Source organism: Streptosporangium sp. DT93, from assembly GCF_049844535.1.
In the GTDB taxonomy this organism is placed as follows: domain Bacteria; phylum Actinomycetota; class Actinomycetes; order Streptosporangiales; family Streptosporangiaceae; genus Streptosporangium.
In genome coordinates this window covers 275,344-333,014 of the sequence record NZ_JBNCLF010000009.1, presented here as the reverse complement: position 1 = coordinate 333,014, position 57,671 = coordinate 275,344, and the positions used below count along the sequence as shown (strand labels likewise).

Here is a 57,671-nt window from a genome sequence, read left to right as displayed (position 1 = left end):
GGGGAGCCCGCCTGACGGCCGTTCCGGCCAGGACGGCTCTATCGGTCGGCGAGCGGGAGACCGGCCTGGATCCGTCGGCCGGTCTCGACGCGGCCCGGCGCGGGATCGGGCGCCGCGGAGCGGGAGACGACCGTGAAGGACGCGTCCAGGTTGGTGAGTTTGAGGAGCTTGAGGACCACGGGCGGGGCTCCGGCCAGGAGCAGGGGCGTGCCGCGTTCCCTCGCGTGCCGTCTGATCGCGATCAGCGCGCTCAGGCCGCAGGCGTCGATGAAGGTGACCCCCGACAGGTCGACGACGACCGTGCCGGGGCAGGCGTCGATGACGTCGTGCGCGAAGGCGGACAGGCACGGTCGTGTGGCGAGGTCGAGCTCACCGGTCACCGTGATGACCACGAAGTCACTCGCGTGTTCGCTCGTGAGTTGAAGTGCGTTCATCGCCCACTTCCCTGCAGGCTCACGTGAATGTACGTATCCGGCCAGGGGGTGTCGCGAATGCCCGGCCTCAGTCCGCCGTCCCGGGCCGCGTCATGCGGGCGCGGTGCGGAACGGACGACCTGAAGCCACGATACTCCCTAACGGTGCGAATCATCGCTTTCCGTGATCGTATAGCTTCGAAGCGAAGTGTAGATGCCAACCCGCACATGTGCCAGCTATTCCAGGAAAGAGCCTGCCGGTCGCGCCGAACGACCCCTCTGACCTGCTCTTTCATTCCTTTTTAGCACCTGTTCGGCCCGGGGTGGCCCCGGCCTGAACGCCGGGGCGGGAAGGGCCGCACCGGCCGCGCACCGGCCGCGTGGCGGGCGAGGGTCAGTTCGGGGAGTGGCTCGGGGTCATGGTGTCCAGGGCCTCGCGGAGGTCGCCGCGTACCTCGAAGTGACGGTCGAGATTGGTGATCGTCAGCAGATGGGTGATCATGCCGGGGCTCACCACCAGGATGAGGCGGCCGCCCGCCTCCTTGGTCCGGGTGAGCGCGCCCACCAGGACGCCGAGCCCGACCGAATCGCAGAACGGCACACCGGTCATGTCCAGCACCAGGCTCGGGGTGCCCGAGGACTCCAGGGCGCGGTCGATCTCCGCGCGCAGCCGGGGAGCGACGGACATGTCGAGCTCGCCCGTCGCCCGTACCACCACGCAGGGACCGCTGTTGTGCGTCTGAACGTCGAATGTCGAGATCACGATCATCACCTCCGTGCGGTTTTACCTGCCCGGACAGAACCTTGTTATGCGCATGGCTCACTTTTTGCAGATGTTGTCCGTTGCCGTTCTCGCCAGCGGCGTCGCCGAGGGGGACGGCGTGGCGGGCGCGGGCGCCTCCTTCACCGTGACCTTCCTCGCGACCGGGTGCCTGCGGCCGGCGACGACCTCGATGGCGTCGCCGAGGCTCGCCAGCGGCCGGAGCTCGGCCCCGGAGAGCGCGGCGGCGACGGTGCGGGCCGAGTCCTCCCGGCCGGGACCGTAGCGGACGACGGTCTTCTCGAAGTCCTTCTGCGCGGTGTTGCCCGCGATCTCCGGGACCAGGAAGCCGGCCTTCTGCAGCTCGCCCCTGGTCCGGGCCCCCAGGCCGGTGATCGTGGTGCCGTTGAGCACCCTGACGGTGATCCGCGAGGGCGGCACGGTGAGCGCCGGCGCGGAGGGGGATGCGGCCGGGGTGGGCTTCGCGGTCTTGACGGCGGGGGCGGGCCTGACGAGCGCCTCGTCGGCGGCGATCCGGCGGAACAGCTCCCTGGCCCCCTCCTTGTCCCAGAGCACCGCCGACTCGCCGGTCGGCGTCTTGTAGTCCACGTCCGTGAGGGGGACCGTGGCGAAGGCCACGTCGTCGGTGGAGACGTCCTTGAGCTGGTTGGCCAGGCCGAGCAGGTCGCCGCGGAGCGCGTCGTCCACCCGGACCGTCTTCAGGGAGGTGTCGACGAAGGAGGCCAGCCTGAGGGGGTTGGTGAGCGTGTCACCGCTGAGGGCCTGGCTCAGCAGGGCGGACATCACCTGCTGCTGGCGGTCGATGCGGTCCAGGTCGGAGCGGGCGGTGGCCCGGGTCCTGGCGTAGGCGAGGGCCTGGACGCCGTCGAAGGAGTAGGTGCCCGGCTTGAGGTAGAGCGCGGTCTTCGGGTCGTTGATCGGGACCGGCGTGCAGACCGAGATGCCGCCGAGCGCGTCGACCACGTCGATGAAGCCGAGCACGTTGACCTCGACGTAGTGGTGCAGGGTCAGGCCCGTGGCGGTCTGCACCGCGCGCGTCGCGAGCTTGGGGCCGCCGAGCTGGTACGCGGCGTTGATCTTGTGCTGGCCCTGGCCGGGGATCGTCGTCCAGGTGTCGCGCGGGAGGCTGACCACGGTGACCTTGCGGTGGTCCTCGGACAGGTGGACGACCATCATGGTGTCGGTGCGCTCACCGCTCTCGCGGCCCAGCTTGAGCCGGTTCTGCTGCTTTCGGGTGAGGTCGTCACGCCTGTCGACGCCGACCACCAGGATGTTCATCGCGCCGGTGCTCTCGCGCGTCCCCGGCACCCCCGCGTCGACCGGCCTGATCTTCGCCGTCGCGTAGTTCGTCAGCCCCCAGGTCACCCCGGAGCTGCCCAGGACCAGGCAGGAGAGCATCCCGGCGATCACCAGGCCGCGCCCGCGGGAGCGGGCACCCCTCGCCGACCTGCGGTCACGCCGCGGGCTCACCCTGACACTGCCGTAGGCGTCACCGCCCACGTGCACACCCGAATCCTCCTCCGGGTCGCGCATGCGTGGCCCCCTAGGCTCCTGCTGGGTCGATGAGGTACCGGTTCGTACAGTAGCGTGAGCGACGCCATGAAGCAGTTCCCCGACTCGCCCATGCCGGCGTCGTCTTCAGAGACACGTGTCTGGCCTCCGATCTCCATCGTCATCCCGGTGCTGAACGAGGAGCGCCATCTACGGGAGGCGGTGCGCCAGGTCCTGTCGCAGCGGTACGCCGGACCCATCGAGGTCGTCCTCGCGATCGGCCCCTCACGCGACCGCACCCAGGAGGTGGCCGACGAGATCGCCGCCGACGACCCCCGTGTGGTGGTGGTACCCAACCCGACCGGACGTACCCCCAACGCGCTCAACGCCGCCATCGCCGCCTCCGGCAACGAGATCATCGCCCGGGTGGACGGCCACGCCATGCTGCCCGACGACTACCTCCAGGTCGCCGTGGAGACGCTGGAGGAGACCGGCGCCGACAACGTGGGCGGCGTCATGGCGGCGGAGGGCGTCACGCCGTTCGAGCAGGCCGTGGCCCGCGCGATGACCTCCAAGATCGGTGTCGGCGGCGCGCGGTTCCACACCGGGGGCACGGCGGGCCCGGCCGACACGGTCTACCTCGGGGTGTTCCGCCGCTCCGCGCTGGAGCGGGTCGGCGGCTACGACGAGCACTTCCAGCGCGCCCAGGACTGGGAGATGAACCACCGCATCCGCGAGAGCGGCGGCCTGGTCTGGTTCCAGCCGCGGATGCGCGTCTCCTACCGGCCCAGGCCCGACCTGGGCGCCCTGGCCAGGCAGTACTTCCACTACGGGCGCTGGCGCAGGGTGGTCGCCCGCACCCACGAGGGCACGATCAACCTGCGCTACCTGGCGCCGCCGCTGGCCGTGCTGGCGATCCTGGCGGGCCTGGTCGTCTCCCCGTTCCTCTGGCCCGGCCTGCTGATCCCCGGCGGGTACCTGGCGGCGATCCTGGTGGGCTCGGCCGTGACCGGCAGCGGCCTGCCCGCCGCCGCGCTCGCCCGGCTGCCGCTGGTGTACGTCACCATGCACATGTCGTGGGGCTGGGGGTTCCTGACCAGCCCGAGAAGGCTCGGGAAACCGGACCGCGCGGGCGGCTGACCCCGCCCCCGCGCGGCCTTCTCGCCGCGCGGCCCCCCGCTCCGGGGGCCCTCCGCTTCGGGCGGTCTCAGTCGCCGACGGCGGCGGCCCGGAGCAGGGTCTCGGCGATGAGCAGGTCGACCGGGTGGGTCACCTTCATGTTCCGCTCGCTGCCCGGCACGACGTGGATCGGCACCTCGGGCAGGTAGCGCAGCAGCACGCCGCAGTCGTCGGTGGCCGGCCGGTCGCCGAAGCCGGGGTCGGCGAACGCGCGCTCGTACGCCTCGCGGATCACCGAGAGGCGGAAGCACTGCGGGGTCTGCACGCGGCGCAGGGTGGAACGGTCGGGAACGTCGAGCACGACCTCCCCGTCCGGCCCGGACGCGGTCACCACGATCGTGTCGGAGCTGGGGATCGCGACCTCGACGGCCGAGCGGGTCCTCAGGGCCTCGACGCAGTCGACGATGATCCGGGGTTCGGTGAGGGGGCGTACGGCGTCGTGCAGCAGGACGTCGCACTCGCGCCCGCCGAGGGCCCGCAGCGCCCGCCAGGTGGTCTCCGGGCGGGTCTCGCCGCCCTCCAGCACGGCGGTCACCTTGGTGAATCCGCCGCGCTCGACGATCCGCTCCACCTCCGCGGTGAAGCCGGCCGCCATCAGCACCAGGATCTCGTCGATCTCCGGTACGCCCTGGAACAGGGCGAGCGTGTGCTCCAGGATCGTCCTGCCCGCCACCTCCAGGAGCTGCTTGGGGGTGGCGAGGCCGACGCGCCGGCCGACACCTCCCGCCAGGACCACCGCGACGGTCGGGAGACGGGGTGCACGTTCGGCCACGTTCGGATTCCTTTGACAGTTCGGATATGGCGAGCGTAACGGGTGCGTACCCGATCGTCCGGCGCGCTCCCGTGCTATCCCGTCAAGATCTAGCTACGCTGAGTGCGCACTCCCCGATTCGTACGGTGATCCCGTCGGATACGAAGGAGCCCGTATGCCCGACCCTCACGCCACCGCCCCGTCCGGCACGTCCGGCACGTCCGGCATGCCCGGGGCGGTCGCGGTCGTGCTCGCCACCACCGAGGCGTCCGGTCTGCGCCACGCGGACGGGACGCTGCTCGACCGGCTCACCGGGCAGCTCGCCGGCCTGCCGGTGCGGGACGTGCACGTGGTGGCCCGTACCGGCGACATCATCCACGCGCCCGGCGGCACCTACATGATCGGGACCGAGGGGTCCCGGGGGCTCGCCGACGACCTGCGCAGGGTCGCCAAGGCGGCCGGTTCGTCCACCGGCCCGGTGCTGGTGGTCGCCGGTGACCTGGTCGCGCACACCGAGGCACTGGCCCTGCTGGTCGAGCACCCCTCCCACGGCACCGCCGCCCTGGTGGGCGACATCAGCGACACCAGCGACATCAGCGACATCAGCGACATCAGCGACACCGGCGACACCGGCGACACCGGCGACACCGGCGACACCGGCGACGCGGGCGACACCGGTGACGCGGGCGGCATCGGTGACACCGGCGACGGAGACGGCGCGGGCGGCGCGATCGGTGTGGACGGCGCGATCGGCGTGGGTGGCGGGCCGGGCCCGTGGCGCCCGCCGGTCAGGACCGAGGGCGGGGCGGTGGTGGCCGCGGGAACCTCCTTCCACCGGGTCGGCGCGGCCAACGGCACCTTCCGGGGCGCGCTCCAGATCGGCGTCGCCGACCTCGCGATCCTCGCCGAGAGCGCCGAGACGCTCGCCGAGCTGGCCGAGACCGGCCGCCTCGGCCCGATGGACGGCGCCGAGGCGCCCGCCCTGCTCCTGAGCGGCCTGACCCGCTCGGGCGTCCGGGTGCGCGCGGCCAGGCTCGGCCGCCTGCGCGCCGACCGGGTGGCCGGGCAGGCGGACGCCGACGCGGCCGTGCGGCGGATGGAGGAGGTCGACGAGGCCAAGGCCAGGCTGGACGACGCGGTCAAGGGCAACGACGGCTTCTTCACCACCTACGCGGTGAGCTCCTGGTCCAGGCACCTGGTGAGGTTCGCGGCCGAGCTCCGGCTGACGCCCAACGCGGTCACCGGCATGTCCGTCGGCCTGGCCGTGCTCGCCGCGATCTGGTTCTCCAGCGGCACCCGGCCCGGCATGATCGCCGGCGCGGTGCTGCTCTACCTGTCGTTCGTGCTCGACTGCGTGGACGGCCAGCTCGCCCGCTACACCCGCGCCTTCTCGCCGGTCGGGGCGTGGCTGGACGCCACCTCCGACCGTGCCAAGGAGTACCTCGTCTACGTGGGCCTCGCCTTCGGGTACACGGCGGGACAGGACGTCACCGGCGGCGGCCCCGACGGCATCTGGGCGCTGGCGGTGGCCGCGCTGATCATGCAACTGCTCCGCCACATGATCGACTTCTCGTACGCGGGGGCGCGTGCCGACGCCGCCCGGATGCGGGGTGCCCTGTACGGGGCCGGTCCGGGAATCCCGCTCTCGCGGGCGGCGGACGTGCGGGGCACGGACCCCGAGGACGTGGCGTGGGAAACCGGCCGGGGAGCCGCGGTCTCGCGGGCCGCCCTGGCCGACCCCGCCGATCCCGTCGACCCCGCGCGTCCGGAGGGCCTGTACGGGTGGCCGGTGCCGGTGCCGCTCCTGGAGCCGAAGTGGCGGACCGCGTTCACGAGCACCGAGGCGGAGCGGGTGCCGGCCTCGCGCGACCTCGCGGACGGCCCCGAGGGCGCCAGGGACGATCGGGTGGACGTCTGGAGCCTGCTGGAGGGACCGGCGGGCGCCAGGGGGGTCACGCAGGAGCGGGTGAGCGCCGGTGACGCCGGAGCCGGCCCGCCCGGGGCCCCGGTCACGGAAGCGGCCGGGGGCACCGGAGGGGACACGTCCGGGAGCACCCGAGGGGACACGGCAGGGAGCACCCGAGGGGACACGGCAGGGAGCACCGGCACCGGGGGTCACGGCTATCCGCGGGTCGCGACCGACGTGCCGGAGGGCAACGCGATCGTGCGGCTCTCCGAGACCCTGGAGAGGACCTCCCCCACCCGCTGGCTCAAGAAGATCGTCGTCCTGCCCATCGGGGAACGGATGGCGCTGATCGCGGTGACCGCGGCGTTCTTCAACGCCAGGGTGACCTTCCTCGCCCTGCTGACCTGGGGCGGGGTCGCCATGATCTACATTCTCGCCGGCCGGATGGGCAGGTCGCTGAACCGATGACGGGCGACGGGGGGCTCCTCGCGGAGCGGACAGGGAGACGGGTGTGATCGCGATGTCCGTGCACATGACACCGGTGCCGCGCAGTGCCGTGGTCGCGTACCGCGACGACGGGGTGCTGTCGCGGGGCATGGGCGCGCTGGTGGCCGGGCAGCTCCCGCCGCTGCCGCCGGCGATCGTCGGGATGTTCGTGACCGGGGTCCTGCTGCTGGTCGGCGTGGCCGGCACCGACGGCCCGGCGGTGTTCGCCCCCGCGGTCGTGCTGCTGCTGACCGGCCCGGGCAGCTCCCACCCGCACGACGGCAGGCTCGACTGGCTGGTGCCGCCGATCCTGCGTCTCACCGAGTACGGCTTCGTGGCGTCGGTGGGCTTCGCGCACGACGTGCCGCCGGTGCTGGTCTTCGCGCTGCTCGGCGCGATGGCCTTCCACCACTACGACCTGGTCTACCGGCTGCGGCAGCGGGTCTACCCGCCCTCCTGGCTGGCCTCGGCCGGTCTGGGCTGGGACGGCCGGATGCTGCTGGTCGCGCTCGGCGGCCTCGCCGGTCAGGTCACCGCCGCCTTCGCGCTGCTCTCGCTCTACCTGTGGTGTCTCTTCGCCTGGGAAAGCGTCACCTGCTGGCTGGCCGTCCCCCGCCTCGGGGTGGACGCGGCCGACCTCGGCGCGCACGACTGAGGGCTCCCGCGTGTACGACCCGAGGGCCTTGGCGCGCACGGTCGAGGGCTCCAGAACGCACGACCCGAGGACCTTGGCGCGCTCGGTCAGGAGTTCCCGCGCACACGACCCGAGAGCCCCGGCGCGCACGGTCGAGGGCTCCCGCGCACACGATCGGAAACATTCGGCGAACCCCGGATTACACGATCACGCCCCGGAGGCAACTAATCTTTGGGGCCTAGGAGTGCCCGCCGGGAGGCGCTCACCCGAATGAGGAGTGCACGTTGCTGGGAATGGTGCTGGCCGCCGGGGCCGGACGACGCCTGCGGCCGTACACGGACACGCTGCCCAAGGCTCTCGTGCCGGTCGACGGCGACACCACGATCATGGACATCTCGCTGCGCAACCTCGCGGCGGCCGATCTCCGTGACGTCGTGGTCATCGTCGGCTACCAGGCGCAGGCCGTACACGAGCGCAAGGCCGATCTGGAACGGCGGCACGGCGTGAAGCTCACCCTCGTGCACAACGACAAGGCCGAGGAGTGGAACAACGCCTACTCGCTCTGGTGCGCGCGCGAGTACTTCGACCAGGGGGTGCTCCTGGTCAACGGCGACACGGTGCACCCGGTCTCGGTGGAGGAGACGCTGCTGTCGGCGCCCGCGACCAGCGACATCCTGCTCGCGGTGGACGACGTCAAGAAGCTCGCCGACGAGGAGATGAAGGTGACCCTCGACGAGGACCGTCACCTGCGGCGCATCACCAAGCTGATGGACCCGGCCGAGGCCGCCGGTGAGTACATCGGCGCCACGCTGATCCGTTCCGGCATCGGCGAGCGCCTCGCCGACGCGCTGAGGGCGACCTTCGAGCGCGACCCGCAGCTCTACTACGAGGACGGCTACCAGGAGCTCGTCGCCCGCGGCGAGAAGATCGCGATCGCCCCCATCGGTGACGTCCCGTGGGTCGAGGTCGACAACCACGACGACCTCGCCAAGGCGCGGGAGATCGCGTGCCGATACTAGCCAGGATGTTGCCGGCCCCCCTGTCCATGGAGGTCCGGCGCGGCGCGATCGCCCAGCTCGGCTCGTTGCTGGCCGACAGCCGGGTGGCGACCTCCGGGCGGGTGGCGGTGGCGGTGGGCGCGGGCCAGGGCGACAGGATCGCCTCGGTGATCGCCCCCTCGCTCGGCGAGGCCCGCGTCTTCCGGGTCCCCGACGGCTCGGTGGACGCGGCCGTCTCGCTCGGCGCGGACCTGCGCAAGGGCGCCTACGAGGCGGTCGTGGGCATCGGCGGCGGCAAGACCATCGACGTGACCAAGTACGCCGCGTCGCTGGCCGGGATCCCGATGGTCGCCGTGGCCACCAACCTGTCGCACGACGGGATCTGCTCGCCGGTGGCCTCGCTCTCCCACGACGGCGGCAAGGGTTCGTTCGGCGTTCCCATGCCGCTGGCCGTCATGGTCGACCTCGACTTCGTGCACGACGCGCCCGCCTCGCTGGTCCGCTCCGGCGTCGGCGACGTGGTCAGCAACCTGTCGGCGATCGAGGACTGGCATCTCGGCGCGAACGAGCGCGGCGAGCCGGTCGACGGGCTGGCCTGCGCGATGGCCCGTACGGCGTCGGAGGCGCTGATCGGCCGCGGTGACTCGATCGAGTCGGACGCGTTCCTCACCGTGCTGGCCGAGGCGCTCATCCTGTCGGGCATGTCGATGGTGGTCGCCGGGTCCTCCCGTCCCACCAGCGGCGGAGATCATGAGATCCTGCATGCCGTGGATCAGCTCTTTCCCGGCACCTCCAATCACGGCGAGCTCGCCGGGATAGGTGCCGCGTTCTGTTTCTTCCTCCGCGAGGACTCGCGCAGGCTCACCCAGGTCGTCGACTGCCTGCGCGGGCACGAGCTGCCGGTCACCCCCGCCGACGTGGGGTTGTCTCCGTCGCAGTTCACCGAGGCGGTCGTGCTGGCGCCGTCCACCCGGCCGGGCCGTTACACGATCCTTGAGCACCTGCGCCTGTCGGAACCGGAGATTCGCGAGCGGGTGGAGGATTATGTCCGGGCCGTCGGTCGCTGAGCTCCGTGCGGTGGCCCAGCCGCAGTCGACCATGGGCCGCAACAGCGGCGAGCACTGGGCCGGCTCGCTCTACATGCGCAAACTGTCGATCTACGTCACCTGGTTCCTCGCCAAGACGCCGATCACGCCCAACCAGACCACCTGGCTGATGATCCTCACCGGGATCCTCGCCGGGGTGGTGCTCGCGCTGCCCGGCCTGTGGGCGGCCGTGCTGGCGGCCGTGCTGGTCCAGCTCTACCTGCTGCTGGACTGCTCCGACGGGGAGCTGGCCCGCTGGACGAGGCGTACCTCGATCACCGGCGTCTACCTCGACCGGGTCGGCCACTACTTCGCCGAGGCCGCCCTGCTCATCGGGCTGGGGTTCCGGGCCTCGCAGGTGCTGCCCGACTGGTACACGGTGGCGGGCTTCGCCGCCGCGCTCGGCGCCATCCTGATCAAGGCGGAGACCGACCTGGTCGACGTGGCCCGTGCCCGGTCGGGGCTGGTCGCGGCCACCGAGTCCTCGGCCGAGCAGTTCGGCTCGCGCGGCCTGGGCATGGCGCGCAAGGCCGCCGCGGCGCTGCGGTTCCACCGCATCGTGCAGGCGGTCGAGCTCTCCCTGCTCGTCGTGGTCGCGGCGATCTGGGACGCGATCGACGGAGGGCTGGCGGCGACGAGGGTGCTGGTGGTGGCCTGCGTGATCGTCGCGGTGCTGCAGATGGTGCTGCACCTGATCAGCATTCTCGCCTCCAGGCGCCTGTCGTGAGGAACCGGATGGCGTCCGGGCGCGTCGTAGGAGCGGGCACCTCGTTGTTTGGTGGGTGTTCGTCGGCGGTTCCGATACGCTTGTTCCCCGGTAAACGCAGAACCCCAGGCCCGGCCAGATTTGCCCGATCCAGCAGACTCGGTGATCATGAAAGTATGCTCCGTACGTGCTCTCGACGCGTCAAGGCGATGACCCGTTGAAGATCTCGTGCGTCATTCTCACCATGGGCAACCGGGTCCCCGAGCTGGACCGGGCGGTGGAGTCCGCGCTGAACCAGGCCGACGGCGACGTCGAGGTGGTGATCGTCGGCAACGGCGCGGACGTCCCCGAGCTCTCGGTCTCCGTGCCGGCCGGGTCGTCGGCGTCGATCAGGAGCGTGCGGCTGAGCCACAACGCGGGCATCCCCGCGGGCCGCAACCGTGGCGTCGAGGAGTGCTCGGGCGACGTCGTCCTCTTCCTCGACGACGACGGCTGGTACGCCGACCCCGGCCTGGTGGCCCACCTGCGGGAGCGCTTCTCCACCGAGCACGACCTGGCGGTCGTCTCCTTCCGGGTGAAGGACCCCGACGGCGGCATCGGCCAGCGCCGCCACGTCCCCCGGCTGCGCGCGGGCGACCCGGAGCGCTCCTCCCCGGTGACCACCTTCCTGGGGGGCGCGTGCGCCATCCGCCGTTCGGCGTTCCTCCAGGTCGGAGGGCTGCCCGAGCGGTTCTTCTACGCGCACGAGGAGACCGACCTGGCCTGGCGGCTCCTCGGTGAGGGCTACCGCATCGAGTACGACGCCAAGACCGTCATGTACCACCCGCAGGTCCCCCCCACCCGGCACACCGACTTCTACCGGCTCAACGCCCGCAACCGGGTCTGGCTGGCCCGGCGCAACCTGCCCTGGATCCTCGCGGGGCTCTACCTGCTCAACTGGATCATCCTGACGCTGGTCCGCGAGCGTTCGCGCCCCGCCCTGCGCGCCTGGTTCACCGGCTTCGTCGAGGGGGTGCGCGAGCCCGCCGGGGAGCGCCGCCCGATGGGCTGGAACACCGCCTGGCGGATGCTCCGCCTCGGCCGTCCCCCGATCGTCTGACGCGCCCGTACCGTGGACGTGTACACCCTGGGTGAGGCCTTCGGCGTCGTCACCAGCGGCCGGATCCGCCACGAGCACGAGGCCAGGCTCGACGTCACCGGCGCGGAGTTCACCGTCGCGGTCGGGTTGTCCCGGCTCGGGCACCAGGTCGGCTGGCTGGGCAAGGTCGGCGACGACGAGCTGGGGGCGCGGATCCTCATGGCGCTGCGCGGCGAGGGCGTGGACGTCTCCGACGCCCGGGTGGACGAGGCGGCGGCGACCGGCCTGCTGCTGCGGGAGTCCAGGCTCGGCCAGCCCCCGTGGGTCAGCTACTACCGCACCGCCGTCAGGCTCGCCCAGGGCAATGTGCCGATCGACCGCATCGCGGCCTCCCGCGTCCTGCACGTCAGCGGGATCACCGCCGCGCTGAGCGCCCGCGACGCCATGAACGCCGCGATACGGGCGGCGCGGACCGCCGGGGTCGCCGTCTCGGTGTCGGTCGACTACCACGACCAGCTCTGGCCGGACCTGCGCGAGGCCGAGGAGATCCTCAGTGTGCTGGCCTGCTCGGCCGACGTGCTCTTCGTCCGGCAGAGCGAGCTCGACCTGGTCAAGCCCGCCCTCTCGGGCGACCGCGAGGTCATCGTGATCCGCGGCAGCCGGGGCGCGAGCGTCCGGGTGGACGGTGTCCGCCACGACGCGCCGGGCCTGTCCACGCCCGTGGTCGACCGCAACGGGTCGGGGGACGCCTTCGTGGCCGGGTACCTCAGCGCGCTGCTGGAGGGGCTCCACCCCGCCGACCGGCTGCGCCGGGGCTTCCTGCTCGGGGCCTTCGCCTCGTCGGGCCCCAGCGACTGGCAGGGCCTTCCCACCAGGACCGAACTTCCCCTGCTGGAACTCGACACCTGACCTCGCCCGCCGGGGGCTCGTCCCGCCGGCGGGCGGTCAGGGTTCCTTGGCCTCGTCGAAGGTCATCGACAGGTGGGAGACCGTGGTCGTCATCAGGGCGCGCCTGGGCAGGCCGAGCTCGCTCAGCTCCTTGGCGATCGCGTGGTTGCCCAGCCGGATCAGCGCGCCGCCCGGACGGGCCCGCACGCCCCGGGGGGACATCGACCACGGGACGCGCCGGGTGACGCCGTCCAGGTGGCTGTAGGCGTCCAGGGCGGTCATCATCCCGGGGCCCGGGATCGGGACGCCGGGTTTGATCAGCAGGTCCAGCACCATGCGCCCGTCCTTGCGCAGGATGCACCGCTTGTAGGGGGTGGACAGGCGCAGGTCGATGTCGGCGAGCTCCTTGGGGAAGCCCCAGATCGAGCGGCCCGCCTCCATGGTGAAGCCCTGGTCGACCGGGAGCCAGTGGATGAACGCCCCCGCGCCCGCCGTGCGGAGCTCGGACAGGCCGGCGCGCAGGCCGCCGCCGGGAGCGTGATCGGCCCCGGGGGGCCGTACCAGGAAGGCGATGCCGAACTCGTGGTACGGGTCGAGGTCACCGTCGACGTAGTCGGCGAACATCAGCGTGCACAGCGCCTTGCGCGGCAGCACCTCGGCGATCTCCAGGCGCGAGTAGGCGATCACGGCTCGCGCGGCGTCCGCCCGGACCAGGTAGGAGGCGGCGCAGACCGAGACGTCGCGGATGCGCACCGGCATGGCGATCTCGCGCCCCTGGATCAGATGACGTGCCATGCCTCCAGTACACCAATCTCCAGCCTCGACGTCACTGTTTTTCCTGCCCATTCCTCCAGCATTCCTATGTATTGACCGGCTCGGTCCGGCCAGTTGTGGTGCGCCAGTGCCTCGGCGTGACCGCGTACCCCCATTTCCGTGGTCCCCGCCGGGTCGTCCCGCAGGGCCAGCACCGCGGCCACCGCGGCCCCGGCGTCCCCGAAGGGGACCACGACCCCGCATCCGGTACGCCCGACCAGCGCGGAGGTGGCGGGCAGGGGAGTGGTGATCACCGGGATCCCGCGCGACATGTAGTCGACGACCTTGGACGGCAGCGGGGGGCGGCCCGGCGTGTCACGCGGGAGCGAGAGGCCGGCGATCGCGCCCTCGGCCATCCGTAGCGCATGCCGGTTGGGCACGTGGCCGTACCAGTCGAGCAGGCCCTGCCGCTGAGCGTCCCGCAGCAGCGGCCTGACCCGGGCGTCGGCCGAGCCGATCAGGTCGAGCCTGATCCCGTGCGTGAGCAGCCCGCGGGCCGTGGCGACCAGCTCGTTCACGCCGCCGCGCTCGGACAGGTGGCCGATGTGGACCACCCGGCTCCGGCCGGGCGGCACGGGCGGGCCGGCCGGCACGTAGGCGGCGTCGGGCACCACCGGGTGGGAGCGGTCGAACCGCTCCCGCAGGGACTCCTCGGACAGGACGAGGCGCAGGTCGCGATCGGCACGGGCCTCGGCGCGGCGTACCAGCGCGGACAGGACCCGGCGCGGGTGCCAGGCCGCGCCGTCGCCGTCCCCCGTCGCGGCGGCGCGCACGTCCCAGACCGTGACGGGACGGCGTCCGGGCAGCCGGAACAGCAGCTCCACGTCGTGCACGATCAGCAGGTCGGCGCCCTCCAGGCCGCGCCTGAGCGCGCCCCGGGCGGCCTTGAGCGAGCGCCCGCGGTGGTTGCCGATCGCCCGCGGCACGTCGATCGCGCGGATCGCCGGGTCCGGGGTGACGTTGCAGTCGGTGAAGGGGGCGACATAGGTGATCTCGTGGCCGGCGTCCAGAAGCGCCCGGATCTGCCGGTGCATGATCCGGGCGTCTTCCGGGTGACGAACGATCGTGGCGACACATACCCGCATACGCCGATGGTGGGTGGTTGTTCCGTCCGCACCGGAGGGGTTGGGTTAACTACCGGGGAACCGCCGCCGAACTCTCCTGTCCGCCGGGGCCGGTCGGCCTGTCCGGGCCCGTGCTCCCGGCGGGCCTTTCCGGCCCGGCAGGCCCGGTGGTCCCGGCGGTCTCGGCGGGCGCCCGGGCGGGCGCCGGGGACGGCCTGCGGTAGAGCCAGACCAGGCGGGGTTCGAGCATCCACTTGAAGAGCCTGCGGGTCTCGGGCAGGCAGAGCACGATGGCCAGGGCCAGCGAGCTCGACGCGATCGCCGCCACGCCCAGCGGGCCGTACAGCCAGGGGAAGCTCAGCCAGCCCTGGTCCTTGGCGATCACCACGACGACGCCGTGCAGCAGGTAGGCGTACAGGGTGCGGGTGCCGAGGTCGGAGAACCAGGTCTCGCGCCTGGGCACCAGCGCGAGCACCGCGAACGTCATGACCAGCGCCGCGACCAGCACGGCGGCGCGCACCCCGAACCCCAGCCACCAGGACATGTCCATGGCCTTGAAGCTGTAGCGGAAGTAGACCGGGTCGAGCGGCACACGGGGCGCGGCGACGATCGCCACCCCGGCGGCGGCGACCAGGACGACCGCCGAGGTGATCCTGACCCACAGGGGCTTGAGCAGGTCGAAGTGCTCGGGCTTGAGCAGCAGGCCGAGGACGTAGAACGGCAGCAGGCCGAAGAAGCGGTCGATGCTGAAGTCCCCGGAGATCTCCGAGAAGCCCGCGGCCATGTAGATGACCACGGCGACCAGCAGCGGCTGCCGCATCCGCGTCCAGATGGGCGTGGAGATCCGCCAGAGGACCAGGGCGAGCAGGTACCAGTTCAGCCACGCCGGGTCGATGATCGTGAGCGTCCACTTCTGGCCGAGCGAGAAGCGCAGCAGCGCGTAACCGATCTCCACCACCACGTACGGGATCAGCAGGGTGTCGACCAGTTTGTTGATCTTCGCGTTGGAGTTCCAGAAGTTGCGTCCCAGGTAGCCGCTGATCAGCACGAACGCGGGCATGTGGAACATGTAGATGAACAGGTACGCGGCCTCCGCCGAGTGCGCCTTCAGGGTGGGCACCAGGGAGTGGCCCGTCACGACCAGGGCGATCAGGACGAACTTCACGTTGTCGAGGTAGGGCTCGCGCTTCTTCCTGGCCGGAGGGGCGGGCTCCTCCTCGGTGACCTGCTCGCGCTCGCGCTCGGCCCGCCGCTCCTGCTCGGCCGCGGGACCCTGGCTCCAGAACGAGGGCTCGCCCTGGCCCGCGGAGTTCTCCCAGTAGGAGAAGGGACGCTCCCCGGGAGCCGCGGGCCGCCGGGGGGGCGGGGCGATCTGCGGGGACGCGCCCTGCGGGGACGTGTTCTGCGGGGACGGTGGGCCCTGCGGCGCGGCCCCGGGCACGGCGTACGGGTGCGCACCCGTCTGCGGCTGGTGGGCGGGCGGCGGGGGAGCGGGGGGTGCTCCCCGGTCCGGCCGGGGGGCGGGAACCCGGGGGGCGGCGTACGGGTCGGAGCCGTGCGAGGCCGGGGTGCGCGGGGCGGGGGCGTACGGGTCGGCGCTGGGTGAGGCCGGGGTGCGCGGGTCGGCGTACGGGTCGGGGGTGGGTGAGGCGGGGCTGCGGTGCGGGTCGGGACCGTGTGAGGCGGCGGTGGGTGAGGCGGGGCCTTCCTGGCCCCAGCCGAGGCTCTCCTGCCCCCACGACTGGTCGTCGCGTGCCCAGAACGAGCTCTCCTGGGACCAGGCGGGGTCGTCACGACCCCAGGAGGACTGGGGCACCGGTTCGGGCTCCAGCGGCCTGGAGAGGTCGAGCGGGTCGCGGGAGTCGTACGGCTCGACGGAGTGGGTGTCCCGGTACACCGGATAGGCCCCCCACTCGGTGACCTCGCCGGGGCTCATGTCGGGCACGTCGCGCACGTCGTCGTGGGTGCCGGGGCGGGTGGCGTCGCGCCCGGCGAGAGGGTCGCCGCCCGGGCCGCCGTGCCGGGACGACCGGCCGAAGGTGGTCGCGCCCTGGCCGGGCGGCTCCGGCCACGAGGGCCGACGGGACCCGTGGGAGCCGGGGACGCCGTGGGAGCCGGGAGCGCCGGGGGTGCCGTGGGATCCGGGGGTGCCGGGAGGACCGGGGGTGCCGTGGGATCCGGCGGAGGCGTCGTGAGGACCGTGGGTGCCGTGGGTGCCGTGGGTGCCGTGGGATCCGGGGGTGCCGGGAGCACCGTGGGTGCCGTGGGATCCGGGGGTGCTGTGGGCGCCGGGCTTCTGCCCTTCCTGGCCGGGGAGGTGGGGCTCACCGGGCTCCGCCCACGGGGGCCGGGACGTCCCGAATCCCATGGGCGGGGTCCGGGCCGCGTCGGGCTCCGGGACGGACCTCCGGCCATGCCCACCGGTGGGCAGGCCGGGACCGGCGCCGGAGTCGCCGTCGTCCTGCGGGGCCGGCACCTGGAAGGATCGGATGTCGCTCACGGGGGGAGGGCTCAGCTATCTCTCGGAGACCGGGGGAGTTGGTCGGGCGGATCGATGGGGCGCCCGGAGCGGCCCGGGATGCGCGGGGGGTCACCGTGTCGCCACGACCACCCTAAACCGGCCGTGCGCCCCGTGTCGCAAACGCGCTTCGATTCCGGCGGTTCCCGGGTAATCGTGACCGTCCACAACCGATTCCCGCGAACACCGTCAGACCACCGGATCTCCGAGCCCCCCATCAGGCTCCCGGTTCTCCAAGACCCTGCCGGGCCGTCGGCCTTCCGACACCCCATCAGGCTCCCGGTTCTCCGGGCCCCTGCCGGGCCGCCGGCCTTCCGAGACCCCGGCCGGCCGCCGGTTCTCCGGGCCCCTGCCGGGCCGCCCGCCTTCCGAGACCCCGGCCGGCCGCCGGTTCTCCGGCCCCCTGCCGGGTCGACGGCTTCCCGGCGCGCCGTCAGACCGTGACGACGACCTTTCCCGAGGCGTGTCCCCTCTCCTGGTACCCGACGGCCGCCGGGATCTCCTCGAACGGGTAGCGGCGGTCGATGACCGGGGTGAGCCTCCCGTCCTCGACGAGCTCGGTCAGCGTCAGCAGGTTCCGCTTGTTCTCCGTGGATCGGACCACGTCCACCAGGACCGTTCTCTGCGGCACGAACGCCGAGACCGCGAGTGCGGAGAGGACGTGACCGACGGGCTGCAGCCACCGCCCGCCCGGCCCGCCGACGACGGCGCAGGTTCCCGTGCGGGTCAGCACGCGCCGGTACGCCGACCCCGGACGGCTTCCCGCGATGTCCAGCACCAGGTCGTGGCGCCGCCCGTTCCGGGTGAAGTCCTCCGCGGTGTAGTCGACGACCTCGTCCGCGCCGAGCGACCGGACCAGTTCGACGTTCCGCGTACCGCAGACGGCGGTGACCTCCGCGCCGAACGCCTTGGCGAGCTGTACGGCGAACGTGCCCACGCCCCCCGAGGCCCCGTTGACGAGAACCCGCTGTCCCGGCCGGACCCGTCCGGCGTCCCGCAGGCCCAGCAGGGCGGTGAGGGCCGCCAGCGGCACCGCCGCCGCCTGCTCGAACGACAGGTTCTTCGGTTTCGGCGCCAGTTCCCCCTCCCGGACGCACGCGTACTCGGCGAAGCCGCCCCGCTTGGGCATGCCGAAGACCTCGTCGCCGGGACGGAACGCGGTGACGTTCCGCCCCACCGCCTCGACCTGTCCCGCGAGGTCGGCACCCAGGACGCCGAACTTCGGCGTGCGCAGCCCGAGCCCGTTGCCCATCAGGCGCGCGATGTACGGCTCCCCTCTCATGAGGTGCCAGTCGTAGGGCTGCACGGAGGTGGCGCGCACCCGGACGAGCACCTCGTCGTCGGCGGGCACGGGCGTGTCGATCTCGGTGAGTTCCAGGACGTCGGGTGAGCCGTACGAGCGCAGGACGAACGCCTTCATGAGCACTCCTCATTCATGGTGGGCGCGGGTGCGGGGCAGGGCGCCGGTCGCGGGGGCCGTCACACCCGCGCGTCGGCGGGGCCGAGGTCGCGGCCCGCGTCGGCGGGGGCCGGTGGTGACGGTCGCGGAGACGGTGACGAGTACGTCCCGAGCCGTGCGGGATCAGCGTAGGAGCCTCGCGTGGAAGGCCCATCGGCCGAAAGTACGCCTGATCGACGGACGATCGGCCCCTGACACGTGCGGTGGGCCGGTTCAGCTCCTGACGCGGCCGGTCTCGTAGGCCCAGATCGCGATCTCGACGCGATTGCGGGCGCCGAGCTTGGCCATCAGGCTGGCGATGTGGGTCTTGACGGTGCTGAGGGAGATGTACAGCTCGACGGCGATCTCGTTGTTGGTCCGCCCGCGCGCCACGGCGGCGAGGATCTGCTCCTCCCGGCCGGTGAGCGCCTCGACCGGCCGTACCGGGGCCGGGCCCGCGGTGCGGGTGAAGGCGCCGAGCAGGCGCGCGGTCACGCTCGGGGCGATGAGGGCGTCGCCGTCGGCCGCGGCGTGGACGGCCTGGGAGAGCAGGACCGTACCGGCGTTCTTGAGCAGGAAACCCCGGGCGCCGGCCCTGAGCGCGGCGTAGACGTACTCGTCCAGGTCGAAGGTGGTGATGACGACGACGGCGAGGGGGTCGGCGACGTCGGGCCCGGCGAGGAGACGGGTGGCCTCGATGCCGTCGAGGCCGGGCATGCGGATGTCGAACAGGCACACGTCGGGGCGCAGCCGGCGCGCGAGCTCGACGGCCCGCCGCCCGTCTCCGGCCTCGCCGACGACCTCGATGTCCGGCTGGGCGTTGAGGATCATCGTGAGCCCGGTACGGACGATCTCCTGGTCGTCGGCGACGAGCACCCGGACGCTCACGTCGCGGCTCCGGTCCTGGGCAGCACGGCGGTCACGGTCCAGCCCCGGCCGGGGTCCGGGCCGGCCACGCAGATGCCGCGGAGCAGGTGGGCGCGCTCGATCATGCCGATCAGCCCGTACCCCGGCGACGCGGCCGGGCGGACGAGGCCGCCGTCGCCGTCGTCGTTCACGCGCAGGCGCACCGACGCGTCGTCGGCGGTGACGCGGACCTCGACGCGGGTGGCGTGCCGCGCGTGACGCCTGGCGTTGGTGACGGACTCCTGCGCGAGGCGGTAGATCGCGGCCTCCACCGACGGCGGCAGGCCGTCGAGGTCGCCCGAGATCCGTACGTCGACGCGCGGGCCGGAGGGGGTGTGGCCGGCGAGGTGCTCGATGTCGGCGATGCGCCGGCCGGGTGTCAGGTCCATCGGGCGGTCCGTGCGCAGGACGCGGACCATGGCCTGCATCTCGGCGAGGGCGCGTCCCGCCTCGGCCTCGATCACGCGGAGGGCATCGGTCGCGGCCTCCGGTCGTGAATCCGCCGTGGCCAGGCCCGCCTGGGCGCGTATCGCCATCGCCGAGACGTGGTGGGCGACGGTGTCGTGCAGGTCGCGGGCGAGTTGTGCGCGTTCGAGCAGTTTGGCCTGGTCGAGCTCGCGCGCCCTGGCCCTGGCCCGGTAGCGCAGCGCCCCGCCCAGGGTGACGGTCGTGGACAGCACGGCGAACGCGCCGATCGTGTCGGCGCCGGTGCCGTGGCCGCCGGCCGTGGTGAGGGAGGCCGCGACGACCATGATCACGAGCCCGGTCGCGGCCTCGCGTCCCGACCCCCACCGGAACAGCGCGTACGGGAGGATCAGCTGGTAGGCCATCGTGTACATCTCCGACAGGGGCTCGCCCGTCAGGACGGAGGGCAGGCCCGTGACGGTGAAGCAGATCACGACCATCAGCAGCGGCCTGCTGCGGCGCCACAACACCGTGGGCACCAGCCCGACGGCGATGCCCACCGAGACGGCCCGCCACGGAAGGTCCGGCCGCAGCACCCCTTCGAGGACCGCGACGGGGACGATCACCCCTGCGAGCACCCAGTCCCGCCACACGCGCCGCGGGGCGTCCGGGGGGCGGGGTTCGTCCCAGAGGGAACGAAGGACGGCGAGCACACCATCATCGTACGAGCCACGAGCCACGAGCCACGAGCCCCGAGGCCGCCCCGCCCCGGTCCGGTCCGGTCCGGGGACGGGGACCGCGGCCCTCGCCGGAGAGGGTCAGCTGCAGGGGTTGGTCTTGCTGTCCACGACCTTGTCGGTGAGGGCGTCGGGGATCTTGGGGAGGGCGCGGACGCCCGGCCAGTCGGCGCCGATGACCAGCTGGATGACCGGCCCGTCGGGGGCCTTGCCGTCGGCGGTGGGCGGGGGCGCCACCATCGGCACGTACTTCTCCGTGGTGAGGGGCTTGACCTTGCCCGGGACCGGGGCGCGCTTGTCGCCCGAGAGCCTGGCGGCGACGGCGTCACCGTAGGAGGCGCCGTCGGCGGCCTCCTTCTTGGCGTAGCGGACCGTGGTGGTGGACACGTTGCCGGACGCCGGGCGGGCGTTGCCGACGTGGGTGACCACGAAGCCCTGGTCCGCCAGCTCGTCGGCGACCTGCTTGGCCCGGCCCGGCGTGTCGGTGCCGTTGAACACCTGGAGCCTGACCTGCTCGCGCTTGACCGAGGGCTTGGCCTTGGGGTCGGGCGGCGGGGTGACCTCGGTGTCGTTCTTGATCGCGGCGAAGAGCTGGTTCGCGTACGGCTGCACCCAGGCGACCCGGTTCGGGTCGTCGGGGTGGGGTCCCCACGGGACGGTGATCAGCTTCACGCCGCTCGCGGTCAGCTTCTGGGCGCTCTGCCCGATCTGGAGCAGGGTGCCGGTGTCCTTGGCCAGTTCCTCGTCCATCCGGACGGACTTGGCGGCGGTGTTGATGAAGGCCAGCATCTTGCCGGGGTCGGTCAGCAGCTCCTTGCTGGTGGCCTTCTTCACCACCTGGCTGAGGAAGACCTGCTGGCGCTTGATGCGGCCGATGTCGCTGCCGTCGCCGTAGTTGCGCAGCCGGACGTAGCCCAGGGCCTTCTCACCCGCCAGCAGGTGCCAGCCGGCGGGCAGGGTGAGCTTGGACTTCTTGTCGTCGACCGGCTTGGTCAGGCAGACGCGGACGCCGCCGAGGGCGTTCACGATGTTCTTGAAGCCGGTGAAGTCGACCTCGACGAAGTGGTCGATGTGGATGTCGGTGAGCGATTCGAGCGTGGTGATCGTGCAGGTGATGCCGCCCTCGTTGTAGGCGGCGTTGATCATCTCGGTCCTGGCCGCGACGGGCGCGCCCGTCTCGGAGGTGCAGGCGGGCATGTCGACCATCGAGTCGCGGGGGAAGCTGACGAAGGTCGCCTTGTCGCGGTCGGGGGAGATGTGCATGAGGATGATCGTGTCGGTGCGCTTGCCCGCGTCGGCCATCTCCTGGCCGTACTTGAGGTTGTCGCCCTCGCGGGTGTCGGAGCCCACGATCAGCACGTTGAGCGCGCCCTTGACGGGCGCGGGCCGGTTGTTGCCGAGCTTGCCGGAGAGGTCGACCGTCTCGAACTCGCCCAGCGTGTCCCGGTAGACCTTGTAGCCGCCCAGGGTGCCGAGCACCAGCAGCCCGGTCGCCGCGATGCTCGCCCAGGCGCCGATGCCGAGGCGCCGCGGCCCGCGGCCCCTGCCCTTGGCCGCGGACCTCCCGGGAGGCGGCGGATCCGCGGGCGGGGCCGGAGCGGTAGGTGCCTGCACTTCCGCCCGCCGTACCCCCCTGCGGCCGGGGGAGGTCGTCTCGGCCCGGCGGTCTCTGACGGTGGCCTGCCGGTGGTCGCTCATGCGGTCCTCCCGCTCGGCGGCGTCTTCCGGTGATGGTGCGGCTCGATCATCGCGCCCAAAGAGTAGATCATGGGGTGCGCACCGGGAACCGTGATGATGCGAACTTGGCCAAGACCCGCCCCCTGAGACCGCCGTGTGATCCGGCCGCCAGCATACTCAAATACGGACATTTAGTGGAATGTTACTGAAATTAGGTTTACGTGTGATCAGAGCCGCTGCCAGGCACGCCGCGGGCACCGCCGGCAGCACGTAGCGGTAGTCGAACTCCGCCACGGCCGGAGGCATCACCAGCAGCACCGCCGCCACCGACCAGGGCAGCGCCCACGCCGGTGAGGCCGGCCGGAACCGCCGGACGCACGCCGCCGCGGGCGGCAGCAGCAGGATCACCAGCACGGCCGCGCCCGGCAGCCCGGCGACCCCCTGGTAGGTACGCATCCAGCCCGCGTACGGTTCGACGATCCGGGTGGAGATCGGACCCCGCTGGTAGCGCTCCGCGGCCTGGGCGCCGACCGTCGCCGGGTAGCGCCCCGGCGGCGCGGGCGGCGTCGCCGGGAAGAGGTAGTAGTCGTAGACCTCCCGGTCGGGGTAGACCGGACGGTCCACGGTGAACGACCGGGCCAGCTCCGAGGCGACCGAGCCCAGGTAGTCCAGCGGCTGGCTCCGGATCGCCAGCGAGGCGAACCGCCCGGCCAGCGCGTCGTTCTCCCTGCTGAACGTGATGCCGGGCAGCCTCACCAGCGGGGCGTCCTGCGCCCAGACGTACTCCTGCGCGGGAGGACGCAGGGCGGCCGGGCGCGGGTCGCAGAGCACCGCGAGGTCCGGCGGCGGCCGCATCACCCCGCAGTCGGCGAAGGTCATCGTCTTGGCGTACAGGAAGACGCCGTTCGCGCCCACGATGCCGATCCGCTGGGTCGTCGCGTGGAACCAGGCGCCGTAGCCGAGGATCGGCACCGCCGCGGCGACCAGCATGATCCCCGCCGCGCGCACCCGGCCGCGCTCACGGAAGATCAGCCAGGCGGCGAAGAGCGCCACCAGCGGCAGCCCGACCGTCCTGGTCAGCGTCGCCGCCGCGAGCAGCACCCCGATCCCGGCCGCGGTACGCCACCCGAGCCGGTTCCCGCGATCCCGGGAGTCCGGGCCCCCGGGAGCACCGGGGAGCAGGCCGCGTACGGCCAGGCAGGTCGCCGCGACGACCAGGACGGTGAAGAGGGTGTCGGAGACCAGCAGGTGTTCCAGCTCGATCTGGTAGGCGTCCAGCAGGGAGGGGGCCGAGGCCAGGGCCGCGGCCCTGCCGGGCACCCGCAGCCGCCGCGCGGTGAGGTAGACCAGCACGCCGACGAGCAGGCCGATCAGGTGCTGGGCGACCGCGACCAGCGCGAAGTCGTGGAACGGCTGGAGCGCCCTGAGGAACATCGCGTACCCGGCCGGTCGTACCAGGTCGGGCCGGGGCCTCATGGCGGTGACGACGTAGGTGTAGGAGTCGGGGAACCAGAGCGCGGGCCGGTACCCGAGCACGGTCACCAGCCGCAGCAGGGCTCCCGCGCCCAGCAGTCCCAGGAACCAGCGATGCTCCCGCAGCCCGCGGACCACGAGGGAACCGCGTCCCCCGGGAAGGCCTTGACCTCCGGGGGGAACGTGCCCGCCCGGCAGGTCGCGACCGCCCAGGAACCGCCGACGCAGCCGCGCCCACCCGACCACTCGTCCCCCTCCTCGCGCGCTGCGCGTACGCTACCGGCTCCCCGGCGACCTCGCGGCCCGCGCCCGGGCACGGCGCGCCCGCCGTCGTCCCGGGTCGGCACTACGATCTGGTCGCATCATGACCACCGGATCGCTGGACCGCGCGCGCAGGCCCTCGGCGGGCAGGGTGCTGGCCGTGCTCTCGGTCGTGCCGCCCCTGGCGGTGGCGGGCTGGCTGCTGGCCGGTCTGCCGCTGCTGCTGCTCGGCGCGTTCCGGCCGCTCCTCGCGGTCCCGCTCGGCCTGGTGGCCGTCGCGCTGCTCTGCCGGTACGGCCTGCGCCGCGTGCCGGAGATCGGCGGGACGACCGCCCGGCAGGTCGCCGGGGTGGTCGCGGTCGCCGTGGGCTCGGGGATCCTCAACGGCCTGCTGCACGGCGAACAGCTCATCGTCCGCCGCGACCCCGGCACCTACGCGCAGTACGCCCTCTGGCTGGCCGGGCACGGCTCGCTGCCGGTTCCCTTCCAGGAGCAGGCCTTCGGCGGCGCCGATCCGGCCCTCCGCTTCGGCAGCGTGGGCTTCTACGACTTCGGCGGGGCGGTCGTGCCCCAGTTCATGCCGGGGGCGCCGATGCTCCACGCGGTGGGCGCCTGGGCGGGCGACATCGCCGGGCTGCTGCTGGTGCCGCCCGTGCTGGGGGCGGCGGCCGTGCTCGTCGTCGCGGGCCTGGCCGCCCGGCTGATCGGACCCCGCTGGGCCTGGCTCGCCGCGCTGCTCTTCGCCGTCTGCCTGCCGATCCTCTACACGTCGCGGACCACCTTCAGCGAGATCCCGTCCCTGATCCTGCTCTTCGGGGGCCTGACCCTGCTGCACGACGCCGGCACCGGGACCCGCGCCGGCACCGGGACCCGCGCGGGCGCCGGGCCCCGCGCCGGTGCCGGGCCCGCCTCGGAGGCGGCTTCCCGTTCCGGCTCCGGGGCCGGCCGGGACGCCGGGCGGGCGGCCCGGACACGGCCGCCGGGGTCGCCGAGATCGGCGGGGCTGACAGGACCGGCAGGGCTGACGGGGCTGGCCGGGCTGGTGACCGGGCTGGCGGTCATGGTCAGGATCGACGGGCTGCGCGACGTGCTCCCGGTGCTCGCCTACGCCGGGCTGCTGATCGCCCTCGGCCGGGCCGGTGACCGGGAGAGGGGACGGCAGGGGGTGCCGCTGCTCGGCGGGCTGGTGGCGGGGGCCGGGCTCGGCTTCGCCGCCGCCCACCTGCTGTCGCGGCCCTACCTGGACTACCTGTCGGGGTCGCTGGTCCCGCTGCTGGCCGTCTGCGGCGCGGTCGTGCTCCTCATCGCGGTGGCGGCGGTGCTCGCCCCGCGTCTCAAGGGCCCGGTGCGGCGGGTCGCGCGGGTCCGGTGGCTGCCCGAGGCCGCCTCCGGTCTGGTCGTGCTGGTCGCAGTGGCCTTCGCCGTACGGCCGTGGCTGGAGACCGTGACCCGCGTGCCCACCACGCCCGAGGACCGGACGACCTCCCTCTTCATCGCCGGGGTCCAGCGGGCCAACGGCCTGCCGACCGAGGCGTACCGGCTCTACTACGAGAACTCGGCGCACTGGGTGGCCTGGTACATCGGCATCCCGGCGGCGCTGCTGGCCGTGCTCGCCGCGGCGTTGCTCGCCCGCGGGGTGTTCCGGGGGACGGCCGCCGGGTGGGCGCTGCCGCTGGCCGTCGTCCTGTGGACGACGGTCGGCACCCTCTACCGGCCGGCCATCACCCCCGACCACCCCTGGGCCGCCCGCAGGCTGGTCCCCGTGATCGTCCCGGGTCTGATCCTGCTCGCCGTCTGGGGCCTGCGCCGGCTGCGCGACCGGGCCGGCCGGTCCGGGTACGGCCCGGCCGCGCGGCGCGGGATCACGGTGGGCGGTGCGGTCCTGCTGCTGGCCTTTCCCGCCTTCACCTCCGCGGGGACGGCCTTCACCCCGGTCGAGCGCGGCGAGCGCGCCGCGGTCGAGGCGCTGTGCGCGGCCCTGCCCGCGCGCGCCTCGGTGCTCGTCGCCGAGCGCGTCACCTCCGACCGCTTCACCCAGGTCGTCCGGGGCACCTGCGACGTCCCCACCGCGCGGATCGTGCTGGCGCCCCGCTCGGACGTGCCCGCCCGAGCCGACGTCGACCGGCTCGCCGCCCGCGTCCGCGCCGCCGGGCGCGTCCCGGTGCTGCTCGCGGCCAAGGCCGACCAGCTCTCCGCGTACGGGCTCCCGGTCCAGATCATGAACCTCCGCGTCCGCCAGGACGAGCGCTCCCTGGTCGACCCGCCGAACGCCACCTGGTCCCTGTCGGCCGACGTCTGGATGACGGTCCCCGGCGCGGCCGGGTGAGCCCTCGGGCGGTCGCGCACGCCGACGTCACGGCATGGCGGTCCCGCGCGGTCGGGTGATGAACGCCCGGCCCGGCGTTCCCGGTCTCCACGTCCGGCGGTCCCGGGCGCGTGAGGAACGTCGCCCGCCGGTGATTTCCGGGCCCCGGATGCCGTGGAGACCGGCCTCGGGCGGCTTTTCGGCCGAGGCGCCGAGCCGTGCCGGAAGGGCGTAGTGCGCTCGGTTCCCGGCTGGGCAGAGTATCCTCGCCCGTCGAGAGTATGCCCGAGAGCCCGAGAGTGGATCAGCCGTGGACGCAACGCCGTACGTGACCATCGTCCTGCCGTGTTACAACGAGCAGGACCACGTCATCGCCGAGGTCGAGCGGATCTGCGAGGCGATGGACCACAGCGGGTACACCTACGAGCTGGTGGCCGTCGACGACTTCTCCACCGACCAGACCCTGGCCAGGCTGAAGGAGGCCGCGCCCCGGTTCCCGAACATGCGCATCAGGGCCTTCCACCGCAACGGCGGCTCGGGCACGGTGCGCAGGATCGGCACGCAGGAGGCGCGCGGCGAGATCGTCGTGTGGACCGACGCCGACATGACCTACCCGAACGAGCGCATCCCCGAGCTCGTCCAGATCCTGGAGAAGGACCCGGCGATCGACCAGGTGGTGGGCGCGCGGACCAGCGAGGAGGGCTCCCACAAGCTCCTGCGGGTGCCCGCCAAGTGGTTCATCCGCAAGGTCGCCGAGCGGCTGGCCGGGCAGAAGATCCCCGACCTCAACAGCGGGCTGCGGGCGTTCCGCAAGGCGGTGGCCAGGCCCTACCTGCGGCTGCTGCCGCCCGGGTTCTCCTGCGTCACGACGATCACGCTGTCGTTCCTGTCGAACCAGCACGACGTCTACTACCTGCCGATCGGCTACAGCAAGCGGGCGGGCAAGTCGAAGTTCAGCTTCGTCTCCGACGCCTACCGCTACATCCTGCAGGTACTGCGGATGGTCATGTACTTCAACCCGCTCAAGGTGCTCATGCCGCCCGCGCTGTGGCTGATCGGCCTCGGGGTGGCCAAGGGGATCTACGACAACATCAGGACGCCCTTCTACCTGGCCAGCAACACCACCCTGATCTTCATCTCCGGCCTGCTCATCGGCTCGCTGGCGCTGCTGGCCGACCTCATCGTGCGCTCGCGGAGCGAGTAGGTGCGCGTCCGCCTGGTCGGGCCGACGTACCCCTACAAGGGCGGCGGCGCCGCGCACACCACCGAGCTCGCCCACCGGCTGGCCGCCGCCGGGCACGACGTGGTGATCGAGTCGTGGCGGGCCCAGTACCCCTCCTTCCTGTACCCGGGGAAGCAGACCGCCGAGACGCCCGACGGCGAGCCGTTCGGGAACGTGCGGCGCGAGCTCGACTGGCGCCGCCCGGACGGCTGGGTCCGCGCCGGGAGGCGCCTGCGCGACGCCGACCTGGTCGTCCTGGCCGTCCTCAGCCCGGTGCAGGTCCCGCCCTACCTGGGTGTCCTCGCCGGGCTGCGCCGCCGGACCCGGGTGGTGGCGCTCTGCCACAACGTGCTGCCGCACGAGCCCAAGCCGTACGACAGGCCGCTGATGCGGGCGCTGCTGCGCCGGGTGGACGGGGTGCTGGTCCACTCCGAGGGGCAGGCGGCCAGGGCCCGGGAGCTCGGCGCCCGCTCCGTGCGGGTGGCCGAGATGGCGCCGCACCTGCCCACGCGGGGGACCGGGGGAGCGGGACGCGTCGCGGCCGTGGCCGGGGGCGTCCACCGCAGGCTGCTCTTCTTCGGCCTGGTGCGGCCGTACAAGGGACTGGACGTGCTGATCCGCGCGCTGCCCGGGGGCGTGTCGCTGCGGGTGGCGGGGGAGTTCTGGGGAGGTCTGGAGGAGCGGACCAGGGCGCTGGTCGCCGAACTGGGGCTGACGGACCGGGTGGAGCTGCGACCCGGGTACGTGGCCGCGGCGGACGTGCCCGGGCTGTTCGCGGACGTGGACGCGCTGGTGCTGCCCTACCGGAGCGGGACGGCCAGCCAGCAGGTCTGGATGGGCCACGAGCACGGGGTGCCGGTGATCGCCACCCGGGCGGGGACGCTCGGCGAGCACGTCACCGACGGGGTGGACGGGCTGCTGGCCGAGCCCGGCTCGGTGGAGGACCTGCGCGCCGTGCTGGCCGCGTTCTACCGGCCGGGCGAGCCCGAGCGGCTGCGCTCCGGGGTCGAACCGGTCGATCCCGGGCCGTACTGGACGACCTACGCGGAGGCGCTGCTGTCGCGCTGAGCGGCCTCGGCACGCGTCCCGGCGGGGGCTTCCGCGCGGGGCTCGGCGTCGGTCCCGGCCTCGGTCCGGGGCCCGGTGTCGGTGTCGGCCTCGGTCCCGGCGTCGGGGTGGGACTCGGCGCGGCCGCGGGGGTGGGAGAGGCGTCCCCACAGGAAGCCGATCCCGGCCCAGCTCACGTCCGCCAGGGTGAACATCACCCGGGACACCACCGCCGCCACCAGGGCCTTCGGGGAGTCCAGCACCGGTGCCAGGGCGAGCACCATCGCCCCCTCGCGGACGCCGATCCCGGCGGGGACGATGACCGTGACGATGCCCGTCGCCCAGGCCAGCGCGTAGGCGCCGGTCGCCACCGCGTACAGCGAACCGGCGTCTCCCAGGGCGCCGAGGTCGGCCAGGGGGAGCAGCAGGTGCGGGCCGTAGGCCAGCCAGCCCGTGATCGTCAGGGCGACCGCGGCGAGCACGGCCCTGCCGCCGAGCAGCCGGGTCTGGCCGAGCGGCTCCTGGCGGGCGACGCGCAGGGCCAGGTCGAGCCCGAACGTGAGCACCCTGGGGTGCAGGCAGACGGCGATGACGGGGATCAGCGCCATCAGGTACCACGCCTGGGTCAGGGTGTCGCGCAGGGTCACCGCCGCCACCAGCAGGGCGCAGCCCAGGGAGACCAGCAGCGCCAGCGAGATCGAGCCGAACATCCGCCGGGGCGGGACGCGGTGGTCGCGGCCGAGCTCGATCATCGCGGCGTACGCCCAGACGCTGCCGGGCACGTACTTGCCGAGCTGGCCGACGAAGAACACCCGGGCGGCGGCGCCGAGCGGCAGCGGCGAGCCCATGCCGGCCAGCACGGTCCGCCAGGCCAGCACCATCACGGCGATCCCGGTCATCACCGACAGGTAGGACCCCACCAGCGTCCACACCGACAACTGCGCCACCGCCGCGGCCGTCTCGTCGCGGTTCCCGGCCAGCCCGTACCCGAGGAAACCCACCGCGACCAGCGCGAGCAGCACGCGGAGCAGGCGGCTTGACCGCAGTCGGCTGAGCATCCGCCCAGGGTACGACGACGCCCTTACCCGGCGGTAGGGCCGCCGGTCACCGGTACTCTTGGGCGGCGTGGCGCCCCGGCGCCGCCGTGAAGGGAGAACGGAAGCGGTGAGGTCGTCATGAGCGCCGAGCGGGTCGCGCAGCTTGAGTACTCCGAGTTCCAGGCGGCGATGCTGGACGAGGAGAAGCGCCGCAGGAAGGCCGCGAAGATCGTCGCGGTGCTCGGTCACTTCCTCGGCCGCGAGAGCGACGTCCTGGCCGGCCTGACGGTCGCCGACATCGGCTGCTCGGCCGGCTTCATCGCCGACGAGCTGGCCTCGGCGGGCGCCCGCAGGACGTTCGGCGTCGACATCGACGTGCCGGGGCTGCGCAGGGCGGCCCAGCGGTTCGGCGAGCGGGTCGAGTTCGTCTGCGCCGACGGCACCGCGCTGCCCTTCCCCGACGGCTCGATCGACGTGCTGGTCTTCAACCACATCTACGAGCACGTGGTCGACCCGGACGCGATCATGGCGGAGATGCGCCGGGTGCTCTCCGGCGACGGCGTCCTGTACCTCGGGCTGGGCAACCGGCTCGGGGTGATGGAGCCGCACTACAAGCTGCCGTTCCTGTCCTACCTGCCGCCCGCCCTGGCCGACCGCTACGTGCGGCTCTCCGGCCGGGCCGACAGCTACTACGAGCGCTACCGCACCCGGCGCGGCCTGCGCCGGATGGTGCGCGGCCTGCGGGTGTGGGACTACACCTTCCCCGTGCTCGTCACCCCGGCGGCCTTCGCCGGGAGCGAGCTCTTCCCCGGCGTGGTGGGGCGTGCGGCGGGTGCCGTGCTGTCGCGGCTGCCCCGGCCGGTGCTGCGGGCGCTGCTGCCGGTGGTGCCCACCTACCTGTGGGTGGCGACCCGGGGGGAACGCCGCCCGGCCGGGCGTTCCCTGCCCCGGCCGCCGGAGCCGGTGCGCCCGCTGTGACCCCTCCGGCCGTGCCCGCCTCCCGCGCGTCCGCGGTGAAGCGGCTGGCCCGGTTCGCCTTCCTGGCCCTCGCGCTCGGGTTCGGCGCCTGGGTGGTGGTGAGGCAGTGGGACGAGATCCGCGACGGGTTCGCCCGGCTGTCCTGGACGTCGGTGGCGCTCTCCCTGGTCGCGGTGGTCGCCGCGCTGTGCGGCGGGATGATGACGTGGCGGGCGCTGCTGGCCGACCTGGGCTCGCCGCTGCCGCTGCGCGCCGGGGCGCGGGTCTTCTTCGTCGGCCAGCTCGGCAAGTACATCCCCGGCTCGCTCTGGCCGGTGATCGCCCAGATGGAGATGGGCCGGGAGCTGGGCGTGCCGCGCTCGCGCAGCGCCGCCGCGTTCTTCCTGACCCTGCCGGTGCAGCTCGGCAGCGGGCTGCTGGTCTCCGGGGTGACGCTCTCGGCGACCCTGCCGGGCTCGGTCGCGCCGTACGCGTGGGCGTTCCTGCTGGTCCCGGTGCTGGCGGTGGCGTTCCGGCCCCGGGTGGTCAACGCCGTCCTGGGGTTCGGGCTGCGCAGGCTGGGGCGCGAGCCGCTGGAGCGCCCGCTCACCCGCCGGGGCGTGCTCACCGCGCTGGGCTGGGCCCTGGCCGGCTGGACCGCCTACGGCCTGCACCTGGCGGCGATCGTCTCCGACCTCGGCCCGCGCGCCTCCCCGGGGTTCTCCGCCCTGTCGACGGCCGCGTTCTGCGTCGGGGCGTTCGCGCTCTCCTGGTGCCTGGGCATCATGACGTTCGTCGTCCCGGCCGGCGCGGGCGTGCGGGAGGTCGCCATGGTGGCCGTCCTGGCGCCGGTCCTGGACCGGGGGCCGGCCATCGCGGTGGCGCTCTGCTCCAGGATCGTGATCATCGCCGGGGATCTTCTCTGCGCCGGCCTGGCCGGTCTGGCGGCACGCCGCGCCGAGGGGTCCCGTGAGGACCACGCTTCGGGAAAAGCCGTGTGATTTCCCCCACGTTTTCGGAGCTCCGGGCAATAGAGTAAACAAGGCAGGGGGACGATCGTCCCGCGCGGATCTTGAGGGGAGCGATCCTTCGTGTCGCCCAGAGTGCTCGTCGACGCGGCCGCCGTCCCGGCCGATCGCGGTGCGCTGATCCGGTACGTCGACGGGCTCGTCGCCGCGCTGGACAGGGCGGGCGCCGATCTCGCGGTCGTCTGCCAGCGTGCCGACGCGGCCCGCTACGCCGCTCTGGCGCCCTCCGCACGGGTCGTGCCGGGGCCTCACGCGATCACCAACCGGGCCGCGCGCCTGACGTGGGAGCAGACGGGCCTGCCGTTCCTGGCCCGTCAGGTCGGGGCCGAGGTCATCCACGCCCCCTTCTACTCGATCCCGCTGAGCCCGGGCCTGCCCACCGTGGCCACCGTGCACGACCTGACCGCCTTCACCGAGCCCCTGCAGCACGACGCGGTCAAGGCGGCGTTCTTCCGGGCGGCGACCCGCACCGCGGTGCGGCACGCGACCCGCGTGATCGTGCCCTCCAAGGCGACCAGGGACGAGCTGATCCGGCTGCTGTCGGCCGACCCGACCCGCATCGACGTCGCCTACCACGGCGTCGACCCGGCGCTGTTCCACCCGCCGTCCGAGCGCGAGATCCGGCACGCCTCCGACCGGCTGGGCCTGCACGGCACCCCGTACGTGGCCTTCCTCGGCCCGCTGGAGCCCCGCAAGAACGTGCCGAACCTGATCCGGGGCTTCGTCCGCGCCGTCCAGGATCTTTCCGACCCGCCCGCCCTGGTGCTCGCCGGGGGCGTCCGTGACGCCGCGGTGGACGCCGCGGTGGAGGAGGTCCCCTCGACCGTGCGGGTGCTGCGCCCCGGTTTCCTCTCCTTCGCCGACCTGTGCGGCTTCCTCGGCGGGGCGTCGGTCGCGGCGTTCCCCTCGCGGGGCGAGGGCTTCGGCCTGCCGGTGCTGGAGGCCATGGCCTGCGGCGCGCCCGTGCTGACCACACACCGCACCTCGCTGCCCGAGGTGGGCGGCGACGCGGTCGCCTACACCGAGCCGGACGCCGAGAGCATCGCGGACGCGCTGCGTACGCTGCTCTCCTCGTCCGAGCGCAGGAAGGCGCTGTCCGTGGCCGGGATCTCCCGCGCCAAGGAGTTCACCTGGGAGGCGTCGGCGGAGGCGCATATGCTCTCCTACCAGCGCGCGGCCGAGCAGTGAGTTAACCTCGCGGAATGACGGAGACCCCTTTGCCGGATCTTGAGGCGATCCTTCTCGTCGGCGGGCAGGGAACGCGCCTGCGTCCCCTGACGCTGGGCACGCCGAAACCGCTGCTGCCCACCGCCGGGGTTCCCTTCCTGGCCCACCAGATCGCCCGCGCCAGGGCGTTCGGCGTGCGGCGCATCGTGTTCGCCACCTCCTACCGGGCGGAGATGTTCTCCGAGGCGTTCGGCGACGGCGAGGCGTTCGGGCTCGCGCTGGAGTACATGACCGAGGAGATCCCGCTCGGCACCGGCGGCGCCATCCGCAACGCCTCCGCGGCGCTCACGAGCGGCCCGGACGACCCGGTGCTGGTGCTCAACGGCGACGTGCTCTCCGGCCACGACATCGGCGACCAGATCGCCACGCACGTGGCCCGCAAGGCCGCCGTCACCCTGCACCTGACCGAGGTGGAGGACCCTTCCCGCTTCGGCTGCGTGCCGACCGACTCCCGGGGGAGGGTGACGGCCTTCCTGGAGAAGACCCCCGACCCGGTCACCAACCGGATCAACGCCGGGTGCTACGTCTTCACCCGCTCGGTGATCGACACGATCCCGGAGGGCGAGGTCGTCTCGGTCGAGCGCCAGACGTTCCCCCGCCTGATCGAGGACGGCGCCCTGGTGCTCGGGTACGCCGACGCCTCCTACTGGCTCGACGTGGGCACGCCGTCGGCCTTCGTGCAGGGCTCCCGCGACCTGGTGCTGGGCCGCCTGGCCTCGCCCGCCCTGCCGGGTCCCACCGGCGACTTCCTGGCCCTGCCCGGAGCCATGATCTCTCCCGAGGCGGAGGTCTCCGGCGGGTCGGTGATCGGGGCCCGCGCGATCGTGGAGGCGGGCGCGCAGGTCAGGGGCAGCGTGCTGGGCGACGACTGCGTGGTGCACTCCGCGGCGGTCGTGGTCGACTCGGTGGTCGGGATCGGCGCGCGGATCGACTGTGGAGCGGTCCTGAGGGACGTGGTGGTCGGCGACGGGGCCGTGGTCGGCCCGGGGAACGAGCTGCTCGCCGGAAGCCGCGTCTGGCCCGGCGTCGTGCTGCCCGAGTCCGCGATCCGCTTCTCCAGCGACATCTGACGGCCGCGGCGCGGACGGCGGGGTCTTCGGTGGTCGCCCTCGGCCCGGTCGCGGCGCGGGAACGCGAGTGGCGTGCCCCGTGGCCGGTGGATCCGGCCCTGGTGCTGGGCCCGCACCGGCGCGGCCCGGGGGATCCCACGATGAGGGCGGAGCCGGGCGGGGCCGTCTGGCGGACCTCGCGCACCCCCGACGGGCCGGGAACGCTGCGGGTGGCGGCGGCGTCCGGCCGGGTGGCGGCCACGGCGTGGGGGCCGGGGGCCGACTGGATGCTGGCGACGCTTCCGGCGCTGCTCGGCGCCGACGACGACGTCTCGGGGTTCGTCCCCGGGCACGAGGTGGTGCGGAACGCGGCCAGGCGCTATCCGGGGCTGCGGATCGGGCGGACGTCGCGGGTGCTGGAGGCGCTGGTGCCGGCCGTCCTGGAGCAGAAGGTGGTCGTCACCGAGGCCAGGCGGGCGTGGCGGTGGCTGCTGGGCCGCTACGGCGATCCCGCGCCGGGGCCCGCGCCGGAGGGGATGCGCGTCTTTCCCGGACCCGAGGTGTGGCGGTCGATCCCGTCGTGGGACTGGCACCGCGCCGGCGCCGAGGCCGTGCGGGCCCGGACGATCGTGAACGCGGCCCGGCACGCCGGGAAGCTGGAGGAGAGCGGGGGCAGCGCCGAGGTGGACCGGCTGCTACGGGCGCTGCCCGGGGTCGGGGTGTGGACGTCGGCCGAGGTGCGCCAGCGTTCGCACGGCGACGCGGACGCCGTCTCGGTGGGCGACTTCCATCTGCCGTCGCTGGTCGGCTGGTCGCTGAGCGGGGCACGGGCGGACGACGCGGGGATGCTGGCGCTGCTCGCTCCCTACCGGGGGCACCGGCACCGGGTCAGCAGGCTGCTGCGGTTGGGCGGTTCGCGGCCACCCGCTCGCGGGCCGCGGGCACCCGTACGCGATCATCGGCGGTTCTGAGGGCGCCTTCCCCGGGGGAGGGGTCGTGGCGCTGCCAGTCGCGGCTGTCGCGGCTGTCGGCTCCGATCATCGGGGCGAGAACGGCGACGGCGATGAGGACGAGAACGAACCAGATCATTTTCAGCTCCTGGGGTCGAGGTCCGGGGTGGATCGCCCCGTAGGTCCGGCGGATTCCCGCGGGAGCGGGGCCGGTGCGATGCCTTAAATCTATGCAACCGCAAGCATTTATGTCTATCGAGAGTTGCTTGCCATAACCCTTTAGGAGAACTGAAGTATCGCCCTGAGGTGGCACGACCCGCCGCCCCGGCACCTCCGGCCGCGCCGTAGTGTGCCGTCATGAGCGCCAACCCCACCGACACCGCGATGCGCCGGGCACTTGCCAGGGCCCGCGACGGCAAAGCTCTCGACATCACCGAAGCGACCGTCCTGCTGCACGCGCGGGACGAACATCTACAGACCCTGCTCGGCCACGCCGGCCGGGTCAGGGACGCGGGGCTGGAGGCGGCCGGCCGGCCGGGGGTCATCACCTACAGCCGCAAGGTCTTCATCCCGCTGACCCGGCTGTGCCGCGACCGCTGCGGGTACTGCACGTTCGCCACCGCCCCGCACAAGCTGGAGAGCATGTTCCTCAGCCCCGACGAGGTGCTGGAGATCGCCCGGCAGGGCGCCGCGACGGGGTGCAAGGAGGCGCTGTTCACCCTCGGGGACCGGCCGGAGGACCGCTGGCACCAGGCCCGCGAGTGGCTGGACGCGCACGGCTACGACGACACGCTCTCCTACGTGCGCGCGATGGCCGTACGGGTGCTGGAGGAGACCGGGCTGCTGCCGCACCTGAACCCGGGCGTGATGACCTGGCAGGACCTGCAGCGCCTCAAGCCGGTGGCGCCCTCGATGGGCATGATGCTGGAGACGACCTCCCGGCGGCTGTTCGAGGAGAAGGGGCAGGCCCACCACGGCTCGCCCGACAAGGACCCCGCCGTGCGGCTGCGGGTGCTGGAGGACGCCGGGCGGACGAACGTGCCGTTCACCAGCGGCATCCTGATCGGCATCGGCGAGACGATCGCCGAGCGCGCCGATTCGCTGTTCGCGCTGCGCAGGGTCGCGCGCGAGTACGGCGGCCTCCAGGAGATCATCGTCCAGAACTTCCGCGCCAAGCCGGACACCGCGATGCGCGGCATGCCCGACGCCGACCTCCAGGAGCTGGCCGCCACCATCGCGGTGACCCGGCTGGTCATGGGACCGAGGATGCGGGTGCAGGCCCCGCCGAACCTGGTCGACGCCGAGTACGGGCTGATGATCGGCGCGGGCATCGACGACTGGGGCGGCGTCTCGCCGCTGACACCCGACCACGTCAACCCCGAGCGTCCCTGGCCGCAGATCGACGAGCTGGCCGCCCGCACGGCCGAGGCCGGGTTCGCGCTGCGCGAGCGGCTGACCATCTACCCCGAGTACGTGCTGGCCGGGGAACCCTGGCTGGACCCCAGGCTGAACGCGCACGTGGCCGCGCTGGCCGACCCCGCGACCGGCCTGGCCCGCGAGGACGCGGTCGTGACCGGCCGCCCCTGGCAGGAGCCCGACGGCGGCTTCGTCGCGCTGGGCCGGGTCGACCTGCACACGGCCGTCGACACCGAGGGGCGCAGCGCCGACCGCCGCGCCGACTTCGACGACGTCTACGGCGACTGGGAGGCGGTCAGGGAACGGCTGCCCGGCGCGGGCACCGGGACCGCCGCCGGCGCCATCGGCGCCGGTTTCGCGGACGGCGCGGGGGCCGCCGGTGCGGCGGGCCGGGTCGCGGCGGACGTGCGGGAGGCGCTGCGCGCCGCCGAGAGCGACCCGGCCGGCCTCAGCGACGCCCACGCGCTCGTCCTGCTCGGCCTGGCCGGGGACCAGCGCGGCGCGGGCGCCGACGACGCCGCGCTGGACGAGCTGTGCCGGATCGCCGACGGCCTGCGCAGGCAGGCGGCCGGGGACGAGGTCACCTACGTGGTGAACCGGAACATCAACTTCACCAACGTCTGCTACACCGGCTGCCGCTTCTGCGCGTTCGCCCAGCGCCGTACCGACGCCGACGCCTACACGCTCTCGCTGGAGCAGGTCGCCGACCGCGCCTGGGAGGGCTGGCAGGCCGGGGCGACCGAGGTGTGCATGCAGGGGGGCATCCACCCCGACCTGCCCGGCACGGCGTACTTCGACATCGCCAGGGCGGTCAAGGCGCGGGTGCCCGGGATGCACGTCCACGCGTTCTCGCCGATGGAGGTCATCAACGGCGCCAGCCGCACGGGCCTGTCCATCGAGGACTGGCTGATCGCCGCCAGGGAGGCGGGCGTGGACTCCCTGCCCGGCACCGCGGCCGAGATCCTCGACGACGACGTGCGCTGGGTGCTGACCAAGGGCAAACTGCCCACCGCCGAGTGGGTCGAGGTCATCTCGACCGCGCACCGCACCGGCATCCCGACCACCTCCACGATGATGTACGGCCACGTGGACACCCACGCCCACTGGGTGGCGCACATCCGGCTGATCCGCCGCATCCAGGAGGAGACCGGCGGGTTCTCCGAGTTCGTGCTGCTGCCGTTCGTCCACCACAGCGCACCCATCTACCTGGCGGGCATCGCCCGGCCCGGGCCGACGGCGCGGGAGAACCGGGCGGTGCACGCGCTGGCGCGCGTCCTGCTGCACGGCGCGATCGCCAACATCCAGTGCTCCTGGGTGAAGCTCCAGGACGACCTCTGCCGCCAGGTCCTGCTGGGAGGGGTCAACGACCTGGGCGGCACGCTGATGGAGGAGACGATCAGCAGGATGGCCGGGTCGGAGAACGGCTCGTTCAAGACGATCGGTGAGATCGAGGCCATGGTCGCCCACACCGGGAGGCCGGTGCGCCAGCGGACCACCTCCTACGGCGTGCCGGACGCCGAACGCCTGGCCGCCGCCGCGGCCAGCGACGGCGTCTGCCGCAGCGTGCGCGGGGCCGGTCTGCCGTTGCTCATGCCGGAGCCGTCTGCGAAGTTATAACGAGTTCTATATTTCCTTGCCCCGCGGGCGGGGGGGCTTGGGACAATCGTCATTCCCCTCTAGCGAGAGGTCTCCGCGTGCCCTCCTCCGGTCGACACCGTGTGGCCGCCGGCGCCGAGCGGCGCCGGCGGCAGGCCCGCCTGCGCCTGTCGCTGGCGGCGGTCGCGATCGCCGTCGCCCTGAGCGGGGTCGTCGTGCTGGTCTCCGGCAAGGTGAGCGGCTCGTGCTCCGCCCGTGACCCGGTGCTGGTCGACGTCGCCGCGGCCGTCGACATCGCCCCGACCGTCATGGAGGCCGCCTCGCGGTTCAACCGGAACCGGACCGGGGTCGAGGGCCGGTGCGTGCTGGTGCAGGTGACCGAGCAGCCGCCCGCCACCGTGCTCCGCACCCTGCTGGGCGGCACCGCCGGGGTGCTCGGCAGCCGTCCCGACGGCTGGATCTCCGACTCCTCGGCGTGGATCAGGCTCGCCCGCAAGCAGGGGGCCGCGGACCTGGCCGGCACCGAGACGGTGATGGCGACCTCGCCGCTGGTCTTCGCCACCCGTACCTCCCTCGCCCGGAGTTTCGCCGTCGGCAGGACCGACATGAACTGGCGGATGGTGTTCCCGGCGACCACCCGCGGCCGGATCCGGCCGACCGAGAAGGAACCCGACGTGGTCCGCGTCCCCGACCCGTCGCTCGCCGGGGCGGGGATCGCGACCGTGGCCGCGGCCAGGGACGTGGTCGGCAGCGGTGCCGAGGCCGACCGGGCGCTGACCGCGTTCGTCCGCTGGGCGCAGGCCGGGTCGGCGCCGGACTACCGGAGCATGCTCGCCGCCGTCGACGACCGGTCGTTCTGGCGGCGGCCGGTGGTGATCGTGCCCGAGCAGTCGGTCTGGCAGCACAACCGCAGCCCGTCCGCCGACCCGGTCGTCGCGCTCCATCCCCGGGAGGGGACCGTCAACCTCGACTACCCGTACGTGGTGACCTCCTCCGACGAGGCCAGGGCGAGCGGGTCGCGGGCGTTCGCGGACTGGTTGCGCTCCCCGCAGATCCAGGAGGCGGCCCGCAGGGCGGGTTTCCGTTCGGCGGACGGCTCCCAGGGGCCCTACGACCCGGGGCCGGGGATCCCGACCGAGGCGCCCCGTACCCGGCCGAGCATCCTGCCCGCGCGGATCGACGAGGCGCTGGAGGCCTGGAGCAGGCTCGCCCCGCCGACCAACATCCTGGTGCTGGCCGACACCGGCAGGCACATGGCCGAGCCGATCAGCGGCAAGAAGGGGAAGACCAGGCTGACCGTCGCCCTGGAGGCCGCCCGGCTGGGCCTGCAGCTCTTCCCCGACTCCACCCACATGGGCATGTGGGAGTTCTCCTCGGCCAAGGGCGCCGACCAGCGGGAGCGGGTGCGCCTGGGCCCGATCGCCGAGCCCGACGGCGGGCGGTTCGTCCGGCGCGGGCTCCTGGACGAGCTGACCCGCACCCTGCGCGCCGACGCCCGGCGGCCCAGCGCCCTGCACGACTCGATCCTCGCCGGGTTCCGCGAGGTGACCGGCGCCTACGACGAGAGCATGAACAACACCCTGCTCGTCATCACGGCCGGAAAGGACGACGGCGAGGGCGTCTCCGTGGGCGAGCTGGAGAAGGCGCTGCGCGAGGAGTGGGACCCCGAGGCGCCGGTCCAGGTGGTCGTCCTGGCGTTCGGCACCGACCTCGACCGCGCCGCCCTGGCCCGGGTCGCCGCCGTCACCAACGGCTCCCTGCACGTCGCCCAGCGCCCCGAGGAGATCATCGACGTCTTCCTGTCCGCGCTCGCCCGGCGATTGTGCCACCCGACCTGCCGCGACCCCGCCTGAGCGGTGCCGTACGGGCGGCTCCGGCGGGTGCTCCGGGTGCGCCCGGTGTGTGCGGCGGCCCGGCTCGGGCGGTGACCGGGTGCGGGGTGGTCGGATGCGCGGTGGCCGGGTGCGGGGCGGCTCAGCGTACGGCGATGAAGTCGGACGCGTGCCGGGGGGCGCGGTCGCGGGGAGGGGCGGCGGCGTGGCCGATCGCGACGGCGCCCATCGGGTCCCAGGAGGAGGGCAGGTCGAGGACCTCGCGGACCACGTCGCGGCAGAACATCGTGGATGACACCCAGGCCGACCCCAGGCCCTCCACCGCGAGCTGGACGAGGAAGTTCTGCACCCCCGCACCGGCCGCCACCACGAACATCTCCCGTTCGGCGGCGTTGCGCCGGTCGTCGCGGTAGGTGTGCGCGCCGTCCGCCACCAGGCACGGCACCGCCAGGTACGGGGCCGCCCGCAGCACGTCACCCCGCCTGATCCGCCTGGCCACCGACTCCTCGGAGAACCCGTCGCCGCGCAGGTCGGCGATCCAGGCCTCGCGCATGGCGTCGAGCAGCTTCTCCCGCGTCGCGGCCGACTCCAGCAGGACGAACCGCCAGGGGGTCGTGTGGTGGGGGGCGGGAGCGGCGATCGCGGCCGCGACCGCCCGGCGGACCGCGGCGCCGTCCACCGGCTCCGGGGAGAACTCCCGGACGGTCCTGCGGGCGAAGACCACGTCGCGTGAGCCGTAGCGGAACATGTCGTCGGCCGAGGAGCGGACCAGCTCGCGGACGCCAGGACCGTCCTCCTCGGTGGTGTACTCGGCCAGGCCCCGGATCACCGCCACCGGGGTCTGCGCGAGCTTGCCCTTCACCAGGTCCCCGGCCGCGGCGAACTCGTCGGCGACGGCGGTCAGGGTCACCTCCAGGGCGTTCCCGTGGTCGTCGGACATGCCCCGGTAGTCGAGGGCGGGGGTGACCCCGGCCAGGCCGACCGCCATGTCGGTCTGGCCGTTGCGCCACGGGCGGCCGAAGGTGTCGGAGACCACCACGCCGACCGAGACGCCGAGCAGCTCGGCCAGGCGTGTCCTGATCGCCGACGCCGAGGCGTCCGGGTCGGCCGGGAGCAGGACCACCGTGCCCTGCCGGGTGTTGGAGGCGTCGACCCCGGCCGCGGCCATGACGAACCCGTGTGAGGTCTCGGCGATCACGGTCTCGCCCCTGCGGGCGACCACCCGCCTGGTCTCGGCCGCCACGGCCTCGGCGCGCGGCACGCCGTGCAGGACCCGGCCCTCGGCCTTGCTCGCGATCTTGGAGGTGACCACCAGGATGTCGCCGTCGCGGAGGGCAGGCAGGGCCGCGGCGATCAGCTCGCCGAGGTCGTCGCCCTCGCGCACCTCGGGCATGCCGGGTACGGCGAAGATCTCCACCGTGAGGTCCTGGGGTTCGCGCCCGGCCCCGCGCGCCGTCCGGCTCGTCACGCCTCCTCCCCGGAGGGGAGGCCCAGGGGGGTGGCGCCCGTGGTGGCGCCCGTGGTGGCGTCCGTGGTGGCGTCCGTGGTGGTGACGGTGCCGCTCGGGGCGGGGGAGCCGGTGGCGGGGGTGTCGGTGGCGGGAGCGTCTGTGGAGGCCAGGCGGAGGGCCAGGTCCAGGGTGGCGCGGGCGAGGGCGGCGGCGGAGTCGAGGTCGTGCATGATCAGCGGGAGGGCCTCGACCTCCACGCCGTCCAGGGCGACCCCGGCGTCCTCCTCGGCGACCAGCCAGCCGTTCACCAGCGACGCCCCGTACAGCTCCAGGACGGCCTGCGCGGTCGTGGGCACGCCGATCGCGGCCAGGCAGGCGTCGGCCATGCCCCGGACCGGGGCGCCGCCGACGATGGGCGAGACCCCCACGACCGTCTTGCCCTCCAGGGCCTCGCGGATGCCCTTGATCTGCAGGATCGTGCCGATGCTGACGACCGGGTTGGACGGCGGCAGCAGGACCACGTCGGCCTCGGCGACGGCCTCCAGCACCCCGGGGGCGGGGACGGCCTGGTCCGCGCCGACCAGGATGATCTGCTCGGCGGGCACCGAGGCGCGCAGCCGTACCCACCACTCCTGGAAGTGGACGGCGCGCCGGCCCCGCTCGTCGGAGATGACCACGTGGGTCTCGGTCCGGTCGTCGCTCATGGGGATCAGGCGGACGCCCGGCCGCCAGCGCGCGCACAGGGCCTCGGTGACGGCCGAGAGAGGGTACCCGGCGTCGAGCATCTGGGTGCGCACGATGTGGGTGGCGAAGTCGCGGTCGCCCAGGCCGAACCACTGCGGTTCCACGCCGTAGGCGGCCAGCTCCTCCTTGACGACGTGCGACTCCTGCCGCCGCCCCCAGCCCTGCTCCTCGTTGATGCCGCCGCCCAGCGTGTACATCACGGTGTCCAGGTCGGGGCAGACGCGCAGGCCGAAGAGGCTGATGTCGTCACCGGTGTTGCCGATGACGGTGATCTCGGAGTCGGGGGCGGTGGTACGGAGGCCCCGCAGGAAGCGGGCGCCGCCGATCCCGCCGGCGAGGGACACGATGCGCATGCCGTCCAGTGTTCCACTAGGTCGGCGCGGGCGCGGGCGGGGTACGGCGCAGGTCAACGGGGGGTCCGCTCGCAGCGTCGTTCACATCGCCGGTACGGCCGAACCGACTGTCTGAAATATGCATATATGTGGGTCAATGGAGTACTTATGGGGGTGGTGGGCTTCCTGGGACCACCGGCGGCAAAGTCAGCCATGTGCAAAACTGACCCGGGTTTACCTAAAGACCCTATGGGGGTAGTTGTGATCAATGTCGAGGCGGGCCGGCTCCGAGAACCGGCGGCGTGGCTCATGGTCGCCGTCGCGTCCGCGAGCGTTCTCGTCGGCATCGAGCGCCTGCTGTTCGGGGGGTCCGCGTTCGGGGGTTCCTCCTTCTCCGCGCGCGCGGCGATCCACCTGGGGACCTTCACCTCGCCGGTCACCGTCGCCCTGCTCGTCGGGGCCGTGCTGCTGGCCACCCACCTCGGCCCGGTGATCGAGCGGCTGCGGCCTCTGGCCCTCGCGGTGGCGGTCACCCTCGGGCTCTCCGTGCTGTTCGGCGTGATCGGCCTGCTCGGCGGTCTGTTCGGCGGCGCGACGGACGTCCGGGAGAAGATCGAACTCCTCCTCGTCCACCTGCCCTCCCTGGCGCTGGTCGCGATCGCGCTGCTGTACGTGCTGCCCCGCGCGATCCCGGCCGCCTCGGCGACCGGCGGGTCGCGCGGCCAGGGCGTCCCCGGTCGTCCCTACGGGGTGCAGGACCGGCACCTCGGCAACGACCGCCCGCACGGTCCCGGGTACGGCCCTGGGCCGACGGGGGAGCAGGGGCACTTCCAGGGTCCGGGGCCGAACCCCTCCCGCGAGCATGCCCCTTACCCGGGCGCTCCGTCCCAGGGGGCACCGTTCCACGGGGGACCGTCTCAGGGTGCGCCGTTCCAGGGCGCTCCGGAGGGCCGGGACCCGCGTGACGGGTACGGCCACCCCCACGGCGCTCCCGCCCAGGGTGCGGGTCAGCCGCGGGAGCACTTCTCCCAGCAGGGTTTCCACCCCCAGGACCGGCCCGTGCAGGAGACGCCTCCCGCCACGCCCCCGCAGATCCCGTACGGCCGCCCGGCGCTCCCGCCCGCTCCCGTACGTGCCTCCACCGATGCCCCCGCCGCCGAGAGCACCGCCGGGGGCGTCCCCTCCGAGGGGTACGACCGCCACGTCTCCGCGCCGGTCGGGGACCAGCCCTCCTGGGCGGGTCACCCGCAACAGGCCGGTCACGCGCAGCAGGCCGGTCACGCGCAGCAGGCGGAGAACCGGCAGCAGGCCGAGAACCGGTCCCACGCCGAGGACCAGGCCTGGCCGGGACGGCTGCGGACACCCGAGCAGCAGGCCTCCCAGCGGCCCGCCCCGGAACCGGCCTCCCCGCTGTCGGCCCCCCTTCAGGGACACGACCCGAGCCCGTACGTGGCCGCGGACGTCCAGCCCCTGGCGGCGTCGTACGATCCGCCGTCCTTCACGTCCGCGCCGGGCGAGCAGCGGGCCGGGACGGACCCGCGACCGCCCGACCCGCTCTCCTCCGACCCGGTGTACGGGCGGACCGACCCGCAGGATTCCGGGCGGCGCGCCGAGTCCCCGGGGTGGCAGGAGGCGTTGTCGCCGGAACTCCCCGGCCGGCACTCCGAGCCGCAGCCGCAGAGCACCGGATGGGCCGAGGCGCAGCAGCCGGGATACGGGCAGCACCACTCCAGCCCGCGCCTGCCGGACCCGCTGTCCGACGACTCCTTCTCCACCAGCCCGCGCCTGCCGGATCCGCTGTCCGGTGACTCCTTCTCCTCCAGTCCGCGCCTGCCGGATCCGCTGTCCGGCGACTCCTTCTCCAGTCCGCGTCTGCCGGACCCCCTCTCCTCGGCTCCGGCGTCCGCAGGGCCTCTCTCCTCCGAGCCGGTGTACGGGCGGACCGACCCGCAGAGTCCGGGATGGGGGACCGACACCCCGCTGTACGAGCACCGGGCCGAGCAGGGCCAGGGCGGTTCCGCTCCCTCCGGAGGCCAGGAGGGACCGGGGTGGGACCCGCCGTCGTACGGACGGCAGGAGTCCTCGCCCGCCGGGTCCTCCGGCTGGTACCCCGACTCCCCGGCGCCGGCGTCCGAACGGTCCGAGCAGTGGTCCCCCGACCGGTCCGAGCAGGAGCGCCGGGCCGAGCCGCAGGGACACGGGTATCCGGAGCCGCAGGGGTACTCAAGGCCGGAGTCCGGGAACCACCCGCGACCCGGCCTCCAGGGCTTCGAGCACCGGCAGGACCCCCAGGGCTTCGAGCACCGCCAGGGCGCGCAGGACCCCCAGGGCTTCGAGTATCGCCAGGACACCCAGGGCTCCCAGGACCCCCGGGGTCTCGGGCATCAGCAGGGCGCCTACGCCCCCGACCTCCAGGCCGCCGCCCCCCGGGGGCAGCAGGCGCCGGACGGCCCGGCCGGGGCGAACCTCGCTCCCGACGACGTCTCCGCGTCGCCGTTCGAGGACCGTCCCTCGTCGTTCGGCGACCCTTCCGCGTCGCCGTTCGGGGACCGGGCGCCGGCCCCCTTCCCCACCCCGCCGGAGAACTACGGCGGCCCGGCCGCGGCCCCGAACGCGGACCCCGGGTACTCGTCGACCGCGCCGGACCTGCACTACCCCACCCCCGACCCGGTGGACCTGAGGTCGCAGCAGATGGCCCAGGCGTACCAGCAGGCGAAGAACTACCAGCAGACGCGGGGCGGCGAGCCGCCGCTCCGCGTTCCCGAGTACGGGACGCCGGGATACGGCGACCCGTTCGGGCACCCGCAGACCTCGCAGGTCTCCCAGTACCCCGAGGCCGGGCCCGCGCACGACCAGCCCGCGCCGAACCAGCAGACGCCGAACCAGCAGGGCTGGCAGAACCAGCCCCGGCCAAGCCGGCACGAGCAGGACCAGCACGTCCACGACCGGTACGGGCAGGCCCCGCCGTCCCAGGACCGCTACTCCCAGGCGCAGCCCTCGCAGGACCTCTACTCCCAGCAGCCCGTCCAGAACCAGCCGCAGTACCCGCCGCGTGACGAGCAGCGCTGGGACACCGCGTCCTCGGCGTCCTCGGCGTCCTCGGCGTCCTCGGCGCCCCCGGAGTCCCCGGCGTCCGAGGCGACGCTCAGGTTCGATCCGGCCGCCTACCGCGACGACCCGCTGGGTGCCCCCGCCCCGCCCGTCGCGCCGTCCGCACCCACTTCAGCGCCCGTCCCCGAGAGGTGGGACTCGCAGCCGATAGACCCCACCGCGATCTACCGGCCCGAGCAACGCCGGGGACAGGTCACGGATGAGGAAACCCCCGATACGGAGAAGGTGGGCCCCGGTCAGGATCAGAACATCTCCTGGTACGGTTCCGACCGCCGAGAGCGCTGAGCCCCTGGCGGTCACAGCGATCACCTGGTGCAATTGCCGTCGTGGCAGGCAGACGACCCACAACCGGGGAGAGCAGGTCTTTCCCCGGATACCAGCATGCCGCTTGACGTCACACCGAGCACACGCGTGTAATTACACACGTGTTGTTACGCCTTCCTCTGGGTGGGTAAGGGGCAGGCGTTCATTGGGGGGCTCCATTTTGCGGGCGTGCGGCAGGGAGGTGTGCAGTGGCCGACCTGGTCATCGCACAGGAGAGCATCGCTGAAGAGCAGCTTGGCTGGCAGGAGCGCGCCTTGTGCGCGCAGACCGACCCGGAGGCGTTCTTCCCGGAGAAGGGAGGCTCCACCCGCGAGGCCAAGAAGGTTTGCCGCTCGTGCGAGGTGCGTGCCGAATGTCTTGAGTACGCGCTGGAACATGACGAGCGGTTCGGAATCTGGGGTGGACTGTCCGAGCGGGAACGCCGCCGGATCAAGCGCGAGGCGGTCTGAGCCGCCCGGACACCGGCCGGCCGAGAGGCCCGGAGCCGCGAGATCCGGACGACCCGCACATCCAAGCACCGATGAACATCTGACGACATCTGACGACATCCAGACGACAACCGACCTACACCGGGTGAGCGCCGTGCGGACACGGCGCGGACACCGTACGGGACCCGGACGGGTCCGGGCGATACGACAGAGAACATGCGACGCCCCGCGGGGGGGAGTTCACGCGTGTGTCCGCGAGGCCACGTGACCGCCGGTCACGTGGCCCTTTTTCGTGCGCGTCATTCGATGCAAGACATATGCCGACATAGGTGCCGTATCGTGGTCGCGCCGATCGTCACCCCCTCCTGAACACGGGACGTATGTCCATCAACGACCCCCAGCACCCCCCACGCCCCCCGCAAACGGTCACCGCGATCGTCGTCTCCCACGACGGCTCCCGCTGGCTGGGGGAGACCCTGGAAGCCCTGCTCCGGCAGACCCGTCCGGTGGACCGGGTCGTCGGGGTGGACAACGGCAGCAGGGACGGCAGCGCCGCGCTGCTGACCGGCTCCCTCGGCTCCCGGGCCGTCCTGACCCTTCCCCGGTCGACCGGCTTCGGCGAGGCCGTCGCCGAGGTGCTCGGCCGGCTCGGCCCCGCGGGCGGCCGGGAGTGGATCTGGCTGCTGCACGACGACTGCGCCCCGGACGAGGACACCCTGCGGACGCTGCTGGAGGCCGCTGAGTCCGATCCCAAGGTGGCGGTGCTCGGCCCGAAGCTCCGTGACTGGGTGGACCGGCGGCTCCTGCTGGAGGTCGGCTTCACCGTCGACCGGACCGGCCGCAGGGACACCGGCCTGGAGGCCCGCGAGTTCGACCAGGGACAGTACGACGGGACCAGGGACGTCCTCGCGGTGTCCACCGCGGGCATGCTGATCCGCAGGGACGTCTGGGACGAGGTCGGCGGGCTCGACCCCGCCCTGCCGCTCTTCCGCGACGACCTCGACCTGTGCTGGCGGGTCAGGGCCGCGGGGTACCGCGTGCAGAACGTCACCCGGGCGGTCGCCTGGCACGCCGAGGCGGCCACCCGGCGGCGTCGGCGCATCACCGCCAGCGGCGACCACCCGCGCCGCCTGGACCGCCGCAACGCCCTGTTCGTCGTCATGGCCAACCTCCCCTCCCGGGCGCTGCCGTGGGCGCTGGTGCGAAACCTGCTCGGGTGCCTGGCCCGCACCGTGCTGTTCCTGGTGGCCAAGCAGCCGGCGAACGCGCTGGACGAGTTCCTCGCGTTCGGCTCGGTGTTCGGCCATCCGGTACGGATCATCAGGGCCAGGCGGGCGCGGGCCACCGGGCGCAGGCCGGGCCAGGTGGCGGCCGGCCGGCTGCTCACCCCGTCGGGCGCCGGTTACCGCAGGCTCGCGGACCGGGTCCGCAGCTACCTGGCCGGATCGGGGTTCGTGGAGTCCGCCGGCCGCCACCACGCCGTGGCCGCCGAGCGCCCGCAGGAGGACGGCGAGGAGCTGCTCGCCGACACCGGGCTGATGCAGCGCGTCTTCGGCAATCCGGGTGTCCTGCTCTTCCTGGCGCTCACCCTGGTCACGCTCTTCGCCGAGCGGGCCCTGAACGGCGGTACCCGGCTGGGGGGCGGCGCGCTGGTCCCGGTCATCGGCGGCGCCTCGGACCTGTGGGACCTCTACCGCGAGGGCTACCACCGGACCGGCCTGGGCAGCGACGCCTGGGCCCCGCCGTACGTGGCGGTGCTGGCCGCGCTCTCCACGGTGCTGTTCGGCAAGACCTGGCTCGCGGTCTCGGTGCTGCTGCTGGGCTGCGTGCCGCTCGCCGGCGTCTCGGCGTACGCGGCCACCCGGTGGATGATCCCGGGCCGCTGGACCCGGGTCTGGCTGGCCTCCTCCTACGCCCTGCTGCCGGTGGCCACCGGCGCCGTCGCCGCGGGACGGCTGGGCACCGCGGTGGTGTTCGCGCTGCTGCCCGTCTACGCGGCGCTCGCCACCGTCGTGATCACCGGGGAACGGCGCCGGGCCCGCCGCGCCGCCTGGGCCCTGGGGCTCCTGCTCGCGGTCGGCACGGCCTTCGCCCCGCTGGTCCACCCGCTCACCGCGGTGCTCGGCCTGCTGGCGGCGCTGGCCTTCCCGCGCCGGGGCGTCGCCGTCTCGATGCTCATCGCGTTCGCCGTGCCGCTGGTCCTGCTGCTGCCCTGGCTGGTCCAGGTGGTCGCCTCCCCGGGACGGCTGCTGCTGGAGGCCGGTCTGCACCAGCCCTCCCTGGTCGATCCCGCGCTGCCGGCCGAGTCGCTGCTGCTGCTCAGCCCGGGGGGTCCGGGCATGCCGCCGCTCTGGGTGACCGGCGGCCTCATCACGGCCTGCCTGCTGGCGTTGCTGATGCGGCGCAACCGGGTGGTCGTCGCGGTCGGCTGGGGTGTCGCGCTCTTCGGCCTGCTGATGGCGATCCTGGTCAGCAGGACCCCGGTCACCTCGATCAACGGCGACGTGGAGGCCCCGGCCTGGCCGGGGGTGCCGCTGGCCTTCGCCGCCACCGGCATGCTCGTGGTGGCGGCGCTCACCGCCGGCCGGATCACCGAGTTCCGGGCCGCGGGAGGGCTGCGCAGGCTCGCCGCGCTCGGGGTCGTCGTGGTGGCGTTCTCCACGCCGCTGCTCGCCGCGGGCATGTGGATCGCCCGGGGGGCCGGCGACCCGATCCACGGCACCGTACGCGACGTCCTGCCCGCCCTGGCCGCGGTGAACTCCACGGGCGGCGAGCGGACCCTGCTGATGCGCGCCTCGCGGGGAGGACTGCTCTTCACCGTGCTGAGCGGGCGCACGCCGATGATCGGCGAGGCCGACATCCCCGCCCCCGAGGGCCCCAGGGAGCGGGTCCGCCTCGCCGCCGCCGGGCTGGTGTCCGGCAGGGGCGGTGACGACGCCCGGGTGCTGGCCGCGCACGGCGTCCGGTTCGTCGTGGTGACCGCGCCCGTCGACGCGTGGGTCAGCGCCGCCCTCGACTCCCAGCCCTCGCTGGCCAGGATGAGCCTGTCCCGCTCGGTGGGGGTGTGGCGGCTGACCCAGGCCGTGGCCGTCCCGCCCGACCCGCCGGGCGACCCCTGGCACGGCCGCTGGCTGCTGGTCCAGACCGGGCTGGTGATCCTCGTCATGGTGCTGGCGTCGCCCGGCCGGGGCGAGGCCGACGAGCGGGCGCTCCCGCAGGAGGCGCCCCAGACCCGGAGAGACCGGAGAGAGCGGGCCGCCCGGTGAGATCCCTGATCGAGAACAGGTTCGGACTGCTGGCGCTGGTGCTGGTGGCCCTGCTCGCCCTGTACGGGACGGCCGCGGCCTCCCGGCCACAGGTGGCCCCCGCCGCCGTGCCCCGGCCCGAGAGGGTGCCCGTGGCCTCGGTGACGGCCGTCTGCCCGGCCCCCGGCGAGGCCGCGATCGGCGTGCTGACACCGCCGGGCAGCCGGGAGCCGGGCACGGCGTCGCTCGTCACCGGCGACAGGACCCTGGCCGCCGTGGACACCCCGGGGCGGCTCTGGCGCGAGGAGGCGCCCGCCTCGTCGCCGCCCCTCGTCGTCACGGCCTCCGGGAGCATGGCCTCGGGCCTGGAGGTGTCGCAGAGCCGCAGGGAGACCTCGGGAGGGCAGCGGGGACTGGCCGGGGTGCGCTGCACCGAGCCCGCGGCGAGCACCTGGCTGATCGGGCCGGGACCGTCCGCGGCCGACGTCACGCTCCACCTGTCCAACCCCGACCCGGCCCCGGCCGTCGCCGAGATCCTGGTCTACTCCGGCGAGGGGCCGGTGATCACCGACAGCGGGAACGTGTTCACCCTCAGGCCGGGCGAGAACCGCACGATCGAGCTAAAGGACCTGGCGCCGTCGGCGCTGGTCATGGCGATCGAGGTCCGTACCGCCTCGGGACGGGTGACCGCGGCGGCGCGCGCGCTGATGAACGGCGGGCGCGGCGTCGACTGGCTGCCGGTCTCGGCCGCCCCCGCCACCCGCGTCGTGGTGCCCGCCGTCCCCGGCGGCGAGGGGAAACGGCAGCTGCTCGTCGCCTCCGCCGAGGAGACCGACACGCTGGTCGAGATCAAGGCGCTCACCCCCGAGGGGACGTACGCGCTCAAGGACCGCGAGCTGGTGGAGGTGCCCGCCGGTTCCGTCGCCACCGTGGACCTGGCCGCCGGGATCGGCGGGCGGCCCGCCGCGGTGCTGCTCACCTCGGACACCCCGGTCGTCGCCGGGCTCGTCGCCACCGGCCCCGGCGCGAGGCCGGACGTGGCCTTCACCGCCGGGGCGGCCTCCATCGACCTGGGCAGCGTCGTCGCCGAGAACCGCGTGGACGGCGCGACGAGCTCGCGGCTGCTGCTGACCGCGCCGGAGGGGGCGGGGACGGTGAGCGTGCAGGTGGTGTCGGGCACCGACGAGGCGCACGAGCCGTTCCAGGTGGACATCCCCCCGGCGCGCACCGCGCAGGTCAAGCTGCCCAAGATCAAGGGGACCTTCGCGGTGGTCGTACGGCCGCAGCCCGGTTCCGGGCCGGTCTACGGCGGGCGCGTCCTGGAGGAGCGCCTCAAGGGGGGAGCGGCGCTGACCGTGCAGCCGCTGGCCGTGGCCCGGATCTGGGCGATGGTCCCGCCGATCGCCGAGTCCGCCGCGACCGTCCTGCCCTGACACGGGCCCCGCGTCACGACGATCGCGTCGCGGGGCGCCCCGCACGGTGATCGCCTCGCGCGGTGATCCGCGCGGTCGTCGCGTCACGGGGTGATCGCGCGGGCCCGGCCGCCCGCGCGGGAGGGCGAAAGGTCAGTCGTGGTCGTCGAAGCCGGGGTCGATCGACTCGGGGGAGAGCCCCAGCAGGCCCGCGACCTGCTCCACCACCGCCTCGTGCACCATCGCGCCGAGGTGGTCGCGGTCGCGCGACCGGCTCTCCAGGGGGCGGCGATAGATGATCACGACGGCCGGACGGCTCCCCGCGGCGGGCTCGGCCCGTCCGAACGGGATCGGCTCCCCGTTCAGCAGGCCGGGACCGTCGCCCAGCTCGCTGATCGGCGGGACCTCCTCGACCGCGAACTCCACGGCCGCCAGCTGCTTGCCCCACCGGGGCTTGAGCCGGTCGACGGCGTCCAGGACCAGGTCGTCGAACCGCTCACTGCGGGCCTTGGCGATCGGCACGTGCGAGGGCGCCAGCGGGCCGCGCAGGCCGCGGCCGTGCCTGTCGCGCCTGCGGGGAGAACGGGGTCTGCCGGGTACCGGGCTCACGGTGCCAGCTTAGACGCGAGGCGGGCGGTGGCGGGGGAGAGGGACGGCCGAGGGGGCGTGCGGACAGGGGGTGAAGCCGTACAGGCGGGTGGAAGCCGGGACACGTGTCCGAATTGTGGCGACACGCTCGTTAAGAGCGCTCAGATAGTGGCGCCCCGGACGCTTACCGGATACGGTCCCACCGTGAGCCCCGTCCGCCGCTGTTCCCGCACCGCGTGCAGTCAGCCTGCCGTTTTCACGCTCACGTACGTCTACGCCGACTCGACCGCCGTTCTCGGGCCCTTGGCGACGTACGCCGAGCCGCACTGCTACGACCTGTGTGCCGAGCACGCCGAGCGGCTCACCGCCCCCCGTGGCTGGGAGGTGGTCCGCCTGCCGACCGACGGCACCCCGCCCAGCACCGACGACCTGGAGGCCCTGGCGAACGCGGTCCGCGAGGCCGCCAGGCCCGCGCCTGGCAGCGGCACCGAGCCGGTCGGCCAGGGGGTCGAGGTCGGCCGCAGGGGGCACCTGAGGGTGCTCCGCTCGGCTCAGCCCCAGCGTGACCGCTGACCCTACTAGGCTGGGGGTCGCCGGACACGACGCAAGGGGTGGAGCTGGAGTGGGCGACCTCGCCAAGATCTTCAAGGCGTACGACGTTCGCGGCGTCGTGCCGGACGAGTTCGACGAGGCGGCCGCCGAGGCCGTGGGCGCGGCGTTCGCCGAGGTGACGGGCGCCAGGACCGCCGTGGTGGCCCACGACATGCGCGCCTCCTCCGTCCCGCTGGCGGCGGCCTTCGTCCGGGGTGTCGTCTCCCGGGGCGCGGACGTGATCAACGCGGGCCTGGGCTCCACCGACATGCTCTACTACGCGAGCGGCAGCCTCGGCCTGCCCGGCGTGATGTTCACCGCCAGCCACAACCCGGCCCGCTACAACGGCATGAAGATGTGCAGGGCGGGCGCCGTGCCGATCGGCGGCGCCACCGGGCTCGTCGAGATCCGCGACCGGGCCGCCGAGATCCTCGCCTCCGGCTCCCTGGACGGCCCGGGGGGCGGGACGGTCTCCGAGCGCGACCTGCTGACCGGCTACGCGGAGTACCTGCGCTCCCTGGTCGACCTGTCGGGCATCCGCCCGCTGAAGGTCGTGGTGGACGCGGGCAACGGCATGGGCGGCCACACGGTCCCCACCGTCCTCGACGGGCTGCCGGTCGAACTGACCGCGCTGTACTTCGAGCTCGACGGCACCTTCCCCAACCACGAGGCCAACCCCATCGAGCCGGAGAACCTGCGCGACCTGCAGAAGGCCGTGCTGGACGTGGGCGCCGACCTCGGGCTGGCCTTCGACGGCGACGCCGACCGCTGCTGGGTCGTGGACGAGCGCGGGGAGTCGGTCTCCCCCTCCACGATCACCGCGCTCGTCGCGGTCCGCGAGCTGGGCAGGCACCCGGGGGCCGCGATCATCCACAACCTGATCACCTCCCGGGGGGTCCCGGAGATCGTCGCCGAGCACGGCGGCCGGCCGATCCGCACCCGGGTGGGCCACTCGTTCATCAAGGCCGAGATGGCCGCGACCGGCGCGGTCTTCGGCGGCGAGCACTCGGCCCACTACTACTTCCGGGACTTCTGGTTCGCCGACTCCGGCATGCTGGCCGCGCTGCACGTGCTGGCCGCGCTGGGCGAGCAGGACCGGCCCCTGTCGGAGATCCTGGCCGCCTACGCCCGCTACGCGGCCTCCGGAGAGATCAACAGCACGGTCGCCGACCAGGCGGCGGCGACCGCGCGGGTCCGTGAGGCGTTCGCCTCCCGCGACGGCGTCACCTTCGACGAGCTGGACGGCCTGACCGTCTCCGGCCCCGGATGGTGGTTCAACCTCCGTCCGTCCAACACCGAGCCGCTGCTCCGGCTGAACGCCGAAGCGGCCGACGAGATCCAGATGGCAGCGATCAGGGACGAGGTCCTTGCCCTCGTGAGGAGCTGAACACGTGAAGATCGACGACTGGCTGCTGGAGATCCTGGCCTGCCCGAACTGCAAGTCCCCGCTGAGGGCCGAGCCCGCCGTGGACGAGCTGTCGTGCACCTCGGCCTCCTGCGGCCTGGTCTACCCGGTCCGGGACGACATCCCGGTCCTGCTGGTCGACGAGGCCCGGAAGTCGTGAACTGGGAGCCGGACCGGCTCGACGACCAGACGTGGCTGGCCGAGGGCGACCCCTCGGGCATGCTGCGAGCCGTGGCCGGCTCGGCCGCGCAGATCCGCACCTCCCGCAGGGCCGCCCTGGAGGCGGACCTGTCCTCGATCACGGGCCAGGGCCGCCCCCGGGCGATCGTGGTCGCGGGCATGGGCGGCTCGGGCACCGCGGGGGACATCCTCGGCGTGGTGTGCGGCCCCGGTGCCCCGCTGCCGATCGTGACCGTCAGGTCCCACCGGCTCCCGGGCTGGATCGGCGCGACCGACCTGGTGATCGCCGTCTCCCGCTCCGGCAGGACAGAGGAGACGCTCGCGGCGGCCGGTGAGGCCGTCCGCCGGGGCTGCCGCCTGCTGGCCGTCGGCGGGGCGGACTCTCCGCTCCAGTCGATCGCCCGGCAGGCGGGGGCGCCGTTCGTGCCCGTCGCCGAGGGCACGCGGCCGCGCGCCGCGCTGTGGGCGCTGGCGGTCCCCCTGGTGGTCGTCGCGGCGCGGTTCGGCCTGGTCGAGGCCGACGAGGAGGTCTTCGAGAGGACCGCCGGACGGCTGGAGGACCTGGCCAACCGCTGCCGCCCGGCGAGCGAGTCCTTCATCAACCCGGGCAAGTCGCTGGCCATGGACGTCGCCGAGACCGTGCCGATGATCTGGGGCTGCTCGCCGGTGGCGACCGTCGCGGCCCACCGGTGGGCCTCCCGGTTCGGCGCGACCGGCAGGTACCCGGCGATCTGGGGGGAGCTGTCGGAGGCCGGCCACGACCAGGTCGCCGCCCTGGACGGCCCGCTGGCCCAGCGTGACATCTTCGCCGACGAGAGCGGCAGGTCGCTCCGGCTGTTCCTGCTGCGCGACGTGGAGGAGGATCCCTCGCTCATGCGGCGCGGGGAGGCGTCGGTCCGGCTGGCCGAGGGACGCGGTGTCGGAGTCACTCAGATCGCCGCCGAGGGGCCGCATCCGCTGGAGCGGCTGGCCACGCTGATCGCGCTCGGGGATTTCGCGAGTACATACCTCGCACTCGGGTACGGGCTGGACCCGACCCCCGTGTCGGTCATCAACGAACTCAGGGCGAGAATCTCCCCGTAGGATTCCTGTCTCGTCCATCGACCATACGAGTTGAGCGGAGGCTGCCGTGAGCGCGGGCGGCGGTACTAAGGCAATCATCGCGGCATTGGCCGCCAACCTGGCGATCGCCGTGGCCAAATTCGTGGCGTTCCTGTTCACGGGCTCGTCATCGATGATCGCCGAATCGGTCCACTCGGTGGCCGACTCGGGCAACCAGGCGCTGCTGCTGCTCGGCGGCAAGCGCGCGCAGCGCGCACGAACCCCCCAGCACCCCTTCGGGTACGGCCGGGAGCGCTACTTCTACGCGTTCGTCGTGGCGGTGGTGCTGTTCACCATCGGCGCGGTCTTCTCCCTCTACGAGGGGATTCACAAGCTTCAGCACCCCGAGGCGCTCACCTCCCCGCAGTGGGCCTTCGGCGTGCTGATCTTCGCGATCGTCGCCGAGTCGTTCTCGTTCAGGACGGCGATCATCGAGTCCAACCACGTCCGGGGCGACCAGTCCTGGGTGCAGTTCATCCGCCGCTCCAAGGCGCCCGAGCTGCCGGTCATCGTGCTGGAGGACCTCGGCGCGCTGCTGGGCCTGATCTTCGCGCTCTTCGGCGTGACGATGGCCGTGGTGACCGGCAACCCGGTCTGGGACGGCGTCGGCACCATCATGATCGGTGTGCTGCTCGCGGTCATCGCGGTCATCCTGGCGCTGGAGACCAAGTCGCTGCTGATCGGTGAGGCCGCGGGCCCGGAGGTCGAGGTCGCCATCATGCAGGCGCTGGAGAGCGCCCCCGAGGTGACCCGGGTCATCCACATGCGCACGCTGCACCTGGGCCCGGAGGAGGTCCTGGTCGCGGCCAAGATCGCGGTCGATCACGACGACACGGCCTCGGACGTGGCCCGGGGCATCGACGAGGCCGAGAAGCGCATCCGCGCCGCCGTCCCGACGGCCCGGGTCATCTACCTGGAGCCCGACCTGGACAGGTCCGGGGCCGCCTCCTCGTCCGGCACCACGCCCGCCTCCTCGTCCGGCGTCACGCCCGGCACCACGCCCGGCACCACGCCGGACACCGCCCCTGTGCCCGGCGCCACGCCGGACACGGCCTCCTCCTCCCCCTCCTCGCCAGGCGCGGTCTGACCCCGCTCTCCCGCGACGCTCAGGACGGGTCCCGGTGCGGGGCCCGTCCTTTCGTGTGCGGCCCCGTCCCGCCACCTTCGGACCCGCCTGTCACGGCGGCCCTGCCCGCCACCCCGGCCCGCCCCGTCTCAGGTCACCCCTGAGGGTCACCCCTGAGGGCCACCCCGTCACGGGCGGCCCCGCGGGTGGCTCGGCTGTCCTCCAGGACGGCTCGCAGGCCCGCCCTGGAGCAGGCGCAGGGCCTTCTCCTTCTCGAAGTCCAGGGCCCTGCGCGGAGCCTGCAGACGGCCGATCCGCAGCCCCAGGTCCCGTACGGCCTGGGCGACCGCGGGCTCGCTCAGCACGCGCAGCGCGAACGCCAGCTCGGCGGGGGAGACGTCGAAGCGCCTCTCCAGGTCCAGGCTCTGGGCCACGGCCGCGAGCTCCTCGGGGCCGAAACGGCGGTGCGCGCCCTGGTTCCTGATCGGGGGCAGCAGGCCGAGCGCCTCGCGGTAGCGGAGCATCCGGGGGGACATCCCGAGCCTTCTGGCGGCCTCGGTGATCCGCATCGGCGACCCCTTTCGAAGGAACCTTACATTCTTGTGTCAGGTTAACCCCTCAAAGGGTGCGCGAGGTCGTTCCGTCCGCCTAAACTCGCAAGCGTCGGACTTTCCGATGGAGCGGTGAGCCGGGGCCCGCACGCGAGGCCGGTCGCGGGACGAGAGCGACGCGGCGCGGGCGTGAGGCACACGCCGCCCATCAATCAGAGGGGTAACCACACATGGACTTCAAGGTCGCCGACCTTTCCCTTGCGGCCTTCGGCCGCAAGGAGATCCAGCTGGCGGAGCACGAGATGCCCGGCCTGATGGCCGTCCGCGAGGAGTACGCCGCGGCCAGGCCGCTGGCCGGGGCGAAGATCATGGGCTCCCTGCACATGACCATCCAGACCGCCGTGCTCATCGAGACCCTGGTCGCGCTCGGCGCCGAGGTCCGCTGGGTGAGCTGCAACATCTTCTCCACCCAGGACCACGCCGCCGCCGCCGTGGTGGTCGGCCCCGAGGGCACCGCGGAGAACCCCCGCGGCGTCCCGGTCTTCGCCTGGAAGGGCGAGACCCTGGAGGAGTACTGGTGGTGCACCGAGCAGGCCCTCGCCTGGCCCGGCGGCGGCGGCCCCAACATGATCCTCGACGACGGCGGCGACGCCACCCTGCTCGTCCACAAGGGCGCCGAGTACGAGAAGGCCGGCGCCGTGCCCAGCGCCTCCGAGAGCGACCCCGAGGAGTGGGGCGTCATCCTGGAGCTGCTGCGCCGCACGGTCACCCCCGAGGGTCACTGGACCAAGGTCGCCGCCGAGATCAAGGGCGTCACCGAGGAGACCACGACCGGCGTGCACCGCCTGTACGAGATGTTCAAGAGTGGCACGCTGCTCTTCCCGGCGATCAACGTCAACGACTCGGTCACCAAGTCCAAGTTCGACAACAAGTACGGCTGCCGCCACTCGGTGATCGACGGCCTCAACCGCGCCACCGACGTGCTGATCGGCGGCAAGGTGGCGCTCGTCGCCGGCTACGGCGACGTCGGCAAGGGTTGCGCCGACGCCCTCAGGGGCCAGGGCGCCCGCGTCATCGTCACCGAGGTCGACCCGATCTGCGCGCTCCAGGCGGCCATGGACGGCTTCCAGGTCACCACGCTGGACGAGGTCGTCGGCAGCGTCGACATCTTCGTCACCACGACCGGCAACTTCGACATCATCACGGCCGACCACATGAGCCGGATGAAGCACAACGCCATCGTGTCCAACATCGGTCACTTCGACAACGAGATCGACATGACCGGCCTGGCCAAGATCGCGGGCATCGAGAAGACCGAGGTCAAGCCGCAGGTCCACACCTGGCGCTTCCCCGACGGCAAGCAGATCATCGTGCTCGCCGAGGGCCGCCTGATGAACCTGGGCTGCGCCACCGGTCACCCGTCGTTCGTGATGTCGAACTCCTTCACCAACCAGGTGATCGCGCAGATCGAGCTGTTCACCAAGACCGACGAGTACCCCATCGGCGTCTACGTGCTGCCCAAGCACCTGGACGAGAAGGTCGCCCGCCTGCACCTCGACGCGCTGGGCGTGAAGCTCACCCAGCTCACCAAGGCCCAGGCCGAGTACATCGGCGTGGACGTCGACGGCCCCTACAAGGCCGACCACTACCGTTACTGATACCGACAGGTACGTCTGGGTACGTTCCGCCGGGCCCCCCCGCCGTCGCGGGGGGCCGGCCGGGTGGGCGGGGGCGAGACGGGGGCACCGCCCGGGTGGGCGCGGGGGGGCGGAGGAGAGGGGGGGCGGCGC

At 73.3% G+C, this 57,671-nt stretch carries 45 protein-coding genes; 28 read left to right on the top strand and 17 right to left on the bottom strand.

The genetic code is table 11. The annotated features are described in order from the left end of the window. Positions 1-38: 38 nt before the first annotated feature. The 3 genes from ACLQ2R_RS21570 to ACLQ2R_RS21560 all read right to left on the bottom strand — a co-directional run bounded on the left by ACLQ2R_RS21570 (position 39) and on the right by ACLQ2R_RS21560 (position 2,726). Entirely contained in the window at positions 39-434 is a 396-nt protein-coding gene (locus tag ACLQ2R_RS21570) for an STAS domain-containing protein (protein WP_425961985.1), read from the bottom strand. A 372-nt stretch (positions 435-806) separates the two neighbouring features. Beyond that, positions 807-1,175, bottom strand: a complete 369-nt coding sequence (locus ACLQ2R_RS21565; protein ID WP_425961983.1) for an STAS domain-containing protein — start codon at positions 1,173-1,175, stop codon at positions 807-809. Positions 1,176-1,232: 57 nt separating this feature from the next. Further along, a complete protein-coding gene (locus ACLQ2R_RS21560) occupies positions 1,233-2,726 on the bottom strand; it encodes an LCP family protein (RefSeq protein WP_425961981.1) in 1,494 nt (497 codons plus the stop codon). A 66-nt stretch (positions 2,727-2,792) separates the two neighbouring features. On the opposite strand from ACLQ2R_RS21560, the gene ACLQ2R_RS21555 reads away from it, so the two are divergent. Beyond that, complete coding sequence (locus tag ACLQ2R_RS21555) at positions 2,793-3,824, top strand: glycosyltransferase family 2 protein (protein ID WP_425962015.1); 1,032 nt, start codon at positions 2,793-2,795, stop codon at positions 3,822-3,824. A gap of 67 nt (positions 3,825-3,891) precedes the next feature. Here the strand turns inward: ACLQ2R_RS21555 and ACLQ2R_RS21550 are convergent, their stop codons facing one another. Then, positions 3,892-4,635, bottom strand: a complete 744-nt coding sequence (locus tag ACLQ2R_RS21550) for an IspD/TarI family cytidylyltransferase (protein WP_425961979.1) — start codon at positions 4,633-4,635, stop codon at positions 3,892-3,894. A 154-nt stretch (positions 4,636-4,789) separates the two neighbouring features. On the opposite strand from ACLQ2R_RS21550, the gene ACLQ2R_RS21545 reads away from it, so the two are divergent. From ACLQ2R_RS21545 to ACLQ2R_RS21515, 7 genes are all read left to right on the top strand, one after another. Then, positions 4,790-6,988 (top strand): CDP-alcohol phosphatidyltransferase family protein, encoded by a 2,199-nt coding sequence (locus ACLQ2R_RS21545; RefSeq protein WP_425961977.1) that lies wholly within the window; start codon positions 4,790-4,792, stop codon positions 6,986-6,988. Positions 6,989-7,040: 52 nt separating this feature from the next. Then, positions 7,041-7,661 carry a DUF5941 domain-containing protein gene (locus tag ACLQ2R_RS21540; protein ID WP_425962013.1) on the top strand — a complete coding sequence of 207 codons (621 nt, stop codon included), beginning with the start codon at positions 7,041-7,043 and terminating at the stop codon, positions 7,659-7,661. Positions 7,662-7,924: 263 nt separating this feature from the next. Then, on the top strand, positions 7,925-8,659 hold the full coding sequence (locus ACLQ2R_RS21535; protein WP_425961976.1) for a sugar phosphate nucleotidyltransferase: 735 nt from the start codon (positions 7,925-7,927) through the stop codon (positions 8,657-8,659). A gap of 5 nt (positions 8,660-8,664) precedes the next feature. After that, complete coding sequence (locus ACLQ2R_RS21530; RefSeq protein ID WP_425961975.1) at positions 8,665-9,705, top strand: iron-containing alcohol dehydrogenase family protein; 1,041 nt, start codon at positions 8,665-8,667, stop codon at positions 9,703-9,705. Then, positions 9,683-10,450 (top strand): CDP-alcohol phosphatidyltransferase family protein, encoded by a 768-nt coding sequence (locus tag ACLQ2R_RS21525; RefSeq protein WP_425961974.1) that lies wholly within the window; start codon positions 9,683-9,685, stop codon positions 10,448-10,450. The genes ACLQ2R_RS21530 and ACLQ2R_RS21525 overlap by 23 nt, the downstream gene beginning before the upstream one ends. Before the next feature lie 196 nt (positions 10,451-10,646). After that, a complete protein-coding gene (locus ACLQ2R_RS21520; protein ID WP_425962012.1) occupies positions 10,647-11,528 on the top strand; it encodes a glycosyltransferase family 2 protein in 882 nt (293 codons plus the stop codon). A gap of 18 nt (positions 11,529-11,546) precedes the next feature. Continuing rightward, the gene (locus ACLQ2R_RS21515) at positions 11,547-12,416 is read left to right on the top strand and encodes a sugar kinase (protein ID WP_425961972.1); all 870 of its coding nucleotides are present in this window, start codon (positions 11,547-11,549) and stop codon (positions 12,414-12,416) included. A gap of 36 nt (positions 12,417-12,452) precedes the next feature. On the opposite strand, the gene ACLQ2R_RS21510 is transcribed toward ACLQ2R_RS21515, so the two are convergent. The 8 genes from ACLQ2R_RS21510 to ACLQ2R_RS21475 all read right to left on the bottom strand — a co-directional run bounded on the left by ACLQ2R_RS21510 (position 12,453) and on the right by ACLQ2R_RS21475 (position 23,564). After that, the gene (locus ACLQ2R_RS21510) at positions 12,453-13,190 is read right to left on the bottom strand and encodes an acetoacetate decarboxylase family protein (protein WP_425961970.1); all 738 of its coding nucleotides are present in this window, start codon (positions 13,188-13,190) and stop codon (positions 12,453-12,455) included. Beyond that, the gene (locus ACLQ2R_RS21505; RefSeq protein WP_425961968.1) at positions 13,175-14,293 is read right to left on the bottom strand and encodes a glycosyltransferase; all 1,119 of its coding nucleotides are present in this window, start codon (positions 14,291-14,293) and stop codon (positions 13,175-13,177) included. Before ACLQ2R_RS21505 ends, ACLQ2R_RS21510 begins: the two co-directional genes overlap by 16 nt. 49 nt (positions 14,294-14,342) lie before the next feature. Continuing rightward, positions 14,343-16,772 carry an acyltransferase family protein gene (locus ACLQ2R_RS21500; RefSeq protein WP_425961966.1) on the bottom strand — a complete coding sequence of 810 codons (2,430 nt, stop codon included), beginning with the start codon at positions 16,770-16,772 and terminating at the stop codon, positions 14,343-14,345. Positions 16,773-17,223: 451 nt separating this feature from the next. Further along, on the bottom strand, positions 17,224-18,210 hold the full coding sequence (locus ACLQ2R_RS21495; RefSeq protein ID WP_425961964.1) for an NAD(P)-dependent alcohol dehydrogenase: 987 nt from the start codon (positions 18,208-18,210) through the stop codon (positions 17,224-17,226). A gap of 252 nt (positions 18,211-18,462) precedes the next feature. Beyond that, positions 18,463-19,116, bottom strand: coding sequence for a response regulator (locus ACLQ2R_RS21490; protein WP_425961962.1), 654 nt, complete (start codon positions 19,114-19,116; stop codon positions 18,463-18,465). Continuing rightward, positions 19,113-20,252, bottom strand: a complete 1,140-nt coding sequence (locus ACLQ2R_RS21485) for a sensor histidine kinase (protein ID WP_425961961.1) — start codon at positions 20,250-20,252, stop codon at positions 19,113-19,115. Before ACLQ2R_RS21485 ends, ACLQ2R_RS21490 begins: the two co-directional genes overlap by 4 nt. Positions 20,253-20,357: 105 nt before the next feature. Beyond that, positions 20,358-21,974: an LCP family protein gene (locus ACLQ2R_RS21480; RefSeq protein ID WP_425961959.1), complete on the bottom strand. Its 1,617-nt coding sequence runs from the start codon at positions 21,972-21,974 to the stop codon at positions 20,358-20,360. 156 nt (positions 21,975-22,130) lie between these two features. Next, the gene (locus tag ACLQ2R_RS21475) at positions 22,131-23,564 is read right to left on the bottom strand and encodes a phospholipid carrier-dependent glycosyltransferase (protein WP_425961957.1); all 1,434 of its coding nucleotides are present in this window, start codon (positions 23,562-23,564) and stop codon (positions 22,131-22,133) included. A 226-nt stretch (positions 23,565-23,790) separates the two neighbouring features. On the opposite strand from ACLQ2R_RS21475, the gene ACLQ2R_RS21470 reads away from it, so the two are divergent. The 3 genes from ACLQ2R_RS21470 (at position 23,791) to ACLQ2R_RS21460 (ending at position 28,282) form a co-directional block, all read left to right on the top strand. Continuing rightward, positions 23,791-26,013 (top strand): hypothetical protein, encoded by a 2,223-nt coding sequence (locus tag ACLQ2R_RS21470; RefSeq protein WP_425961955.1) that lies wholly within the window; start codon positions 23,791-23,793, stop codon positions 26,011-26,013. 289 nt (positions 26,014-26,302) lie between these two features. Then, complete coding sequence (locus ACLQ2R_RS21465) at positions 26,303-27,196, top strand: glycosyltransferase family 2 protein (RefSeq protein WP_425961953.1); 894 nt, start codon at positions 26,303-26,305, stop codon at positions 27,194-27,196. Beyond that, on the top strand, positions 27,197-28,282 hold the full coding sequence (locus ACLQ2R_RS21460) for a glycosyltransferase family 4 protein (protein ID WP_425961951.1): 1,086 nt from the start codon (positions 27,197-27,199) through the stop codon (positions 28,280-28,282). Here ACLQ2R_RS21460 and ACLQ2R_RS21455 read toward each other — a convergent pair. Next, a complete protein-coding gene (locus tag ACLQ2R_RS21455; RefSeq protein ID WP_425961949.1) occupies positions 28,255-29,319 on the bottom strand; it encodes a lysylphosphatidylglycerol synthase domain-containing protein in 1,065 nt (354 codons plus the stop codon). The genes ACLQ2R_RS21460 and ACLQ2R_RS21455 overlap by 28 nt on opposite strands. A gap of 117 nt (positions 29,320-29,436) precedes the next feature. On the opposite strand from ACLQ2R_RS21455, the gene ACLQ2R_RS21450 reads away from it, so the two are divergent. The 7 genes from ACLQ2R_RS21450 (at position 29,437) to ACLQ2R_RS21420 (ending at position 39,374) form a co-directional block, all read left to right on the top strand. After that, the gene (locus ACLQ2R_RS21450) at positions 29,437-30,276 is read left to right on the top strand and encodes a class I SAM-dependent methyltransferase (RefSeq protein ID WP_425961948.1); all 840 of its coding nucleotides are present in this window, start codon (positions 29,437-29,439) and stop codon (positions 30,274-30,276) included. Next, positions 30,273-31,256 (top strand): lysylphosphatidylglycerol synthase domain-containing protein, encoded by a 984-nt coding sequence (locus ACLQ2R_RS21445; protein WP_425961946.1) that lies wholly within the window; start codon positions 30,273-30,275, stop codon positions 31,254-31,256. The genes ACLQ2R_RS21450 and ACLQ2R_RS21445 overlap by 4 nt, the downstream gene beginning before the upstream one ends. Before the next feature lie 90 nt (positions 31,257-31,346). Then, positions 31,347-32,471 carry a glycosyltransferase family 4 protein gene (locus tag ACLQ2R_RS21440; RefSeq protein WP_425961945.1) on the top strand — a complete coding sequence of 375 codons (1,125 nt, stop codon included), beginning with the start codon at positions 31,347-31,349 and terminating at the stop codon, positions 32,469-32,471. Positions 32,472-32,485: 14 nt separating this feature from the next. Beyond that, positions 32,486-33,580, top strand: a complete 1,095-nt coding sequence (locus tag ACLQ2R_RS21435; RefSeq protein WP_425961944.1) for a sugar phosphate nucleotidyltransferase — start codon at positions 32,486-32,488, stop codon at positions 33,578-33,580. A gap of 29 nt (positions 33,581-33,609) precedes the next feature. Beyond that, positions 33,610-34,530, top strand: coding sequence for a DNA-3-methyladenine glycosylase family protein (locus ACLQ2R_RS21430; RefSeq protein ID WP_425961942.1), 921 nt, complete (start codon positions 33,610-33,612; stop codon positions 34,528-34,530). 363 nt (positions 34,531-34,893) lie between these two features. Continuing rightward, complete coding sequence (locus tag ACLQ2R_RS21425) at positions 34,894-37,542, top strand: bifunctional FO biosynthesis protein CofGH (RefSeq protein WP_425962010.1); 2,649 nt, start codon at positions 34,894-34,896, stop codon at positions 37,540-37,542. Between the two features lie 101 nt (positions 37,543-37,643). Continuing rightward, positions 37,644-39,374, top strand: coding sequence for a substrate-binding and VWA domain-containing protein (locus tag ACLQ2R_RS21420; RefSeq protein WP_425961940.1), 1,731 nt, complete (start codon positions 37,644-37,646; stop codon positions 39,372-39,374). Between the two features lie 121 nt (positions 39,375-39,495). On the opposite strand, the gene ACLQ2R_RS21415 is transcribed toward ACLQ2R_RS21420, so the two are convergent. Beyond that, positions 39,496-40,770 (bottom strand): coenzyme F420-0:L-glutamate ligase, encoded by a 1,275-nt coding sequence (locus ACLQ2R_RS21415; protein ID WP_425962008.1) that lies wholly within the window; start codon positions 40,768-40,770, stop codon positions 39,496-39,498. Between the two features lie 47 nt (positions 40,771-40,817). Then, positions 40,818-41,900, bottom strand: a complete 1,083-nt coding sequence (gene cofD / locus ACLQ2R_RS21410) for a 2-phospho-L-lactate transferase (protein WP_425961938.1) — start codon at positions 41,898-41,900, stop codon at positions 40,818-40,820. Between the two features lie 240 nt (positions 41,901-42,140). On the opposite strand from cofD, the gene ACLQ2R_RS21405 reads away from it, so the two are divergent. From ACLQ2R_RS21405 to ACLQ2R_RS21390, 4 genes are all read left to right on the top strand, one after another. Next, a complete protein-coding gene (locus tag ACLQ2R_RS21405) occupies positions 42,141-45,275 on the top strand; it encodes a hypothetical protein (RefSeq protein WP_425961937.1) in 3,135 nt (1,044 codons plus the stop codon). Positions 45,276-45,502: 227 nt separating this feature from the next. After that, a complete protein-coding gene (locus ACLQ2R_RS21400) occupies positions 45,503-45,763 on the top strand; it encodes a WhiB family transcriptional regulator (RefSeq protein ID WP_037969494.1) in 261 nt (86 codons plus the stop codon). 359 nt (positions 45,764-46,122) lie between these two features. Continuing rightward, the gene (locus ACLQ2R_RS21395) at positions 46,123-49,008 is read left to right on the top strand and encodes a glycosyltransferase (protein WP_425961935.1); all 2,886 of its coding nucleotides are present in this window, start codon (positions 46,123-46,125) and stop codon (positions 49,006-49,008) included. Next, positions 49,005-50,420, top strand: coding sequence for a DUF5719 family protein (locus ACLQ2R_RS21390; RefSeq protein WP_425961933.1), 1,416 nt, complete (start codon positions 49,005-49,007; stop codon positions 50,418-50,420). Before ACLQ2R_RS21395 ends, ACLQ2R_RS21390 begins: the two co-directional genes overlap by 4 nt. A gap of 132 nt (positions 50,421-50,552) precedes the next feature. On the opposite strand, the gene ACLQ2R_RS21385 is transcribed toward ACLQ2R_RS21390, so the two are convergent. After that, a complete protein-coding gene (locus ACLQ2R_RS21385) occupies positions 50,553-51,008 on the bottom strand; it encodes a metallopeptidase family protein (RefSeq protein ID WP_386236018.1) in 456 nt (151 codons plus the stop codon). A gap of 183 nt (positions 51,009-51,191) precedes the next feature. On the opposite strand from ACLQ2R_RS21385, the gene ACLQ2R_RS21380 reads away from it, so the two are divergent. Genes ACLQ2R_RS21380 through ACLQ2R_RS21360 form a run of 5 tightly spaced genes read left to right on the top strand, consistent with a single transcriptional unit; the run spans position 51,192 to position 55,351 of the window. After that, positions 51,192-51,560: a DUF3499 domain-containing protein gene (locus tag ACLQ2R_RS21380; protein WP_386236016.1), complete on the top strand. Its 369-nt coding sequence runs from the start codon at positions 51,192-51,194 to the stop codon at positions 51,558-51,560. A gap of 49 nt (positions 51,561-51,609) precedes the next feature. After that, positions 51,610-52,965 carry a phosphomannomutase/phosphoglucomutase gene (locus ACLQ2R_RS21375; RefSeq protein WP_425961930.1) on the top strand — a complete coding sequence of 452 codons (1,356 nt, stop codon included), beginning with the start codon at positions 51,610-51,612 and terminating at the stop codon, positions 52,963-52,965. A 4-nt stretch (positions 52,966-52,969) separates the two neighbouring features. Continuing rightward, a complete protein-coding gene (locus tag ACLQ2R_RS21370; RefSeq protein WP_344889341.1) occupies positions 52,970-53,143 on the top strand; it encodes a Trm112 family protein in 174 nt (57 codons plus the stop codon). Next, a complete protein-coding gene (locus tag ACLQ2R_RS21365) occupies positions 53,140-54,246 on the top strand; it encodes an SIS domain-containing protein (protein ID WP_425961928.1) in 1,107 nt (368 codons plus the stop codon). Before ACLQ2R_RS21370 ends, ACLQ2R_RS21365 begins: the two co-directional genes overlap by 4 nt. Positions 54,247-54,292: 46 nt before the next feature. Continuing rightward, positions 54,293-55,351: a cation diffusion facilitator family transporter gene (locus ACLQ2R_RS21360; RefSeq protein ID WP_425961926.1), complete on the top strand. Its 1,059-nt coding sequence runs from the start codon at positions 54,293-54,295 to the stop codon at positions 55,349-55,351. A 167-nt stretch (positions 55,352-55,518) separates the two neighbouring features. Here the strand turns inward: ACLQ2R_RS21360 and ACLQ2R_RS21355 are convergent, their stop codons facing one another. Then, positions 55,519-55,899, bottom strand: coding sequence for a MerR family transcriptional regulator (locus tag ACLQ2R_RS21355; RefSeq protein ID WP_425961925.1), 381 nt, complete (start codon positions 55,897-55,899; stop codon positions 55,519-55,521). Between the two features lie 212 nt (positions 55,900-56,111). Here ACLQ2R_RS21355 and ahcY point away from each other — a divergent pair, with 212 nt between their 5' ends. Beyond that, on the top strand, positions 56,112-57,539 hold the full coding sequence (ahcY, locus tag ACLQ2R_RS21350) for an adenosylhomocysteinase (RefSeq protein ID WP_425961924.1): 1,428 nt from the start codon (positions 56,112-56,114) through the stop codon (positions 57,537-57,539). Positions 57,540-57,671 lie beyond the last annotated feature (132 nt).

Excerpts from the sequence above, each read along its gene's own strand:
- ACLQ2R_RS21570 (WP_425961985.1), bottom strand. The coding sequence starts at position 434 with ATGAACGCACTTCAACTCACGAGCGAACACGCGAGTGACTTCGTGGTC.
- ACLQ2R_RS21560 (WP_425961981.1), bottom strand. The coding sequence starts at position 2,726 with ATGCGCGACCCGGAGGAGGATTCGGGTGTGCACGTGGGCGGTGACGCC.
- ACLQ2R_RS21555 (WP_425962015.1), top strand. The coding sequence starts at position 2,793 with ATGAAGCAGTTCCCCGACTCGCCCATGCCGGCGTCGTCTTCAGAGACA.
- ACLQ2R_RS21545 (WP_425961977.1), top strand. The coding sequence starts at position 4,790 with ATGCCCGACCCTCACGCCACCGCCCCGTCCGGCACGTCCGGCACGTCC.
- ACLQ2R_RS21540 (WP_425962013.1), top strand. The coding sequence starts at position 7,041 with ATGTCCGTGCACATGACACCGGTGCCGCGCAGTGCCGTGGTCGCGTAC.
- ACLQ2R_RS21530 (WP_425961975.1), top strand. The coding sequence starts at position 8,665 with ATGTTGCCGGCCCCCCTGTCCATGGAGGTCCGGCGCGGCGCGATCGCC.
- ACLQ2R_RS21525 (WP_425961974.1), top strand. The coding sequence starts at position 9,683 with ATGTCCGGGCCGTCGGTCGCTGAGCTCCGTGCGGTGGCCCAGCCGCAG.
- ACLQ2R_RS21510 (WP_425961970.1), bottom strand. The coding sequence starts at position 13,190 with ATGGCACGTCATCTGATCCAGGGGCGCGAGATCGCCATGCCGGTGCGC.
- ACLQ2R_RS21505 (WP_425961968.1), bottom strand. The coding sequence starts at position 14,293 with ATGCGGGTATGTGTCGCCACGATCGTTCGTCACCCGGAAGACGCCCGG.
- ACLQ2R_RS21495 (WP_425961964.1), bottom strand. The coding sequence starts at position 18,210 with ATGAAGGCGTTCGTCCTGCGCTCGTACGGCTCACCCGACGTCCTGGAA.
- ACLQ2R_RS21480 (WP_425961959.1), bottom strand. The coding sequence starts at position 21,974 with ATGAGCGACCACCGGCAGGCCACCGTCAGAGACCGCCGGGCCGAGACG.
- ACLQ2R_RS21470 (WP_425961955.1), top strand. The coding sequence starts at position 23,791 with ATGACCACCGGATCGCTGGACCGCGCGCGCAGGCCCTCGGCGGGCAGG.
- ACLQ2R_RS21455 (WP_425961949.1), bottom strand. The coding sequence starts at position 29,319 with ATGCTCAGCCGACTGCGGTCAAGCCGCCTGCTCCGCGTGCTGCTCGCG.
- ACLQ2R_RS21450 (WP_425961948.1), top strand. The coding sequence starts at position 29,437 with ATGAGCGCCGAGCGGGTCGCGCAGCTTGAGTACTCCGAGTTCCAGGCG.
- ACLQ2R_RS21435 (WP_425961944.1), top strand. The coding sequence starts at position 32,486 with ATGACGGAGACCCCTTTGCCGGATCTTGAGGCGATCCTTCTCGTCGGC.
- ACLQ2R_RS21425 (WP_425962010.1), top strand. The coding sequence starts at position 34,894 with ATGCGCCGGGCACTTGCCAGGGCCCGCGACGGCAAAGCTCTCGACATC.
- cofD (WP_425961938.1), bottom strand. The coding sequence starts at position 41,900 with ATGCGCATCGTGTCCCTCGCCGGCGGGATCGGCGGCGCCCGCTTCCTG.
- ACLQ2R_RS21395 (WP_425961935.1), top strand. The coding sequence starts at position 46,123 with ATGTCCATCAACGACCCCCAGCACCCCCCACGCCCCCCGCAAACGGTC.
- ACLQ2R_RS21355 (WP_425961925.1), bottom strand. The coding sequence starts at position 55,899 with ATGCGGATCACCGAGGCCGCCAGAAGGCTCGGGATGTCCCCCCGGATG.
- ahcY (WP_425961924.1), top strand. The coding sequence starts at position 56,112 with ATGGACTTCAAGGTCGCCGACCTTTCCCTTGCGGCCTTCGGCCGCAAG.